The organism is Pseudomonas sp. Leaf129, assembly GCF_001423465.1.
In the GTDB taxonomy this organism is placed as follows: domain Bacteria; phylum Pseudomonadota; class Gammaproteobacteria; order Pseudomonadales; family Pseudomonadaceae; genus Aquipseudomonas; species Aquipseudomonas coleopterorum.
Map to the genome: position 1 here is coordinate 342,866 of NZ_LMOC01000008.1, position 57,671 is coordinate 400,536.

The 57,671-nt window shown below is 59.9% G+C and carries 46 protein-coding genes, 2 tRNA genes, 3 pseudogenes and 1 riboswitch (1 of these 52 cut by a window edge); of the genes and pseudogenes, 32 read left to right on the forward strand and 19 right to left on the reverse strand.

The window, feature by feature from the left end; genetic code table 11:
• On the forward strand, positions 1 to 235 hold the end of the coding sequence (locus ASF66_RS15610; protein WP_056844479.1) for a DUF2868 domain-containing protein. The gene continues 1,145 nt to the left of window position 1, outside the view; only the last 235 of its 1,380 coding nucleotides appear in the window; its start codon lies off the left edge, out of view; the stop codon is at positions 233 to 235.
• Positions 228 to 1,586, forward strand: coding sequence for a DUF3482 domain-containing protein (locus ASF66_RS15615; protein WP_056844480.1), 1,359 nt, complete (start codon positions 228 to 230; stop codon positions 1,584 to 1,586). Before ASF66_RS15610 ends, ASF66_RS15615 begins: the two co-directional genes overlap by 8 nt.
• A gap of 127 nt (positions 1,587 to 1,713) precedes the next feature.
• Here ASF66_RS15615 and ASF66_RS15620 read toward each other — a convergent pair whose 3' ends face one another.
• Positions 1,714 to 3,984: a heavy metal translocating P-type ATPase gene (locus tag ASF66_RS15620; RefSeq protein WP_056844481.1), complete on the reverse strand. Its 2,271-nt coding sequence runs from the start codon at positions 3,982 to 3,984 to the stop codon at positions 1,714 to 1,716.
• 84 nt (positions 3,985 to 4,068) lie between these two features.
• Here ASF66_RS15620 and cadR point away from each other — a divergent pair, with 84 nt between their 5' ends.
• The 8 genes and pseudogenes from cadR to ASF66_RS15655 all read left to right on the forward strand — a co-directional run bounded on the left by cadR (position 4,069) and on the right by ASF66_RS15655 (position 12,233).
• Entirely contained in the window at positions 4,069 to 4,518 is a 450-nt protein-coding gene (gene cadR / locus ASF66_RS15625) for a Cd(II)/Pb(II)-responsive transcriptional regulator (protein ID WP_056844482.1), read from the forward strand.
• A 115-nt stretch (positions 4,519 to 4,633) separates the two neighbouring features.
• Positions 4,634 to 4,933, forward strand: a complete 300-nt coding sequence (locus ASF66_RS15630; RefSeq protein WP_056844483.1) for a helix-turn-helix domain-containing protein — start codon at positions 4,634 to 4,636, stop codon at positions 4,931 to 4,933.
• On the forward strand, positions 4,930 to 6,195 hold the full coding sequence (locus ASF66_RS15635; RefSeq protein ID WP_056844484.1) for a type II toxin-antitoxin system HipA family toxin: 1,266 nt from the start codon (positions 4,930 to 4,932) through the stop codon (positions 6,193 to 6,195). The genes ASF66_RS15630 and ASF66_RS15635 overlap by 4 nt, the downstream gene beginning before the upstream one ends.
• Positions 6,196 to 6,291: 96 nt before the next feature.
• The gene (locus ASF66_RS15640; protein ID WP_056844485.1) at positions 6,292 to 6,765 is read left to right on the forward strand and encodes a GNAT family N-acetyltransferase; all 474 of its coding nucleotides are present in this window, start codon (positions 6,292 to 6,294) and stop codon (positions 6,763 to 6,765) included.
• A gap of 619 nt (positions 6,766 to 7,384) precedes the next feature.
• Positions 7,385 to 8,232 (forward strand): annotated as a pseudogene (locus tag ASF66_RS22945) (IucA/IucC family protein); the annotation flags it as partial.
• Between the two features lie 156 nt (positions 8,233 to 8,388).
• Entirely contained in the window at positions 8,389 to 8,919 is a 531-nt protein-coding gene (locus tag ASF66_RS22950) for a ferric iron reductase (RefSeq protein WP_330219441.1), read from the forward strand.
• Positions 8,909 to 10,099 (forward strand): MFS transporter, encoded by a 1,191-nt coding sequence (locus ASF66_RS15650; protein WP_056844487.1) that lies wholly within the window; start codon positions 8,909 to 8,911, stop codon positions 10,097 to 10,099. The genes ASF66_RS22950 and ASF66_RS15650 overlap by 11 nt, the downstream gene beginning before the upstream one ends.
• Positions 10,100 to 10,130: 31 nt before the next feature.
• Complete coding sequence (locus ASF66_RS15655) at positions 10,131 to 12,233, forward strand: TonB-dependent receptor (protein ID WP_056844606.1); 2,103 nt, start codon at positions 10,131 to 10,133, stop codon at positions 12,231 to 12,233.
• Positions 12,234 to 12,276: 43 nt separating this feature from the next.
• Here ASF66_RS15655 and ASF66_RS15660 read toward each other — a convergent pair whose 3' ends face one another.
• Together ASF66_RS15660 and lgt are read right to left on the reverse strand one after the other, a co-directional pair.
• Positions 12,277 to 13,248 (reverse strand): thymidylate synthase, encoded by a 972-nt coding sequence (locus tag ASF66_RS15660; RefSeq protein ID WP_056844488.1) that lies wholly within the window; start codon positions 13,246 to 13,248, stop codon positions 12,277 to 12,279.
• 54 nt (positions 13,249 to 13,302) lie between these two features.
• On the reverse strand, positions 13,303 to 14,115 hold the full coding sequence (lgt, locus tag ASF66_RS15665) for a prolipoprotein diacylglyceryl transferase (protein WP_049861663.1): 813 nt from the start codon (positions 14,113 to 14,115) through the stop codon (positions 13,303 to 13,305).
• 350 nt (positions 14,116 to 14,465) lie between these two features.
• Here lgt and ASF66_RS15670 point away from each other — a divergent pair, with 350 nt between their 5' ends.
• Complete coding sequence (locus ASF66_RS15670) at positions 14,466 to 15,209, forward strand: NRDE family protein (RefSeq protein ID WP_056844489.1); 744 nt, start codon at positions 14,466 to 14,468, stop codon at positions 15,207 to 15,209.
• A 6-nt stretch (positions 15,210 to 15,215) separates the two neighbouring features.
• Here the strand turns inward: ASF66_RS15670 and ASF66_RS15675 are convergent, their stop codons facing one another.
• From ASF66_RS15675 to ASF66_RS15685, 3 genes are all read right to left on the reverse strand, one after another.
• A complete protein-coding gene (locus ASF66_RS15675; RefSeq protein ID WP_056844490.1) occupies positions 15,216 to 16,043 on the reverse strand; it encodes a TIGR03915 family putative DNA repair protein in 828 nt (275 codons plus the stop codon).
• On the reverse strand, positions 16,040 to 17,260 hold the full coding sequence (locus ASF66_RS15680; protein ID WP_056844491.1) for a putative DNA modification/repair radical SAM protein: 1,221 nt from the start codon (positions 17,258 to 17,260) through the stop codon (positions 16,040 to 16,042). The genes ASF66_RS15675 and ASF66_RS15680 overlap by 4 nt, the downstream gene beginning before the upstream one ends.
• 123 nt (positions 17,261 to 17,383) lie before the next feature.
• Complete coding sequence (locus tag ASF66_RS15685; RefSeq protein ID WP_043191602.1) at positions 17,384 to 17,779, reverse strand: acyl-CoA thioesterase; 396 nt, start codon at positions 17,777 to 17,779, stop codon at positions 17,384 to 17,386.
• Positions 17,780 to 17,976: 197 nt separating this feature from the next.
• Positions 17,977 to 18,084, forward strand: a riboswitch (S-adenosyl-L-homocysteine riboswitch).
• 20 nt (positions 18,085 to 18,104) lie between these two features.
• On the opposite strand from ASF66_RS15685, the gene ahcY reads away from it, so the two are divergent.
• The 4 genes from ahcY to ASF66_RS15705 all read left to right on the forward strand — a co-directional run bounded on the left by ahcY (position 18,105) and on the right by ASF66_RS15705 (position 23,502).
• Positions 18,105 to 19,514, forward strand: coding sequence for an adenosylhomocysteinase (ahcY, locus tag ASF66_RS15690; protein WP_049861659.1), 1,410 nt, complete (start codon positions 18,105 to 18,107; stop codon positions 19,512 to 19,514).
• 69 nt (positions 19,515 to 19,583) lie between these two features.
• Entirely contained in the window at positions 19,584 to 20,429 is an 846-nt protein-coding gene (gene metF, locus ASF66_RS15695; protein WP_056844492.1) for a methylenetetrahydrofolate reductase [NAD(P)H], read from the forward strand.
• 140 nt (positions 20,430 to 20,569) lie between these two features.
• Positions 20,570 to 21,400, forward strand: coding sequence for a substrate-binding periplasmic protein (locus ASF66_RS15700; RefSeq protein ID WP_056844493.1), 831 nt, complete (start codon positions 20,570 to 20,572; stop codon positions 21,398 to 21,400).
• A 221-nt stretch (positions 21,401 to 21,621) separates the two neighbouring features.
• The gene (locus tag ASF66_RS15705; RefSeq protein WP_049861656.1) at positions 21,622 to 23,502 is read left to right on the forward strand and encodes a DEAD/DEAH box helicase; all 1,881 of its coding nucleotides are present in this window, start codon (positions 21,622 to 21,624) and stop codon (positions 23,500 to 23,502) included.
• A 135-nt stretch (positions 23,503 to 23,637) separates the two neighbouring features.
• Here the strand turns inward: ASF66_RS15705 and ASF66_RS15710 are convergent, their stop codons facing one another.
• The 3 genes from ASF66_RS15710 to ASF66_RS15720 form a co-directional block, all read right to left on the reverse strand.
• Positions 23,638 to 24,237 (reverse strand): YceI family protein, encoded by a 600-nt coding sequence (locus tag ASF66_RS15710; RefSeq protein ID WP_049861655.1) that lies wholly within the window; start codon positions 24,235 to 24,237, stop codon positions 23,638 to 23,640.
• A gap of 37 nt (positions 24,238 to 24,274) precedes the next feature.
• On the reverse strand, positions 24,275 to 24,826 hold the full coding sequence (locus ASF66_RS15715) for a cytochrome b (protein WP_049861654.1): 552 nt from the start codon (positions 24,824 to 24,826) through the stop codon (positions 24,275 to 24,277).
• A 195-nt stretch (positions 24,827 to 25,021) separates the two neighbouring features.
• On the reverse strand, positions 25,022 to 26,794 hold the full coding sequence (locus tag ASF66_RS15720; RefSeq protein WP_056844494.1) for a flavin monoamine oxidase family protein: 1,773 nt from the start codon (positions 26,792 to 26,794) through the stop codon (positions 25,022 to 25,024).
• 189 nt (positions 26,795 to 26,983) lie between these two features.
• Between ASF66_RS15720 and ASF66_RS15725 the strand changes: the two genes are divergently transcribed.
• Both ASF66_RS15725 and ASF66_RS15730 read left to right on the forward strand, forming a co-directional pair.
• Entirely contained in the window at positions 26,984 to 28,390 is a 1,407-nt protein-coding gene (locus ASF66_RS15725) for an adenosylmethionine--8-amino-7-oxononanoate transaminase (RefSeq protein WP_056844495.1), read from the forward strand.
• A 133-nt stretch (positions 28,391 to 28,523) separates the two neighbouring features.
• Positions 28,524 to 29,243, forward strand: coding sequence for a 16S rRNA (uracil(1498)-N(3))-methyltransferase (locus ASF66_RS15730; RefSeq protein ID WP_056844496.1), 720 nt, complete (start codon positions 28,524 to 28,526; stop codon positions 29,241 to 29,243).
• Between the two features lie 3 nt (positions 29,244 to 29,246).
• Here the strand turns inward: ASF66_RS15730 and trhA are convergent, their stop codons facing one another.
• From trhA to ASF66_RS15765, 7 genes are all read right to left on the reverse strand, one after another.
• Positions 29,247 to 29,864: a PAQR family membrane homeostasis protein TrhA gene (gene trhA / locus ASF66_RS15735; protein WP_056844497.1), complete on the reverse strand. Its 618-nt coding sequence runs from the start codon at positions 29,862 to 29,864 to the stop codon at positions 29,247 to 29,249.
• A 371-nt stretch (positions 29,865 to 30,235) separates the two neighbouring features.
• A complete protein-coding gene (gene hisF / locus ASF66_RS15740) occupies positions 30,236 to 31,006 on the reverse strand; it encodes an imidazole glycerol phosphate synthase subunit HisF (protein WP_043191638.1) in 771 nt (256 codons plus the stop codon).
• Between the two features lie 92 nt (positions 31,007 to 31,098).
• The gene (hisA, locus tag ASF66_RS15745) at positions 31,099 to 31,836 is read right to left on the reverse strand and encodes a 1-(5-phosphoribosyl)-5-[(5-phosphoribosylamino)methylideneamino]imidazole-4-carboxamide isomerase (protein WP_049861649.1); all 738 of its coding nucleotides are present in this window, start codon (positions 31,834 to 31,836) and stop codon (positions 31,099 to 31,101) included.
• A gap of 42 nt (positions 31,837 to 31,878) precedes the next feature.
• On the reverse strand, positions 31,879 to 32,136 hold the full coding sequence (locus ASF66_RS15750; protein ID WP_049861648.1) for a DUF2164 domain-containing protein: 258 nt from the start codon (positions 32,134 to 32,136) through the stop codon (positions 31,879 to 31,881).
• Positions 32,136 to 32,774 carry an imidazole glycerol phosphate synthase subunit HisH gene (hisH, locus tag ASF66_RS15755; protein ID WP_049861647.1) on the reverse strand — a complete coding sequence of 213 codons (639 nt, stop codon included), beginning with the start codon at positions 32,772 to 32,774 and terminating at the stop codon, positions 32,136 to 32,138. The genes ASF66_RS15750 and hisH overlap by 1 nt, the downstream gene beginning before the upstream one ends.
• Positions 32,774 to 33,367: an imidazoleglycerol-phosphate dehydratase HisB gene (hisB, locus tag ASF66_RS15760; protein ID WP_043191647.1), complete on the reverse strand. Its 594-nt coding sequence runs from the start codon at positions 33,365 to 33,367 to the stop codon at positions 32,774 to 32,776. The genes hisH and hisB overlap by 1 nt, the downstream gene beginning before the upstream one ends.
• Positions 33,368 to 33,553: 186 nt before the next feature.
• Positions 33,554 to 35,212: an OFA family MFS transporter gene (locus tag ASF66_RS15765; RefSeq protein WP_049861646.1), complete on the reverse strand. Its 1,659-nt coding sequence runs from the start codon at positions 35,210 to 35,212 to the stop codon at positions 33,554 to 33,556.
• A gap of 406 nt (positions 35,213 to 35,618) precedes the next feature.
• On the opposite strand from ASF66_RS15765, the gene ASF66_RS15770 reads away from it, so the two are divergent.
• The 4 genes from ASF66_RS15770 (at position 35,619) to ASF66_RS15785 (ending at position 39,347) form a co-directional block, all read left to right on the forward strand.
• On the forward strand, positions 35,619 to 37,847 hold the full coding sequence (locus ASF66_RS15770; RefSeq protein ID WP_056844498.1) for an AsmA family protein: 2,229 nt from the start codon (positions 35,619 to 35,621) through the stop codon (positions 37,845 to 37,847).
• Positions 37,844 to 38,908 (forward strand): A/G-specific adenine glycosylase, encoded by a 1,065-nt coding sequence (mutY, locus tag ASF66_RS15775; protein ID WP_056844499.1) that lies wholly within the window; start codon positions 37,844 to 37,846, stop codon positions 38,906 to 38,908. Before ASF66_RS15770 ends, mutY begins: the two co-directional genes overlap by 4 nt.
• On the forward strand, positions 38,908 to 39,180 hold the full coding sequence (locus tag ASF66_RS15780; RefSeq protein WP_056844500.1) for an oxidative damage protection protein: 273 nt from the start codon (positions 38,908 to 38,910) through the stop codon (positions 39,178 to 39,180). The genes mutY and ASF66_RS15780 overlap by 1 nt, the downstream gene beginning before the upstream one ends.
• Before the next feature lie 91 nt (positions 39,181 to 39,271).
• Positions 39,272 to 39,347, forward strand: a tRNA-Phe gene (locus ASF66_RS15785).
• Positions 39,348 to 39,528: 181 nt separating this feature from the next.
• Here the strand turns inward: ASF66_RS15785 and ASF66_RS15790 are convergent.
• Entirely contained in the window at positions 39,529 to 41,730 is a 2,202-nt protein-coding gene (locus ASF66_RS15790; protein WP_442962783.1) for a TonB-dependent siderophore receptor, read from the reverse strand.
• A gap of 293 nt (positions 41,731 to 42,023) precedes the next feature.
• Here ASF66_RS15790 and ASF66_RS15795 point away from each other — a divergent pair, with 293 nt between their 5' ends.
• Entirely contained in the window at positions 42,024 to 42,245 is a 222-nt protein-coding gene (locus ASF66_RS15795) for a hypothetical protein (protein ID WP_056844501.1), read from the forward strand.
• A 101-nt stretch (positions 42,246 to 42,346) separates the two neighbouring features.
• Here ASF66_RS15795 and gabP read toward each other — a convergent pair whose 3' ends face one another.
• A complete protein-coding gene (gabP, locus tag ASF66_RS15800; protein ID WP_049861641.1) occupies positions 42,347 to 43,735 on the reverse strand; it encodes a GABA permease in 1,389 nt (462 codons plus the stop codon).
• A gap of 590 nt (positions 43,736 to 44,325) precedes the next feature.
• Here gabP and ASF66_RS15805 point away from each other — a divergent pair.
• From ASF66_RS15805 to ASF66_RS15830, 6 genes are all read left to right on the forward strand, one after another.
• Positions 44,326 to 45,099 (forward strand): ABC transporter ATP-binding protein, encoded by a 774-nt coding sequence (locus ASF66_RS15805; RefSeq protein WP_056844502.1) that lies wholly within the window; start codon positions 44,326 to 44,328, stop codon positions 45,097 to 45,099.
• A 15-nt stretch (positions 45,100 to 45,114) separates the two neighbouring features.
• Complete coding sequence (locus tag ASF66_RS15810) at positions 45,115 to 45,858, forward strand: ABC transporter substrate-binding protein (RefSeq protein ID WP_049861639.1); 744 nt, start codon at positions 45,115 to 45,117, stop codon at positions 45,856 to 45,858.
• Positions 45,859 to 45,914: 56 nt separating this feature from the next.
• Positions 45,915 to 46,610, forward strand: coding sequence for an ABC transporter permease (locus tag ASF66_RS15815; protein WP_049861638.1), 696 nt, complete (start codon positions 45,915 to 45,917; stop codon positions 46,608 to 46,610).
• Positions 46,607 to 47,296, forward strand: a complete 690-nt coding sequence (locus ASF66_RS15820; protein WP_056844503.1) for an ABC transporter permease — start codon at positions 46,607 to 46,609, stop codon at positions 47,294 to 47,296. The genes ASF66_RS15815 and ASF66_RS15820 overlap by 4 nt, the downstream gene beginning before the upstream one ends.
• The gene (locus tag ASF66_RS15825; RefSeq protein ID WP_082484700.1) at positions 47,263 to 48,483 is read left to right on the forward strand and encodes a methyltransferase; all 1,221 of its coding nucleotides are present in this window, start codon (positions 47,263 to 47,265) and stop codon (positions 48,481 to 48,483) included. The genes ASF66_RS15820 and ASF66_RS15825 overlap by 34 nt, the downstream gene beginning before the upstream one ends.
• Positions 48,484 to 48,773: 290 nt before the next feature.
• A tRNA-Thr gene (locus ASF66_RS15830) sits at positions 48,774 to 48,849 on the forward strand.
• 1,680 nt (positions 48,850 to 50,529) lie between these two features.
• Here the strand turns inward: ASF66_RS15830 and ASF66_RS22960 are convergent.
• Positions 50,530 to 50,682: pseudogene (locus ASF66_RS22960) on the reverse strand (phage portal protein); the annotation flags it as partial.
• A 14-nt stretch (positions 50,683 to 50,696) separates the two neighbouring features.
• On the opposite strand from ASF66_RS22960, the pseudogene ASF66_RS15835 reads away from it, so the two are divergent.
• The 4 genes and pseudogenes from ASF66_RS15835 to ASF66_RS15850 all read left to right on the forward strand — a co-directional run.
• Positions 50,697 to 51,332: pseudogene (locus ASF66_RS15835) on the forward strand (integrase domain-containing protein); the annotation flags it as partial.
• On the forward strand, positions 51,329 to 51,634 hold the full coding sequence (locus tag ASF66_RS15840; RefSeq protein ID WP_056844505.1) for a hypothetical protein: 306 nt from the start codon (positions 51,329 to 51,331) through the stop codon (positions 51,632 to 51,634). The pseudogene ASF66_RS15835 and the gene ASF66_RS15840, both read left to right, overlap by 4 nt.
• Positions 51,635 to 52,131: 497 nt before the next feature.
• A complete protein-coding gene (locus ASF66_RS15845; protein ID WP_056844506.1) occupies positions 52,132 to 56,706 on the forward strand; it encodes an ATP-binding protein in 4,575 nt (1,524 codons plus the stop codon).
• 572 nt (positions 56,707 to 57,278) lie between these two features.
• Positions 57,279 to 57,605, forward strand: coding sequence for a hypothetical protein (locus ASF66_RS15850; protein WP_056844507.1), 327 nt, complete (start codon positions 57,279 to 57,281; stop codon positions 57,603 to 57,605).
• Positions 57,606 to 57,671 lie beyond the last annotated feature (66 nt).

Here is a 57,671-nt window from a genome sequence, read left to right on the forward strand (position 1 = left end):
CGCGCGGCTGGTGATCGCTTGCGATCCGCGGCGCTCGCCCGACCGCGGCAGCCTCGGCCTGATCGCCGAGCTAGCCCGCTGCGCCACGGTCACCCGCGTGTGGCTGTTGCCGGCACCGCCCGGCCAGGTGCTCGACCCGCAACGGCTCGGCGATTGGCGGACCGGTCTGGATGCACTGGGCCTGGCCATTGATGAATCGACCCCACTGCACTGGCTGGAGACCGGCCATGAGTAAGCCCCTGACCCTGGCCGTAGTCGGCCATACCAATGTCGGCAAGACCTCCCTGCTGCGCACGCTGACCCGCGACGTAGGCTTCGGCGAGGTGTCGCACCGGCCCAGCACCACGCGTCATGTGGAAGGCGCACGCCTTTCGGTCGATGGCGACGCCCTGCTGGAACTCTACGACACCCCTGGCCTGGAAGATGCCATCGCCTTGCTGGATTTCCTCGATCGCCTGGACCGCCCCGGCGAGCGGCTCGACGGTCCGGCGCGGGTCGAGCGGTTCCTGCAGGGCACCGAGGCGCGCCAACGTTTCGAGCAGGAGGCCAAGGTGCTGCGCCAGCTATTGGCTAGCGATGCCGGCCTGTATGTGATCGACGCACGCGAGCCGGTGCTGGCCAAGTACCGCGACGAACTGGAAGTGCTGGCCAACTGCGGGAAACCGTTGCTGCCGGTGCTCAACTTCGTCAGCAGCAGCCAGCAACGCGAGGGGGATTGGCGCGAGGCACTGGCTCGCCTCGGTCTGCACGCCTTGGTTCGCTTCGACAGTGTGGCACCGCCCGAGGATGGCGAGCGGCGGCTGTATGAAAGCCTGGCATTGCTGCTGGAACATTCGCGCCCGGCTTTGCAGCGGCTGATCGATGATCAACAGGCGCAACGACTGGCGCGTCAGGGGAGTGCACGGCGCTTGATCGCCGAACTGTTGATCGACTGTGCAGCCTGTCGCCGCAGCGTGACCAGCGAAGCGTCCGCAGGCGCCATCGAAGAACTTCGCCAGGCGGTACGCAAGCGCGAGCAGCGCTGCGTGGAAGCCTTGCTCAAGCTGTATGCCTTTCGCAGCCAGGATGCGTCGGCCGGAGACTTGCCACTTTCGGATGGGCGCTGGGGCGACGATCTGTTCAATCCCGATACGCTCAAGCAGTTGGGCGTGAAGGTCGGCGGCGGCATTGCGGCCGGCGCTGCGGCGGGCGCTGGCGTCGATCTGCTGGTGGGCGGCTTGACCCTGGGCATGGCAGCCATCGCTGGCGCCATTGCCGGCGGCGCCCTGCAGACCGCCCGTGGCTATGGCGCGCGCCTGCTGGGCAAATTCAAGGGCGAGCGCGAACTGACCGTGGACGACAACGTGCTGCGGCTGCTGGCCTTGCGTCAGCAGCAACTGGTGAAAGCGCTCGATGCCCGTGGCCATGCTGCCTTGGGCACCATCGAGGTGGCGGCGCCACAGGAGCAGACCTGGCGCGAAGGCAAACTGCCCGAAGCCCTGAACAAGGCCCGAGCCTACCCGCAATGGTCCTCGCTCAACGGCCACAAGCACCTGACCCAGCGCGAGCGTGAAGAACAGATCGAGGTACTTGCCCGACAGCTCTGACAACCCCGTAGGAGCGGTCCGTGGCCGCGAAAGCAACAGCGCGATGTTCAGATGCATCGCGGTGAGCCTTTCGCGGCCGATGACCGCTCCTACGGATTCGATGCCGCAGGAGCAGCATGGTAGGCGGTTACTTGCGCAGCAACCGCAGCCCGTTGAACACCACCAGCAGGCTCACACCCATGTCGGCAAACACCGCCATCCACAGCGTCGCCATGCCGGCCACGGTCATCAGGAGGAATACGGCCTTGATCGCCAGGGCCAGCACGATGTTCTGCAACAGCACCGAACGGGTCTGCCTCGACAGCCGAATGAACGCCGGTATCTTGCGCAGATCATCGTCCATCAAGGCGACATCGGCCGTTTCAATCGCGGTATCGGTACCTGCGGCCGCCATGGCGAAACCGATTTCCGCCCGCGCCAGCGCTGGCGCGTCATTGATCCCGTCGCCAACCATGCCGACCCGGTGACCCTGAGCGTACAACTGCTCCACAGCTTTGAGCTTGTCAGCAGGCAACAGGTCGCCAATCGCCTGATCGATCCCCACTTGAGCTGCGATCGCCTTGGCGGTATGCGGGTTGTCTCCGGTCAGCATCACGGTCTTTATGCCCAACGCATGCAGCTGGGCAATGGCTTCGCGGCTCGTCTGCTTCACCGTATCGGCCACCGCGAACAGCGCCACCGGCCCCTGCGGGCCCAGCAACACCACGACCGATTTACCTTCGCGCTCCAGCTGATCGAGTTGCGCTTCCAACGCCGGGGAGCACTGACCCAGCTCTTCCACCAGGCGATGGTTGCCCAGGTGATAGGTCTGCCCTTCCACCTGACCCTTGATGCCTCGCCCAAGCAAGGCCTCGAAGTTGTCCAAGGTCAGGGCCGCCCCATTGGCGTCAGCAGCAATGGCTCGCGACACAGGATGGTCCGAACGTCCCGCCAACGCCTGGGCAATCGCCTGTGCCCGGCCTTCGAAGGCGGAATCGAGCAGCGTGTAGTCGGTCTGCACCGGCTTGCCATGGGTCAGCGTGCCGGTCTTGTCCAGCGCCAGATAGTCCAGCTTGTGACCACCTTCCAGGTACACGCCCCCCTTGACCAGGATGCCTTTGCGCGCAGCAGCGGCCAAGGCACTGACGATGGTGACGGGCGTGGAGATCACCAGCGCACACGGACAGGCAACCACCAGCAGCACCAGCGCGCGGTAGATCCAGTCGAACCACGCGCCCAACCCCACCAGCGGCGGCACCACCGCGATCAGCAGGGCCAAGGCAAACACCACGGGTGTGTAGACCCGCGAAAAGTTATCCACGAAGCGCTGGGTAGGCGCGCGCGCACCTTGGGCCTGCTCGACCGCGTGGATGATGCGCGCCAGTGTCGATTGGCCGGCGGCGGCCGTGACCCGGTATTCCAGCGAGCCGGCCTGATTGATGGTCCCGGCGAACACCTTGTCGCCCACACTCTTCTCGACCGGCAGGCTTTCACCGGTGATGGGCGCCTGATCGATGCTGGATTGACCGGAAATCACTTCACCATCCAGACCGATACGCTCCCCCGGACGCACGCGCACGATGGCCTCCAAGGCGACGGCCTTGACGTCCTGTTCCAGCCATTGGCCATCAGCCTGGCGCACGGTGGCCGTGTCCGGCGTGAGGCGCATCAGACCGCCAATGGCATTGCGGGCGCGATCCAGGGATTTGGCCTCGATCAATTCGGCTACGGTGAACAAGAACATCACCATCGCCGCTTCCGGCCATTGACCGATCAGCACCGCGCCGGTCACCGCAATGCTCATCAACGCATTGATGTTGAGGTTGCCGTTCTTGAGTGCGATCCAGCCTTTGCTGTAGGTGCCCAGACCACAACTGGCGATCGACACCAGGGCCAGCAATGCCACGACCCAGGTCGGCGCCGCCTGGGTGAAGTGGACCACTTCGGCCGCCACTGCCGTCACACCCGAAAGCGCCAGCGGCCACCAGGGTTTGCGCGGCGCCGGCAGGTCGTTGGTAGCAGGTTCGTCCCCGGTGATGGGTTCGGCGTGCATGCCCAACGATTTGATGGCGCTCTCGATCGCCTGGGTATCGGGCAGCGAATGGCGCACGCCGAGCACCCGATTGATCAGGTTGAAATCCAGCTGCTGCACGCCGGTCAGCTTGGCCAGCTTGTTCTGGATCAAGGTCTGCTCGGTCGGGCAGTCCATCGCCTCGATGCGGAACTGACTCAGCCGGGCATCCTGGCTGTCGCCGGGTGCCAGCTGGACGGTCGACGGTGCAGTCGACTTGCTCGAGCAGCAGTGGCTCGACGGTGCGGAGCTTGGCTGGTGCTCGTGCTCATGCTCGTGCTCGTGCTCGTGCTCGTGCTCGTGCTCGTGCTTATGATCGTGGGCATGGCCGGAAGTGGGGTGGCTCATTGGTCGCAATTCCCTGAAGTGCAGGTTGCCAAGTGAACACCCTGTAGCCACTATAGGGTCAAGCATCTTTCAGGGGTTTTGAGCATGAAAATCGGCGAACTGGCGAAAATCATCGACTGCCAAGTCGAAACCATCCGCTATTACGAACGCGAAAGCCTCTTGCCGCCCCCTGCCCGCAGCGACGGCAACTATCGCCTCTACACCCAGGCTCACGTGGAACGGCTGACGTTCATCCGCAACTGTCGCATCCTGGACATGACCCTCGACGAGATCCGCAACCTGTTGACCCTGCGCGACAGCCCCCAGGACCAGTGCCAGAGCGTCAACGACCTGATCGATGAACACATCCATCACGTCAAGGCGCGGATAGACGGCCTGGTAGCCTTGCAGGAGCAGCTCGTTGCTCTGCGCCAGAAATGCCATGGCGGTACCGCCGAGGAGCACTGCGCGATTCTCCAGCGTTTGGAAGTCAGCGGCGCCGTCACCGTCCCCGATGCTGAGCACTCACATGTGGGCCGCAGTCACGGGCATTGAAAAAAATACGTCGCGGTTCAGCAGATACACCCTGGCATTCGAATCACCCAAGAAATATGAATAATATATGGCTCATTACATTTGACATGAACCATATCAGGCTCATACTCAGCCTATGTTAACCACACTTCTGCAACAGATCCGCAACCGCCGCCAACAACTGGGTCTTCAGATTCAGGACATGCCCCTGCGCACTGGCCTCACCCGCCAGCAATACGGAAAGATCGAAAAGGACGGCAACCCGCGCCTCGACACCCTGGACCTGATTGCCGAAGGTCTGGATGCAAGCATGGTCCTGGTGCCCAAGGACCAACTCAAACTGATCGAAAAGATCCTCGCAGGCGCGCCGGTGTATTTCGAGGATGATCGACCTGTGGATAACTATCCGGAAAATCCTTGGGATGATCTGCCATGAGTGTAGAAACCGTAGCGGCCTTGAAGCTGACGCTGCATTCGCAATTGGTCGGTTACGTTACCGGCCATTCGAATGGCAAGAATGTACTCACCTTGGCGCCGGATTACATCGCTGATCCACATCGACGCACGCTGACTTTGTCTCACCTCAATCCGGACGTATTCAGACGTCAACTGGCAGACAAGCACCCTTACGTCACCCATCACCGGCTTCACCCCGTGTTGAGCAATCTACTTCCGGAAGGCGCGCTGCGTAGCCTGGTTGCACAAGCCATGAAAGTGCATCCAGACAGCGAATTTCCCTTGTTGAGCTGGCTCGGTCTGGACTTGCCGGGTGCATTGGTCGCAACCCCGGTATCCGCCGACCATATCCCAGCCTATGCACTGGGCAACCACGGCAAGATCAATCCAGTATCCATCGACACACCCGACCATCGCTCGCACTTCTCGCTGGCCGGCGTACAGATGAAATTCTCCATGCACAACAGGGATGGCCGTTACATAACCGCCGATCCTGCGACGCCGGGAGACTGGATCATCAAGACGCCCTCCACCGTTCACCCATTCGTGCCGCTCAACGAATACACCTGCATGCAGCTGGCACAGTTGGCAGGCGTCGACATTCCTGAAATACGCCTGATCGGCATGGACATGATCGACAGCTTGCCCGCAATCAACCTGCCCGACGAGCAGTGGGCCTACGGCATTCGTCGTTATGATCGGCTTGCCGGAGGGCAGCGCGTTCATTCAGAAGACTTCGCCCAGGTGCTTTACGCTTACGCCCACGATAAATACCGCAGCGGCCGTTATGAACAGATCGCCAGATTGCTCTACACCCAGACCCACCATGGCCAACGGGATGTCACGCAAATGGCTGTGCGTTTGCTGGTCAATGTGCTCCTGGCCAACGGCGACGCGCATCTGAAGAACTGGAGCCTGATCTATCCGGACACTTTCAGCGCAGAACTGTCCCCGGCTTACGACATCGTCGCGACCAAGGTATTTATTCCCGGCGAGAGCCAGTTTGCGTTGAACATGGCCGATACCAAAGCCTGGTATGACGTCTCGCTCGAACACTTCAAACGATGGGCCGAGACCTCTGGAATACCTTGGCGACCCGTGCTCGTTCATCTACGAGAAACACTGGACGCAGCACGAACGCTGTGGCCTGAGGCCCTAGCGGCCAGCGTCATGAAGCCAAACCAGCAAGCGATCCTGCGCCAACATTGGCAACAGCTGCATGCGGACTTTCGGATCTCTTAACTGAATCAGCGAGCAAGGTTTTGAAACAATCCTGGTTTCGCTATTGCAAAGCCTGCCTATAGGTTCGTTGCACATGTCCAACAAAAAGAACCTGTCATGAATCGCACCGCAACCCCCTTTCAAATATCAGATCTGCGCACTGAACCTGGTTTTCTTGCCATCGTGGGCGAGCGGCTGTGGCAAGCCTGGTGGAAGGAAGACGGCCACACCTTGGAAGATGTGCTGACGCTTCTGGAAGACAGCCTGCGTTCCAAGCCCATTCCCACCACTTTGGTCGCTCATGCAGGTGAGCGGTTCATGGGCACGGTATCGCTGATCGTTTCGGACATGGATGAACGAGTGCAGTATTCGCCCTGGCTGGCGGCGCTGTGGGTGGAGGCCGAGAGCCGCAATGAGGGCGTCGGGGCGGCATTACTCACAGCCGGAATGCAGAAAGCGAAAGCGGAGGGTGTCGAGCGGGTCTATCTATGTGCTGTCGAGGAAAAGTCGGCGTACTACCGTCGGCTTGGCTGGGAGCAGATCGAGACTGACGTTGGGGGGATGAATATCTTCACAAGGGCATCAACGTAGTTGAACGGAAACGCCTGCGCGCGATGCATCGGGTAAGCCGCAGTGCGTTTAGCAGGCACAGGGCTCCCAAAACAGACGACACGACCCGATCCAGTCACATTGCTAAACGAAAGCAGCAAACGTGGCAGCACCCAGACGAATCCTACACGATAATGGGAATCATTCTATTTTATCTGAGGCTGGTAATCTTTACATTAGCGCTCTTCATTTTTTGGTATGCAGAGCGTATCGAGTGCCAGCGAGAAGTTTAAGTGCGCAGCAGCAGATCCTTTCGAAGTGGATAGAAGCTCTCGAAACGGAGACCTTCAAGCAGCGAGAAGTCACGCTTGACGACCTTATAATTGCAAAATCGCAAGCTTTAAAAGGCAGTTGCCAAAGACTGATACAGGCATTGTTCCGTGAGCGTATTCTTCAAATATCTTCCTGTCAGGTATCGCCATCTGGCATGGCCTGCCTAACAGTAAATAATGATAGGAGCATCCACTTCGATTCACTAAAGGCTGGCCCAATGGACAGCTGGTCGCTCTCGGGCGTAGTCACCGTCAGCGAAAAGAATACTGCCACGCGGGTAATCGAGTTACCTTCTGAGCTCTTGGCCGCGCTCTCTCCGCTGCTCAGGATGGATCAAACACATTCAGCAATCTCGGGCCTGCAAGCAGAGCTGGATGATAGTTTTGCAAACGATATCTTGTCTCTGGCGTTCCGACGCCGCTGGGCAATACAGCTTCGCGCGGCGGCGACAGACAATGGGTATAGCAATACATTGGATTCGTTACGTGCAGAAAAATCTACGAATCCAACGGCTCTTTTGGAGCAATGGGGTACATCAGGGCATCCGTGGCATCCAAACTACAAAAGCAAACGCGGCCTTACGGTCAAGGAAGCTATCGCCTTTTCTCCCGAGTTTGAATCACGACTTCCAATAACCTTGGCTGCGCTGAATAGAGATTTTAGTCATGTAGAATCCATGGATGATCCGGAGCATCATACTTGCTGGTGGACACGTCACTTCCCAACCGAGACCCGGGAATGGAAGACGGCATTGACGAAGCTTGGTGTCGAGGCTTGTGACTACATTCCTCTGCCTGTACACCCTTGGCAGGCGAGAACGGAACTCCCAACACTTCTAGCCAACGAAATAGCCACTCGTGTTTTCGTCCTGACCGATGTGGTTGCGTTCACAGCCCATCCCTCAATGTCTTTCCGAACAGTAACTCCAAACGGCAGCAGAACGCTGCCGATGATTAAGTTACCAGTCGCCGTAAGGATGACGAGCGCCGTTCGTACAGTTCCGCTAGATCGGTGAGAATGGGACCGCGCTTGAGCCGCCTGCTACAGCAAATGTGTACACTCGAACCGTTGCTGAATGACTACCTGACTATCGTACCTGAGCGAGTCGGTGTCCAGCTCCGTTCGAAACCGATGTGCGAAGAAGTAGCCAAACACGTAGGGGCGCTCTTTCGGGATAATCCCGCGAGCTTGGTAAAGCCAGGCGAACTGGCTATCCCGGTAGGAAGTCTTTTTGCCAGGGACGATAACGAAAATCCTTTACTCGAACAGTGGATCAGCCTTCTATATGGAAGCGCCACGCCAGACAATGTCCTCGATTTTTATACAGCCTACTTGTCAACGGCGCTAACTGGCCTGCTCGGTTTTTATTTAATCTATGGCGTGGCCTTTGAAGCACATCAGCAAAATACTTTCGTGGTCATGGACGAAGACCAACGTCCGAGTAAGTTGCTGATAAGAGATTTTGGGGATCTGCGGATAGATCACGACACCTTTATTAATCACAACCTTCCATTGGCGCTGCATGATCCTAAATCGACTATATACCAAGACCGGACGTTTGTTCGTGACAAACTTCTCCACGCCACCTTCATGTGTCAGTTAGGAGAGCTGGCACTTCTTTGCGCGTCACATTGGGATATTCCGCACGAAAAACTTTGGAATCTTTTTGCACAACAAGTTGACGCTGCCTTTCAAAAGTTGAAGCCTAAGGTATCGCCTCAACGCTGGAAGACGGAACGACTGGAAATTCTGTTTGGAAAGTGGCCGGCAAAAGCCCTTTTGAAAATGTGGCTGGCGGGCGGCTCTGCGGATCTGGTTGAGCGCATGGACAATCCGCTAAGCGCTTACATCGATGTTCACTGATCGAGGCGCCCTTTCTTCCCTGATCGTGATCCAAGCGCTTTCAATGGCTGCCATGGAAATAACGGGACCGTTCTGGCCTTTGCACATTCAGGCGCTGCTGGGACCGACAGGGCAGCAACATTTAGCACTGCTTGCCATGACGGCGTATGCGGGTCCGATGCTGGCCGCTATGGCATTTGCTCCAGTATGGGGCCGATTAGGTGACAAGCTAGGCCTCAGAGCTATGGTCATCCGCGCACTCGTCGCACTGGGGATGTTCCAGGTACTGATGGTATTCACATCGGACCCAATCGTGGTAGTGACATTTCGGTGTCTGCAAGGTGGTCTTGCAGGCTTCCTTGTCGCGGCGCAGGCTTACTCGCTACTGTGCTGCGGTGCTGAAAAGGCCAGAACCTTAGCAATGTTGCAGTCAGCTACGGCAATTGGTGCTTTGCTCGGCCCTGTGTTGGGCGGCTGGGTTCTTGATATCTACGGATTTCAATTTATATGTGCCATCGCTTCGGCCATTTGCATTGTGTGCGCAGGATGTTGCCTGCTCTTGCCCGACCATCGCCCTCAGATACTTATCAAACAAAAACCTGGCTCATATGAAAAAACCGACAGGCTATGGATAAGCGGGTTACTCATTACGACAGCCCTCCTGCAAATCGCGAAAGTTTTCCCGCAGCCGTTCTATTCACTTTATATCGCTGAAGTGCTAGGTGGGCCGGGCTGGCTGATAGGCATCAGTTATGCAGCAAGTGCGATGACGCTTGCGATCTCTGCGCCACTGTGGGGGCGTCTATTTAATAAGCGGCCTGTATCACAAACCCTTGGTGCTATCGAGTGCGTGGCTTGGGCCAGTGCAATCACAATGGGATTGGCAGCAATAGCATCCAACTGGACAGCTTTTATCTTTGCTCGGCTGGCTTGGGGGGTATGGCAAGGGGCGTTGCTTCCAGTGATGTATATCCTCATCGCACAAACAACCGAACCAGCCCATCACGGCTTCTTGTTTTCTCTGGGTAACAGTGCTGCCAAAGGGGGCGCGTTACTGGGAATTACCGTGGGTAGCGCAGCCTTGGCCTTGATCGAACTCTCTTATTTATTCTGGATTGTCGTAGTCGCTTATGTGGTTGCGGCCTTGGCCATCAGGCTGATACGCAAAAGGATACGCGTGCCCGTTACCCAAGCTGGGTGATTATCCAATAAAAGGAATTTGTATGCCTACAATGATTCGATTTACGTGGATGGTTCCTATCCTCGTACTCCTTAACACACAGTCTCAAGCTGAAAGCACTCAACCCGACAACGCGTTGGACTTGGAAGCCAGTGTCATCTCTGCCACTCGTACACAGACCAGCATTGCCTCGATACCAGGGTCGGTGCAGATCATCGAGCAAAAGCAAATAAGCCAGCAGACCGGCGCTGGTCGCCGTCTTTCGGATGTACTTGGGCAGCTCATACCAGGCATTTCTCCGACAACGGGAGGAATGAGCAACTTGAGCCAGTCTCTGCGCGGACGAAACGTGCTAGTCCTGATCGACGGTGTTTCGCAGAATGCTACACGCAATACTTACCGCCAGCTCAACAGCATTTCCCCCAGCAGCATCGAACGTATCGAAATTATCTCGGGCGCGACCAGTGTCTATGGCGCAGGTGCTTCAGGAGGCATTATCAACGTCATCACCAAACGTCACAAAGGCGATGAGCTCGCACTTCATAGCAAAATTGGTCTTACCTCGCCAGACGATCTGGATTCCAAGGGGTTCACTTACGAAGCTTTTCAAAGCGTAAGCGGTCGCGAGGGGCCGTTCGATTGGTATGGATCGGCTAATCTCACGCAGCGCAATGATCAGTATGACGGCAGGGGGAAACGCATTCCTCAAGACACGTCGCAAGGTAGCAACATGGATACCGACACTTATGATCTGCAGACCCGGCTGGGCCTGGCGCTCAACGAGAACCAGACGCTCTCTTTATCGCTGCAGAACTACAAAGATAGTCAGAACACCGCCTACACCAAAGATCCACTGGACACCGCACAGGCTGTGGCCGTCAAAGGCTTGATCCTTAGGGACCAACCCTATACACGCAACAAAGCTGTGAATTTCAATTACAGCGACGCTGAATTCTACGGACAGCGCCTACAGGTCGAGACGTATTGGAGGCAGGCCGATGCACTATTTTTTCCGGCTCGCAAACGCGGTTATGCCGGAATAGCCAATACCCGCAGCGTGCAGGATGTCCACGGCGTTCGCCTTGCAATCGAAACAGAACTCCCTCCGTACGGAAATGGCTACGGTAATCTGGTTTGGGGGGCCGACTACAGCAGTGAGCTGTCTCGACAAGCTGCCGAGCAATATCGGATAGAAGGAATAAAATACGATAAAACGGGTATTATCTATGAGCTGGGGCCGGACCTGAAAACTCAAACGCATGGACTTTTTGCGCAGACCGCCTGGTATTTGGGCGACTGGACTCTCAGGAGCGGCATCCGTCAGGAGTGGATCAACAGTCAGGTCGCCGACAGCATCGCTTATGGTGAAATTGTCCAGACCGGCAATCGCGCCGTACTGCCGGGTGATACGCTCAGGTACAGCGCAACACTTTATAATCTAAGTGCCGTCTACCAAATAGACGATCAGCAGAATGTTTTCGCCAACTTCAGCCAAGGCTTCTCATTACCTGATGTCCAGCGCTTTCTGCGCGAGGTGACCAGCGACTTTGACATCCAAACCCTCAATGCCCAGGCGATAAAAGTCGACAGTTACGAGTTGGGATGGCGTGGCAGTTGGAACAAATGGCATACAAGTATCAGCGTATACGAAAATCGCTCCAACGTTACTCAATTCTATGACGCTAAAGCACGGGTCCTGCGGCTGATCGATCAACAGGAGCGCGTTCGCGGCATTGAAGCCAGCATCGACTACGCTTGGAGCGCATTTTTGAATACCGGCGGGACTTATGCGTGGACCAAAGGCGAGACTCGGCAGCAGCGTGTATGGCTCGATCTGCCAGCAACCCGAGTGGCGCCTGCCAAGACGACCGCCTATGTCCAATACGAGACACCTACGTACGACCTACGCCTTCAAGCCATGCACCTGGCCGGTTACGGCGCAGCAGCCAGCGACAACAATGGTCGCGGAACCACGAGTTACACGACAGTAGATATCATAGGAGGTATGAGTTTACCCGTGGGCCGCTTGGAAGCTGGGGTTTACAACGTAGCGAATGCCACCTACCAAACACTGTTCACTCAAGCCAATGCCAGTGCGCCTTCTGCGAACGCACAAGGCAGAACACTGAGCATGAGTTATTCGACGGATTGGTAAGGCTCTGGCTACCGGTCTGACGCGCATACAGCGATCTGTACAATCACACCGCCATCGGTGCAGTCAGTGGTGCGTGGTGTTCGTACCCTTCCAAGGTAAAGTCGCTGGGTTCGATCAGCTCCAGCCACTCCGGTTGGTACACACCAGTCTTGGCGAACTCGGGCACGCGATCGGAAATCACCAGCTTGGGAGCAGGTAACGGCTCGCGTTTCATTTGCTCGTTGAGCATGTCCAGATGGTTCTCGTACACATGGGCGTCGCCGATGAAGTAGGTGAACCAGCGCGGCGTGTAGCCCGTCAGGCGCCCGACCAGCGACAGCAGCGCGGCGCCTTCGGTGAGGTTGAACGGCGTACCCAGGCCCAGATCGTTGGAGCGGATGTACAGCGTCAACGAGATCTCGCGGGTTTCCGGGTTGGGGTGAAACTGGTACAACAGATGGCACGGCGGCAGCGCCATTTCATCGAGCTGGGCGCAGTTCCAGCCGTGGAACAGGATTCGACGGCTGCCTGGGTCCTTGATGATGGTGTCGAGGCACTGGCGAATCTGGTCGATGGCCTTGTACAGCACCACGAAGCTCTCGCCGCTTTCCTCGGCCTGGGCAATCTGCTGATAGCCTTGGCTGGTGGCCAGTTCGATCGCCGCCGGGTTGCTCAGGGCGATGCGTTTGTAGGCTGGCCACTGGCGCCACTGCACGCCATAGATCTCGCCCAGGTCGTCTTCACCCTGGCGGAAGGGGTTGGCCAGCCATTGGGCGTTCTCGTTGGCGTTCTGGTCCCAGACCTTGCAGCCCAAGGCGCGGAATTCGGCGGCATTGTTGACGCCGCGCAGGAACCCGACCATTTCGCCAATGGCCGACTTGAAGGCCAGGCGCCGGGTGGTGATCGCCGGAAAGCCTTCCTGCAGGTCGAACCGCAACATGGCACCCGGGAAACTGATGGTGCGCACGCCGGTGCGGTTGCTTTGCAAGGTGCCGTTCTTGATGACGTGGGCGACCAGTTCCAGATATTGCTTCATGACGTACCTGCATCGTTCAGGGCGCAATCGTGGTCGCGCCCAGGCAAAAAAGAATCAAACAGCCGGACGCGGAGCTGCCGGCGCGCGGTGGTAGGCCAGCCAGATCAACCCCAGGCCGCCCAGGATCATCGGCAGACACAGCACCTGCCCCATCGTCAGCCAGCCCCACGCCAGGTAGCCCAACTGCGCATCGGGCACGCGGACGAACTCGACGATGAAGCGGAAGATGCCGTAGAACAGGGCGAACATGCCCGATACGGCCATGGTCGGCCGCGGCTTGCGCGAGAACAGCCAGAGGATGACGAACAGCGCGACGCCTTCCAACGCAAACTGGTAGAGCTGCGAAGGGTGACGGGGCAACTGCGCCGGATCGCTGAAAGGCGGGAAGATCATGGCCCAGGGCACGTCGGTGGGTTTGCCCCACAGCTCGGCGTTGATGAAGTTGCCGATGCGCCCGGCGCCCAGACCGATCGGCACCAGCGGAGCGATGAAGTCCATCAGCTGGAAGAACGACTTGTTGTTCTTCTTGCCGAACCACCACGTGGCCAGCATCACGCCCAGCAGCCCGCCGTGGAACGACATGCCGCCCTTCCACACCTCGAATATCAAGGTGGGGTTGGCGATGTATTGCTCCAAGTCGTAGAACAGCACGTAGCCGAGGCGGCCGCCGAGGATCACCCCCATTGCGCACCAGAACACCAGGTCCGAGAGTTTTTCCTTGGTCCAGGTCGGGTCGAACCCGTTGAGCCGGCGCGAGGCCAGCAACCAGGCGCCACCAATGCCCACCAGGTACATCAAGCCGTACCAGTGGATTTTCAGCGGTCCGATGGCCAGTGCCACCGGGTCGATCTGCGGGTAAGGCAGCATTGCAATTCCTCAGCTAAGCAAAAAACTCATGCCGACGCCGAAGGGCAGCGCGGCGAACAGGTGTTTGAGCACCTTGAACGATAATCTGTGCGCCCGGCGCGCAGCGTATCTGGCGAAACCAGACGGTGATGGCGATGCATGCCAAGGCGGGCGCATGGGCGAATTCGGAACTATACGCTGGGCCAGAGCACCGTGCAGGCACCGGGCGGTAGGTACATCGCAATTTCATGATTGCGCCCGCAAACCGTTCGGCATGGTACCGGAACCGGGGCCTGACGCTCCACCTTGCAGCGATGGATAGACCGACAGCGGATCGGTAGAGTGAAGCCAAACTGCAAGGATTTCCACGAATGTGCCTGATCGTTTTCACCTGGCAGCCCGGCCAAGCCCAACCCCTGGTACTGGCAGGCAACCGTGACGAATTCCACGCCCGACCCACGGCGCCGTTGTCCCAGTGGCGGGAGTCTTGCGGGGTGTACGCCGGTCGGGACCTGGAGGCAGGCGGTAGCTGGCTGGGGATCGGGCCGAACGGGCGTATCGCCGCGCTGACCAATATCCGTCGTCCCGGTCAGCCACCGGCGCGGCGCTCCCGTGGTGATCTGGTGGCGGGTTTTCTAACCGGTGAACTGTCGATCGAGGCTTATCTGCAGGCCGTCACGGATCGCCTGGACCAATACGCCGGATTCAATCTGCTGCTCGGTGATGGTCAGCGCCTGTGCTACCTGCACTCCGCTGCAGGCACGCCGCAGTACCTGCAGGCAGGCACCTACGGGCTGTCCAATGCCAGCCTCGACACCCCATGGCCCAAGCTGGTGAAAGCCCGTCACGGGCTGGAGGTCGCTGGTAGCCAGCCTGACGCATTACTGGCAATGCTGGCCGATGCCGACCAGGCACCGGAACATGCGCTACCCGATACGGGCGTGGGCCTGGCCACCGAGCGGCTGCTGTCGAGCGTGTTCATCACCGGCGCCAGTTACGGAACGCGGGCCAGCACGGTGGTTATCGTTGACGCCGAGGGTCATCGGGAAATGATCGAGCGCAGCTTCGGCCCGCTGGGCAGTGTGCTGGGTGAGGTTCATCTGCAGGGGGTCTAGCGAGCGCTAGACCGAGCGCCCGATGCGCTTGCCCTGGCGTTTGCCGATGTCGCGAGCCTGGCCATCGCGCTGCTTGCCGGTGCGCGCATCGCTGATCAGGCCGGGAATCAACGCGCCTTCAGGCAGATTTTTCCAGAAGCGGGTGGGCAAGTGGCCCTGCATGACCTTGGGGTTCAAGCGCGCCGGGTTGAAGATGTGGCTGTAATAGGTCAGCCACAGCTCGCCCTGGGGGTCATGGGCCTGCTGCGCCAGTTGCTGCCACTCCAATGGGCATCGCCGTTCGTGGATCAGCTGGGTGCCATCGTAATAGACACCGTCCTGAGGCGTCGCTATCAGCCAGCGACTGCGCCCCATGCGCCCGATGAAATGCTCGCTGGCCAAGGCCAGGATGTCGTGCGCTGGTTCGTGCCAAGCCACGTACTCAGGACCGGGTGGACCTTCGGTCGCGACCGGCATCTCGACGAAGCGCAGAAAGGCATGCAGATGATGGCTCTCGCGCCGAACGTGCTTGATACGCCGGTGCAGCTCACTGCCCAGGCGATCGCCGGCCAGCATGGCCGTGCGGTCGCCATGGCTGACGCGCCAGAGCACTTCGTACAACAGGCTCCAGCGTTGCTCGCCACGGTACTGCGCGGCGCCTTGCAGCAGCTCGATGAGGGCCACGGGAATGCGCGCCTGGAAAGGACCGATTTCCTCCGGATAATGCTCGTCCGTGGCAAACAGGTCCGCTACGGTGTTCCAGCCCACATGACTCGGATCGATCTGATGGCTGAGCAGCCAGCGCGCCTGCTGCCGCCAGGTGGCGAACAGGTCGTCGCAGTCCAGACATATCATCCCCAGAGCCCCAATTGCTGGGGCTGGGGGCGATCACGCAGTTGGTCGCGCAGCAGCAAAGTAGAGATTTCTGCCTGCTGTGGGTGGTAGTCGCTGGTGATGAAGAACGGCTTGGCCTTGGCCAGTACGCAACGCAGGCGGGTCAGGTCTTCATAGCGGATTCGCCGCTGCCGACGCAGCTCCACCAGGCGCTTGGTGGTACGCAGGCCAATGCCGGGAATGCGGGCAATGAGCGCAGGTTCCGCACGGTTCAGATCCAATGGGAAGACGCTTCGGTTTTCCAGCGCCCAGGCCAGCTTGGGGTCAATGTCCAGCGCCAGGTCGCCCGGGCCGGAGAGCAACTCGTCCGCCTTGTAGCCATAGCTGCGCAACAGGAAGTCGGCCTGGTAGAGGCGGTGCTCGCGCATCAGCGGCGGTGCTGCCAGCGGCACGCTCTTGGGGCTGTTGGGGATGGGACTGAACGCCGAATAGTAGACCCGTTTCAGGCCGTAGTTGCCGTACAGGGATTCAGCGCTGTGCAGGATGGTGCTGTCGTCGGTCTGGTCGGCACCGACGATCATCTGCGTGCTTTGCCCGGCCGGCGTGAAGCGTGGCGCGCGCGGTTCGTTGAGCACGGTCTGCTGGCCCGTGTAGATGGTGCTCATGGCTTTCTTGATCGATTTCACATCCTTTTCCGGCGCCAGGGTCTGCAGGCTGGCATCGGTGGGCAGCTCGATGTTCACGCTCAGACGATCGGCGTAGCGACCCGCCTCTTCGATGAGTGCCGGGTCGGCTTCGGGAATGGTCTTGAGGTGGATGTAGCCGCGGAACTGATGTTCCTCGCGCAGCAGGCGCGCCACGCGGATCAGCTGTTCCATGGTGTAGTCGGCCGAGCGGATGATGCCGGAGCTCAGGAACAAGCCGCTGATGCAGTTGCGCCGATAGAAGTCCACGGTCAGGCGCACCACTTCCTCAGGCGTGAAACGCGCCCGTGGCACGTCGCTGGAACGGCGGTTGACGCAGTACTGGCAGTCGAACAGGCAGAAATTGGTCAGCAGTATCTTGAGCAGCGATACACAGCGACCATCCGGCGTGTAGCTGTGGCAAATGCCCATGCCGTTGGTCGAACCCAGCCCGCCCTTGCCTTCGGAGCTGCGCTTGGGCGCACCGCTGCTGGCGCACGAGGCATCGTACTTGGCGGCGTCGGCGAGGATGCTGAGCTTATCGATCAATTGCATGAAATTTCCCGATACTGTTTTTATGTACAGTACAGAAACACAGGCACTTCATCAACGCCGCCGGTCGGCCAGAAGCCAGGCCACACGCGGCCTGGAACGGGACAAGCGCTACATGGGCCGGGTTCAGTCGATGGTTTCGAACTGATCCTTGATGTAGCGGATTTCGGTGCGCCCATGGGGTGCCGGCAGGCCGTCTTCGCCCAGGTTGACGAACACCAGCTTGTCCACGGTGAGAATGCTCTTGCGCGTGATCTTGTTGCGCACCTCGCAGGTCAGCGTGATGGAGGTCCGCCCGAATTCAGTGGCGGTGATGCCCAGTTCGATGATGTCGCCCTGGCGCGAGGCGCTGACGAAGTTGATCTCGGAGATGTACTTGGTCACCACCCGCTGGTTGCCCAATTGCACGATGGCATAGATCGCCGCTTCTTCATCGATCCAGCGCAGCAGGCTGCCACCGAACAGGGTGCCGTTGGGGTTGAGGTCTTCAGGTTTTACCCATTTGCGCGTATGAAAATTCATGCTGGCTCCTCTGCTCTTCACCTAAGTGTGTCGAATCATGGCAGACCACAGCGCCCGCCTCCATTGAGCTTTACCTATGAATACCATTATCCATCCGGCGGTAATCGTCAGAAATACTTTGGAAGCTGGCCACACCTCTATATAATCGCCAGCGATTCACTCAACGGCCTTCTTCATTTCCCGGCCGTTCCCGCCACCCGTCCGAGGGGCGCTGCAGCAGGTTCGACCTGTCAGGCTCGGATGGGGCGTTGTCCCTACAGGTCTTGCCTGGGGACGCCAAACGCATACAACGGCGCCCATTCGAACCTACGAATGGAGGCTCTTAATGAGCGCTGTACTTACGCCTGCTGGTTTTTCCGATTTCAAAGTCGCCGACATCTCCCTGGCTGCCTGGGGCCGTCGCGAAACCATCATTGCCGAGTCGGAAATGCCCGCGCTGATGGGCCTGCGCCGCAAATACGCCGGCCAGCTGCCGCTGCAGGGCGCGAAGATCCTGGGCTGCATCCACATGACCATCCAGACTGCCGTGCTGATCGAAACCCTGGTCGCCCTGGGTGCCGAAGTTCGCTGGTCCTCGTGCAACATCTTCTCCACCCAGGATCAGGCCGCCGCCGCCATCGCCGCCGCCGGTATCCCGGTGTTCGCCTGGAAAGGTGAAACCGAAGAAGAATACGAGTGGTGCATCGAGCAGACCATCCTCAAGGATGGCCAGCCATGGGATGCCAACATGATCCTGGACGACGGCGGCGACCTGACCGAAATCCTGCACAAGAAATACCCGGCCATGCTGGACAAGATCCACGGCGTGACCGAAGAAACCACCACCGGCGTGCACCGCCTGCTGGACATGCTGGCCAAGGGCGAGCTGAAGATCCCGGCCATCAACGTCAACGACTCGGTGACCAAGAGCAAGAACGACAACAAGTACGGTTGCCGTCACAGCCTCAACGACGCCATCAAGCGCGGCACCGACCACCTGTTGTCGGGCAAGCAGGCGCTGGTGATCGGCTACGGTGACGTGGGCAAGGGTTCGGCTCAGTCGCTGCGTCAGGAAGGCATGATCGTCAAGATCTCCGAAGTCGACCCGATCTGCGCGATGCAGGCCTGCATGGACGGCTTCGAGCTGGTCTCGCCGTTCATCGACGGCATCAACGACGGCACCGAAGCAAGCATCGACAAGGCGCTGCTGGGCAAGATCGACCTGATCGTCACCACCACCGGTAACGTCAACGTCTGCGATGCCAACATGCTCAAGGCGCTGAAGAAGCGTGCCGTGGTCTGCAACATCGGCCACTTCGACAACGAAATCGACACCGCTTTCATGCGCAAGAACTGGGCATGGGAAGAAGTGAAGCCACAGGTCCACAAGATCCACCGTACCGGTGCCGGTAGCTTCGACGCGCAGAACGACGACTACCTGATCCTGCTGGCCGAAGGCCGTCTGGTGAACCTGGGCAACGCCACCGGCCACCCAAGCCGCATCATGGACGGTTCGTTCGCCAACCAGGTGCTGGCGCAGATCTTCCTGTTCGAGCAGAAGTACGCCGACCTGGACGCCGACGGCAAGGCTGCCCGCCTGACCGTCGAAGTGCTGCCGAAGAAACTGGACGAAGAAGTGGCCCTGGAAATGGTCCGCGGCTTCGGCGGCGTGGTCACTCAACTGACCCAGCAGCAGGCCGACTACATCGGCGTGACCGTCGAAGGTCCGTTCAAGCCAGAAGCCTACCGCTACTAAGCGTTCAGGCTCTTGATACGGCGGGCCAGTCAACGCTGGCCCGCTCGATGGGTTTACCGAGAAACTGCCATGTCTCACGATCGTCCCTTAAGCTTCGAGTTCTTTCCCACCAAGACCGATGCCGGGCATGAAAAGCTGATGGGCGTCGCCCGCCAGTTGGCTGCCTACAAACCCGATTTCTTTTCCTGCACCTACGGCGCCGGCGGTTCGACCCGCGACCGTACCCTGAACACCGTTCTGCAGCTGGAAAGCGAAGTCAACGTTCCCGCCGCTCCGCACCTTTCGTGCGTGGGCGACAGTAAACAAGACCTGCGCGGTCTGCTCGACCAGTACCGGTCGGCCGGCATCAAGCGCATCGTCGCGCTACGCGGCGACCTGCCATCGGGTATGGGCATGTCCAGCGGCGAGCTGCGCCATGCCAATGACCTGGTCGAGTTCATTCGTGCCGAAACCGGCGATCACTTCCACATCGAAGTGGCGGCCTACCCCGAGATGCACCCGCAGGCACGCAACTTCGAAGATGACCTGGTCAACTTCGCGCGCAAGGCCAACGCCGGCGCGAGCAGTGCGATCACCCAGTACTTCTTCAACGCTGACAGCTACTTCTACTTCGTCGAGCGCGTGCAGAAGCTGGGCGTGAACATTCCAATCGTGCCGGGCATCATGCCGATCACCAACTACAGCAAGCTGGCGCGCTTCTCCGATGCCTGCGGCGCGGAAATCCCGCGCTGGGTGCGCAAGCAGCTGGAAGCCTATGGCGATGACGTGAAAAGCATCCAGGCGTTCGGCGAGGAAGTGATCACGCAGATGTGCGAGCGGTTGTTGCAGGGCGGTGCCCCCGGCCTGCATTTCTATACCCTGAACCAGGCAGAACCCAGCCTGGCGGTATGGAACAATCTGAAACTGGGCCGCTGAGTCCTCTCGCATAGCCTCAAGGCCCTGGCATTCTGCCGGGGCCTTTTTGTATCGATCAGTCGCAATAGAATCAGGTCAGTGGTGCCTGAAGCCCGGCATAGACCTTTTCAAGCGCGGCAAGGCGTCGTAATCTCCGGCCCATGGTTGCCATCCTCCGCTCGTTGCCCTCTGCGCTTCTCCTTTGCTGGTGCCTGCAGGCCCATGGCGAAACGCTGCGCATCGTTACCGATTCCTGGGCGCCTTATGCCTTTGAAGAGAACGGCACCGCGCAAGGGATCGACTATGACATCACGGCGCTGATCTTCGAACGCCTGGGCATCCAGGTGCAGTGGCAGTTCCTGCCATGGAAGCGCTGCCTGGCCATGCTCGATCAAGGCCAGGCGGATGGAATCCTCGACATCTTTCAGACCAACGAACGCGATGCCAGCCTGTTCTACGCCAAGGAACCGTTGTCGGAAGTGGAATGGGTGTTCTACCAGGCCAACGATCGACCGCACCTGGTGCACAGCATGGCCGACCTCGACGGGCTGACCGTGGGCATCACCGCCGGCTACGACTACGGCGACGCATTCGAACAGGCGCCCGGTGTCGTTCGCGAGAGCGGGCCCAGCCAGGAAGCCAACTTCGGCAAGCTGGCCAAGGCGCGCATCGACCTGTTGATCACCGACCGCCGCGTTGGTGAGTACACCGTCAAGCGGTTGGGCCTGCAACAGCGGGTCAGTCCCCTGCCCATGGAGATCGGTAACAATCCGCAGTTTCTGGCGGTGCGCCGAGGTGCCGGAATGGATCTGCTGGTGCAGCGCTTCGCCGCCGAACTGCGCCGGTTCAAGCAGGAGCCGGCCTATGCACAATTGCTGGCTCGCTATGCCGTCGAGCCAATGAGTGGTAAAACGATACCTTCCGCTGCGCCGCAGACACTGCAGCCATCGCCCGCAGGCACCGCTGGGCAGCGTGAAAGCAGCGCAATGTGATTGCTCTGTTATACTCGGCCCTTGTGCCAGGCTTACGTCCGGCCGCTCGGCCTTGCCAAGGCCTCTCGAAGCACCTGCCAGCTGGGCCTGAGCCCGCGCACCGCTTCGTGAAGCGCACTTTGCAACCCCAGCAGGACCGGACGCGACAGTGTCACCCCACACCCGTCGCGCCAGGCAAGATTATCCCTCGGGCATAAGCCCCTACTAGAACAGGATTACTCATGTCCTTTGCTTCCCTCGGTCTCTCCGAGGCTCTAGTCCGCGCCATCGAGGCAGCGGGCTACACCCAGCCCACCCCGGTGCAACAGCGGGCCATTCCCGCCGTGTTGCAAGGCCGCGACCTGATGGTCGCCGCTCAGACAGGTACAGGTAAGACCGGCGGCTTCGCCCTTCCGATTCTGGAGCGGCTGTTCCCAGGTGGTCACCCGGACAAATCCCAACGTCACGGCCCGCGCCAACCGCGCGTACTGGTCCTGACCCCCACTCGCGAACTGGCTGCCCAGGTTCACGACAGCTTCAAGCTCTACGCCCGCGACCTCAAGTTCGTCAGCGCCTGCATCTTCGGCGGCGTCGGCATGAACCCGCAGGTACAGGCCATGTCCCGCGGCGTCGACGTGCTGGTGGCCTGCCCCGGCCGTCTGCTCGACCTGTGTGGCCAAGGCAGCGTCGATCTGTCCCACGTTGAAATCCTCGTGCTCGACGAAGCCGACCGCATGCTCGACATGGGCTTCGTGCACGACGTCAAGAAGGTCCTTGCGCGCCTGCCGTCCAAGCGTCAGAACCTGTTGTTCTCGGCGACGTTCTCCAAGGACATCACCGACCTGGCCGGCAAGCTGCTGCACAACCCCGAGCGCATCGAAGTCACGCCGCCCAACACCACGGTCGAGCGTATCGAGCAGCGCGTCTATCGCCTGGCCTCCAGCCACAAGCGTTCGCTGCTGGCGCATCTGATCACTCAGGGCGCGTGGGAGCAGGTGCTGGTGTTCACCCGTACCAAGCACGGTGCCAACCGCCTCGCCGAGTACCTGGAGAAGCACGGTCTGAGCGCCGTGGCGATCCACGGCAACAAGAGCCAGAACGCGCGCACCAAGGCCCTGGCCGACTTCAAGGCCGGCTCCGTACGCATCATGGTCGCCACTGATATCGCCGCGCGTGGCTTGGACATTGACCAGCTGCCGCACGTGGTCAACTTCGAGCTGCCCAACGTCGACGAAGACTACGTGCACCGTATCGGCCGTACCGGCCGTGCCGGTCGTAGTGGCGAGGCGATCTCGCTGGTCGCGCCAGACGAGGAGAAGCTGCTCAAGAGCATCGAGCGCATGACCAAGCAGAAGATCCCGGACGGTGATCTGATGGGGTTCGATGCCAGCACCGTGGAAGCGGAAAAACCCGAGGTGCGCGAGCGTCCTCAGGCCAACAATGCCCGCGGTGCTCGCGCACCTCGCGGCGATGGCACCAGCAACGCCAGCAGCGGTCGCAAGGACAAAGGGAAGGACAAAGGCAAGGAAAAGCCCGCCGGGGCGCGTTCTGAACGCCAACCCCGTGACCAGAAGCCACGTCAGCCACAGGCTGCACGCGCGGCCGTAGAACCGGCGGTTTCCGCCAACCGTGCGCCGGACGAATTCCTCGATGACGAAGTGGACAACTTCGGCAACCGTGCGGATTACGTCAGCCCCTATCAGGGCAAGAACCAAGGGCGCGGTCGTCGTCCTGCCGGTTCTGCACCGGCCGGTGGTACTGCTCCAGCAGCAGCGCCTCGCCAGGGTCGCCCTGCCGGTGGCGCACCGCGCAACGGTGGCGGCGCACGTTCGGCCGGCACTGGCGACAACGCCGGCGCCAAGCGCGGTCCGCGCAGCAACGGTGGTGGCGCTCGTGACGGCCAGCCACGTCGCGACAGCAACCCGCGCAACCGTCGCCCGGCACGCGACGAGCAGCCACGCCAGGAACCGGCGGTGAGCAACTCGCGCAACCCGAGCCAACCGGTGATCGTGCACAAGGAATCGAAGATCGATCGTTTCCCGACTGCCGAGCAACTGGAGCAATTGCCAAGCCGCCCGCGGGGTGAAAAACCTGCACTGCTGACGCGCAATCGCGAAGGCTGAGCATGAGGTAGGCAGGCTCGCTGCCCTGTGGGAGCGGGCTCTGCCCGCGAAGGTTTCACCACGGCTCCCATGCCGGATACAAAAAAACGCCGCAGCCCTCACAGGCTGCGGCGTTTTTTCATGTCAGCGAATCACTTACTTCGCTTTCACACCTTCGAAGGTGAAGTACAGCTCGACGGTGTCCGACTGTGGCCCCAGGTCCATGGACTTGGGTGCGAAGTCCTTGCGGTTGATCGAAGTGGTGCCTTCGAAGCCGGCACGGTAGCCGCCCCATGGATCCTTGCCTTCACCCAGGAAGGTGGCCTTGATCACGACGGGCTTGGTCACGCCGTGCAGGGTCAAGTCACCGGTCACGTCAGCAGTGGTCTTGCCATCGGCGCTCTTGCCGGTCGGCTTGACGCTGGTGGACTTGAAGGTGGCTTCCGGGAAGTTGGCCACGTCCAGGAAGTCCTTGCTGCTGATGTGCTTGTCACGCTCGGCGTGGTTGGTGAACACGCTGGCAGTTTTGAGGGTCACGTCGATCTTGGCGTCTTCGGGCTTGGCGGCATCGAAGCTGAACTTGCCGTCGAAGTCCTTGAAGGTACCGGTGATGAAGCTGTAGCCCAGGTGGCTGATCTTGAAGTCGACGAAAGCGTGCTGGCCTTCCTTGTCGATGGTGTAGTCAGCGGCCATGGCCTGGCCTGCGGTGAACAGGGCAGTGCCAATGGCGAGTGCAGCGAGGGTTTTTTTCAACATGGGGAGTATTCCTCTTGAAGTTTGATAGGTACGGCAGTCAAGCTTTGCGACCCAGCATACGGATGAGGGTTGCATCACGATCGATGAAGTGGTGTTTCAATGCAGCCAAGCCGTGCAGTACGGCGAATATCACCAGTACCCACGCCAGGTAGAAATGCACGGTACCGGCGGTTTCCGCCTGATTGGGCAGGCCGCTGACCAGCGCCGGTATTTCGAACAGCCCGAAAACCGGAATGCCTACCCCGTCTGCGGTCGAGATCAGGTAGCCGGCGCTCATCACCAGGAACAGGTCCGCATAGAGGAACAGGTGCCCCAGATGAGCCGCCGTGCGGGTCAGCTTGCCCTGGTTGGGTGTGGGCGGCGGGGGTGGGCTGATGAAGCGCCAGACCACGCGCACGAGCATGAAGAAGAACAGCACCAGGCCGATGCTCTTGTGCAGGTCAGGGCCGGCCTTGCGCCATGGGTCGTAGTAACCCAGGCCCACCATCCACAACCCGAGAGCGAAAAGCCCGAATACGGTCAGCGCGACGCCCCAGTGCAGGACGATGCTGACCCAGCCATAGCGTGAAGTGGAATTACGTAGTTGCATGTGCCTGGACCTTGTAAGAACTGCGCTCAAGATGACTGACTTATCTATCGGATTAAAGCGGAAAATCTCGCTTTGAAATATCGATAAAGTTGATTAAGACAGTATTAAGCGGACTGCTCTGACGCCAGGAACGCGGTTTTATACGCGTAAAGGCGCCGCCGACCCGTGAAAAGGCCGACGGCTGCGGTGCGAAACCTACGGCTGCACCGTAGGTTTGGTTACTTCTACCTTGTTTTTGGATTCAACCGGTTTTTTCGCTTCAGCCGGCTTCTTGACCACAGGCTTCTTGGTTTCGGCCTTCTTGGGCTCCGGTTTTTTCGTTTCCACCTTCTTCACCGGCGCAGCTTTCTTCGCAGGCTCTGCCTTGACCGGTGCGGGCGCGGGCACGACGGCGGGCACCGGAACAGGTGCAGGCGTGGGCGCTGGAACGGGAGCAGGTGCAGCCGCCGGTACTGGCGCAGGTGCAGGCTCGACGGGCTTGGCCGCTGGCGTGTCGCTGCCGCCGAACCACTTGGAGAAGAACCCAGGCTTGCTCTCGGCAGCCTTGACCGGTGCTGCCGCAGGCGGGGCGACCTTGACCGGTTCGAAAGACTTGCCTGCCGCCAGATCAACCACTTGGCCGGCAGCACGCTGACCGCTGCGCAGTGCGCCTTCCAGCGTGCCGGGGTACAGCGAGTCGGTGTGTTCACCCGCGAAGGCGATGCGCTGCTGCGGCTTCTCCCAGACTTTCCAGAACTTGCTGATCTGCCCCGGTCCGTAGGCCAGGTAGGCACCGCCATACGAAGGATCGGTGCTGTAGCGACGGATCTCGTAGCCGGTGTAGGCACCGCGCGCCTGTGGATAGAACGCGTGCAGGCGAATCAACACCTGGTCGACCATCTGCTTGTCGCCAAAGGCCTGCAGCAGGCGGGCGTTGTCACCGGACAGGTTGATCACCACATTGGCGCCACCCTTCAAGGCGGGCTCGATCCACAACATGCCGAGCCCGGTGTTGCTGTAGATCTCGCCGGACATCCGCGCCTTGCTGTCCCACACCGGCGTCTTGAATTTGAGCAGCAGTTGGTCACGCCAGCCATAGTTGGTGCCCTTGATTGCCGCCAGCTGGCGGTTGTCCAGTGCAGGGGTGAAGGCGATCTTGCCCAATGCGCGCAGAGGGACGGCCAGGACCACGTAGCTGGCCTGGTAGCCCACGGCGCCCACTTTGACGGTCACGCCGTCCTTGTCCTGGCTGATGGCCGACACCGGTGAATCGGTCTTGATGGTCTTGATCTGTTTGACGAACGCCTGAGCCAGCACCGGGCTGCCACCGATCAGGCGCGAGGCGCGCAGATCACGGTCGTCGATATCCTGATAGACCCGGTTCTGCTGGGCGAAATACAGCAGCGACAGACGCGACGGTTCGTCGTAGCGCGTACGAATCTTCTGGTTGATCAGCTGCCGCGCGGTGGCGGGCAGTTGCAGGCGATCCAGCCAGTTGGACACGTTGATCTGGTCCAGGGCGAACAGGGTGCTGGTCGCGCCGGGGTTTTCCGGATCCTTGACCGAGCGGGCGAGGTCATCCAGGGTTTTCTCGTAGCGCTTGAGCGCTTCTGCGGTGGCTGGCTGCTTGGTGGCCAGGTCGGCGGCGGTGAAGTATTCGCCGTCGATGAGGTAGCCAGGGTTGCGGACGAATTCCGGTGCCGGCTGAGTGGCCAGCTTGAAGGTGTTCACGTAACCATTGAGCACCGGCTGGATCTTGCTGCCGCCGATCCATTCGCTGGTGGCCAGGCCCGAGCGGCCGCCCAGGCTGGGTCGTGCTTCCAGCAAGGTCACTTGCCAGCCTTTGGCCTGCAGCTCGTAGGCGGCTGTCAGCCCCGCCAGACCGCCGCCGACGACGATCGCCGTCTGTGCCTTGTCATTGCCCAACGCCTGCGCGCTGAACAGCCCTACTACTATCAGCGCCCAGGCGCGCAACCAACCAGCAGACATGCAGAGAACTCCGGCAGAGCAAGCGAAATGGCCGGATCGAGCCCCGGCAGTGGCAAATTGCCGCGCAGCATACGCCAGCGGCATAGTGCCCGCCAGTGTCGCCATCGAGCATGTTTGGGTTGTTAGCCGAGGCCTCATTGCATAGGCTTGCGCGACTGTTTGCCAAGCGTGTTGCCGCGGGAGAGAAAGATGGGACTCAACGATCAGTGGATGAAACGAGACCTCGAGGTTTTGTGGCACCCCTGCACCCAGATGAAAGACCACGAGCGGCTGCCGCTGATCCCGATCAAACGCGGCGAAGGCGTGTGGCTGGAGGACTTCGAGGGCAAGCGTTACCTGGACGCGGTCAGCTCCTGGTGGGTCAATGTCTTCGGGCATGCCAATCCGCGCATCAATCAGCGCATCAAGGATCAGGTCGATCAGCTGGAGCACGTGATCCTGGCCGGTTTCAGCCATCAGCCGGTGATCGAGCTGTCGGAGCGTCTGGTCAAGATGACGCCCGAAGGGCTGACCCGTTGCTTCTATGCCGATAACGGTTCTTCATGCATCGAAGTCGCGCTGAAGATGAGCTTTCACTACTGGGTCAACCGTGGTCAACCGAACAAGAAGCGCTTCGTGACCCTGACCAACAGCTACCACGGCGAAACCATCGCCGCGATGTCGGTCGGTGACGTGCCGTTGTTCACCGAGACCTACAAAGCGCTGCTGCTCGATACCCTGAAAGTCCCCAGCCCTGACTGCTACCTGCGGCCCGAAGGGATGAGCTGGGAAGAGCACTCGCGCACCCTCTTCCAGGCCATGGAGCAGACTCTGGCCGAACACCATGAAAGCGTGGCCGCGGTGATCATCGAGCCGTTGATTCAGGGCGCGGGGGGCATGCGCATGTATCACCCGGTGTACCTCAAGCTGTTGCGCGAAGCGTGCGACCGCTACGGCGTACACCTGATCCACGACGAGATCGCCGTGGGCTTCGGTCGCACCGGGACGATGTTCGCCTGCGAGCAGGCCGGCATCCGTCCTGATTTCCTGTGCCTGTCCAAGGCGCTGACCGGTGGCTACCTGCCGCTGGCGGCCTGCGTGACCACCGACGACGTCTACAGCGCCTTCTACGACGATTACCCGACACTGCGCGCCTTCCTGCATTCGCACAGCTACACCGGCAACCCGTTGGCCTGTGCTGCGGCTCTGGCCACGCTGGACATCTTCGAGCAGGACAATGTCATCGAGAACAACCGCGCCCTGGCCCAGCGCATGGCCACTGCGACCGCGCACCTGGCCGACCATGCCCACGTGGCCGAGGTGCGTCAGACCGGCATGGTCCTGGCCATCGAAATGGTCCAGGACAAGGCCAGCAAGACAGCCTACCCCTGGCAGGAGCGACGCGGACTCAAGGTGTTCAACCACGCCCTGGAACGTGGAGCGTTACTGCGGCCGCTGGGCAGCGTGGTGTATTTCCTGCCGCCCTATGTGATCACGCCGGAGCAGATCGACTTCCTGGCCGAGGTGGCCAGCGAGGGGATCGATATCGCCACGCGCAGCAGCGTGAGCGTGCAGGTGGCTGAAGATTTCCATCCTGGGTTTCGCGATCCGGGTTGAGTAGGACGTCGCCTGTACCAGCGTTTTCGCGGCCACCGGCCGCTCCTACAGGGGCACACGATGCAACCGTAGGAGCGGCCAGTGGCCGCGAAGAGGCCAGAATAAACACCACAAAATCACCAGAGACACCCCCATGCGACTGTCCCGCTTTTTCATCGACGCCCCCCTGAGTCTGGGCGAACACGAACTCCCCGAAGCCCAGGCCCACTACATCGGCCGCGTGCTGCGCATGGCCACCGGCGACAAGGTCCAGCTGTTCGACGGCAGCGGTCAGGAATTCCTGGGCACCTTGCTGGAAGTGGGCAAGAAACGCGTCAGCGTCACCCTCGACGAACAGTTCACCGGCCAACCCGACTCGCCGCTGGCCATCCATCTGGGCCAGGGCTTGTCCCGTGGCGAGCGAATGGATTGGGCCATCCAGAAGGCTACTGAATTGGGCGTGAGCGAAATCACACCGCTGGTGAGCGAACGCTGCGAGGTCCGCCTAAAGGACGAACGCGCCGACAAGCGCCTGGCCCATTGGCGACAGGTGGCCATCAGCGCCTGCGAGCAATGTGGTCGCTCCAGCGTGCCGGTCATTCATTCGCCGCAGGTGTTGGCCGACTGGGTTGCCGCGAGCAACGCCGAGCTCAAGCTGGTGCTGCACCCTGTCGCAGAGCCGCTGCTCAGCCACGCCAAGCCTGCCAGCCTGGCGTTCCTGATCGGGCCCGAAGGGGGCCTCAGCGATGCCGAAGTCGAGCAGGCCAAGGCCGGCGGCTTTCACGCTGCCCGCCTCGGCCCCCGCGTGCTGCGCACCGAAACCGCGCCGGTGGTCGCCCTGGCGGTGGCCCAGCAGCTGTGGGGGGATTTCTAGGCTTCAGAGAACGTAGAAAAAGATCGCGATGAAGTGCAGCACGCTGCCCGCGATCACGAACAGGTGCCAGATACCGTGGGCGTGGCGCAGACGCTTGTCCAGCGCGAAGAAGATGATGCCCACGGTGTACAGCACACCGCCTGCAGCCAGCAAGGCGAACCCAGCTGGCCCGAGCAGGTGCAGCAGCGGCTGGACCGCGACCAGCACGATCCAGCCCATCACCGCGTAGATGACGATGGACAGCACGCGGGCCTCGGAGCGAGGCTTGATCTCCTGCAGCATGCCCAGCACCGCCAGCCCCCAGACCACGCCGAACAGGCTCCAGCCCCAGGGCCCGCGCAGGGTCACCAGACAGAACGGCGTATAGCTGCCGGCGATCAGCAGGTAGATCGACAAGTGATCGAGCTTCTGCATGATCGCTTTGCGGCGCCCGCGCACGCTGTGGTAGATCGTGGACACGCTGTAGAGCACAATCAGCGTGGCGCCGTAGATGCACACGCTGATGATCTTCCAGGGGTCACCTTCAAACGCCGCCAGAAGCAGCAGCCAGACAGCACCGACCGCCGCCAGCACGGCGCCCACCAGATGGGTCCAGGCGTTCATTCGTTCGCCATGGTACATACACAACTCCTTGCTCCCCGTAGCAGCGGCGTAAGCCGCGTCAGGCCTACCGCGGCGCCCGCCGACGCGGCTTGCGCCGCTGCTACGGGGGTTGCGGTGACTCAGAATGCGGTTACAGACACTGCGATTTCCTGTAGCAGCGGCGCGAGCCGCGTCGGCGGGCACCGCGGTGGAATTGGCGCAACGCGGTGACGTCTGACGCAGCTTGCGCCGCTGCTACGGGGGTTGCGGCGACTCAGAATGCGGTTACAGGCACTGCGATTTCCTGTAGCAGCGGCGCGAGCCGCGTCGGCGGGCACTGCGGTGAGGCCTGGAAGAACGCGGTGAGGCCTGACGCGGCTCGCGCCGCTGCTACAGCCGCTGCTACAGGGTCAGCGTACGACGATGCCTTGCTTGGCCATGAAGGCCTTGGCTTCGGGTACGGTGTATTCGCCGAAGTGGAAGATACTGGCGGCCAGCACCGCGCTAGCGCCGCCCTGGATCACGCCATCGGCCAGGTGCTGCAGGTTGCCCACCCCACCGGAGGCGATCACCGGGATGCCCAGCGCATCGCTGATGGCGCGGGTCACGCCCAGGTCGAAGCCATTCTTCATGCCGTCCTGATCCATGCTGGTCAGCAGGATCTCACCCGCACCCAGGCCTTCCATCTTCTGCGCCCATTGCACGGCGTCCAGCCCGGTCGGTTTGCGACCACCGTGGGTGAAGATTTCCCAACGCGGCTCTTCGCCCGGCCCGGAAACCTTCTTCGCGTCGATGGCCACCACGATGCACTGCGAGCCAAAGCGCGAGGCCGCTTCGCCGACGAACTCGGGGTTGAACACCGCCGCCGTGTTGATCGAGACCTTGTCGGCACCGGCATTGAGCAGGTTGCGGATGTCCGCCACCGTGCGCACGCCGCCGCCTACGGTCAGCGGGATGAACACCTGGCTGGCCATGCGCTCCACGGTGTGCAACGTGGTGTCACGGCCGTCGACACTGGCGGTGATGTCGAGAAAGGTGATCTCGTCGGCGCCCTGCTCGTCGTAGCGCCGGGCGATCTCGACCGGGTCACCGGCGTCGCGGATGTTCTCGAACTTGACGCCCTTGACCACGCGGCCGTTGTCCACGTCCAGGCAAGGGATGATGCGTTTGGCCAGGGCCATGGGGGTTCTCCGATCGGATTGGGAGCGAGGTGTCTGCGGACGCGGCTTGCGCCGCTGCTACAGGGAGCCGGGGCGCGGGCCGCGTTTAGCCATTACGCGTTGTACGAATCGCAAAAAGCCTGGGCCTCGGCGACGTCCAGGGTGCCTTCGTAGATGGCCCGGCCGGTGATGGCGCCGATGATGCCCGGGGCCTTGGCGTCCAGCAGGGCACGGATGTCGCCCAGATTGTGGATACCGCCGGAGGCGATCACCGGGATCCTGGTCGCGGCCGCCAGGGCAGCGGTGAAGGGCACGTTGCAGCCCTGCATCATGCCGTCCTTGGCGATGTCGGTGTAGACGATCGCCGACACGCCATCGGCCTCGAAGCGCTTGGCCAGGTCGATGACCTGCACCGTACTCACTTCCGCCCAGCCGTCGGTGGCGACGAAGCCGTCCTTGGCGTCCAGGCCGACGATGACCTTGCCGGGGAACGCACGGCAGGCCTCGGCGACGAACTCGGGCTGCTTGACCGCCTTGGTACCGATGATCACGTAGCTGACGCCGGCCTTGACGTAGTGCTCGATGGTTTCCAGCGAGCGGATGCCGCCGCCGATCTGGATCGGCAGGTGCGGGTAGCGCTTGGCGATCGCGGTGACCACCTCGCCATTCACTGGCTGGCCTTCGAAGGCACCGTTGAGGTCGACCAGGTGCAGGCGACGGCAGCCGCCTTCGACCCACTTGGCCGCCATGCTCACCGGATCGTCCGAGAACACCGTGGAATCTTCCATGCGGCCCTGGCGCAGGCGCACGCAGGCACCGTCTTTAAGATCGATAGCGGGGATAATCAGCATCTGCAAAAACCTTCGGGGTCGGTGAACGGCGATGCTCGGAAGTCAGTTCTTCTCGAGCGCCCACAGGTCGCTCTCGATGCTTTCGAACCTCTCGCTGAGGTGCGCCTGCACATCGAAAATCGCCCTGTTGTAATAGTGTGGAGCCATTTCGCGGGTGAACAGCTCGAGCACCTCAAGGGCCTCGAACGAACCCAGGTCCAGATCGAAGCGGTCGCGCATGAACCGCTTGATCTTGTCGGCCGCTTCGCTTTCCTGCTCCGGCGTCAGGGTCAGAATGGGCGGCTTGCTGGCCTTGGCCATTACCAGCGTCCATCCCAGGCTGCGAAGTTCTGCAGCAGCTGCAGGCCATGGGTATGGCTTTTCTCGGGGTGGAACTGCACGGCGAAACGCGAACCTTCGGCCAGTGCCGCAGCGAAGTCGCGACCGTAATGGCCGCGCCCTACCACCTGGCCCGGCTTGCCGGCCTCGATGTAGTAGCTGTGCACGAAGTAGAAGCGCGCCAGGTCGGGGATGTCGTGCCACAGCGGGTGATCCACCGCCTGCTGCACTTCGTTCCAGCCCATGTGCGGGACTTTCAGGTGTTCGCCGTCTTCGTGCAGGTCCTTGCCGAAGAAGCGCACCTTGCCGGGAAACACGCCGATGCAGTCGACGCCGGCGTTTTCCTCGCTGTGCTCCATCAGCGCCTGCATGCCGACGCAGATCCCCAGAAACGGCCGGTCCCGACTGACTTCGCGCACCAGCGCATCGAAGCCCAGGCGGCGGATCTCGGCCATGCAATCGCGGATAGCGCCGACGCCGGGGAAAACCACGCGGTCGGCTTCGCGAATGACGTTGGCGTCACTGGTGATCAGCACCTTGCCGGCACCCACGTGCTCCAGGGCCTTGGCCACGGAGTGCAGGTTGCCCATGCCATAGTCGATTACCGCGACGGTCTGCATCAGAGCACGCCCTTGGTCGACGGCATCTGGCCGGCCATGCGTTCGTCGACGGCGACGGCCATGCGCAGGGCGCGGCCGAAGGCCTTGAACACGGTTTCGATCTGGTGATGGGTGTTGTGCCCACGCAGGTTGTCGATGTGCAGGGAGACGTTGGCGTGGTTGACGAAGCCTTGGAAGAATTCCTGAAACAGGTCGACGTCGAAGCCGCCAACGGTGGCGCGGGTATAGGGCACGTGCATCTGCAGGCCGGGGCGGCCGGAGAAGTCGATGACCACGCGCGACAGCGCTTCGTCCAGCGGGACGTAGGCATGGCCGTAGCGAAAGATGCCCTTTTTGTCGCCGATGGCCTTGGCGAACGCCTGGCCCAGGGTGATGCCGACGTCCTCCACGGTGTGGTGGTCGTCGATGTGCAGGTCGCCCTTGCACTCGATGTCCAGGTCGATCAGCCCGTGCCGGGCGATCTGGTCAAGCATGTGCTCAAGAAAAGGAACGCCGATATCGAATCGGGCCTTTCCGGTGCCATCCAGGTTGATCGAGGCTTTGATCTGGGTTTCCAGAGTGTTGCGCTCGACGAACGCGATACGTTCGGCCATCACCAGCTCCGCAAAATCGTTGGGCGAAAAAGGTGATCATTATAGGCACGCGGGCGGGAAACAGGAACACAAGAGGGGGGAATGGGTGATCTGCGGTGGCCTTTTCGCGGCCCATGACCGCTCCTACGGGATGTCGTAGGAGCGGTCATGGGCCGCGAAGGGCAATCACCGATTCAAACGTCTATATCAATGAAACAGCACCGCCGTCTTCTGCAGGGTCACCCATACACCCCACGCCAACGGAATGCCCACGGCCAGCCAGGCCGCGACAGCCAGAGGCTTGGACGCAGGATTGGCCTTCCACTCCAGCACGGTGGTGCCATCGGTGCCCTTGTCATGGCCCAGCGCCTGCTCGGCCTTGAGCTCGGCATCGGTCATGAAGTACTTGTCGGCCACCGGACGTACCAGCGCGTTGCAGATGAAGCCCAGCACCAGCAGGCCGGAGAGGATGTACAACGTGGTGTCGTACACCGCCGCACGGGCCACGCCGTGGGCCAGCTGGTAGTCACGCAGGTTGGTCACCAGCACCGGGCCCAACACGCCGGCCACGGCCCAGGCGGTCAACAGGCGACCGTGAATGGCGCCGACCATCTGCGTACCGAACAGGTCGGCCAGGTAGGCCGGCACGGTGGCGAAACCGCCGCCGTACATCGACAGCACGATGCAGAAAGCCGCCACGAACAGTGCGATGTTGCCCGAATGACCCAGGGTCGGTACCGAGGCATACAGCGCCACGCCCAGGGCGAAGAACACGAAGTAGGTCACCTTGCGGCCGATGTAGTCGGAGAACGAAGCCCAGAAGAACCGGCCACCGATGTTGAACAGGCTGAGCAGGCCGGTGAAGCCCGCTGCAATGGCAGCGATCTGCGCCAGTTGCGCCGAGTCCAGCTGGTTGAACGCCAGGTCAACGCCCAGCAGCTTGCCGCCGAACACTTCCTGCAGCAGTGGCGAAGCCATGCCCAGAATACCGATACCGGCGGAAACGTTGAGGCACAGCACCAGCCAGACCAGTGCGAACTGAGGGGTCTTCCAGGCCACGTTCACGTGCACATGGCGGTTGGTGATCATGCCCTTGGCCTTCTTCGCCGAAGGAACATAGCCTTCAGGCTTCCAACCGGTCGGTGGGACGCGGTACGACAGCGCGCCGCCGATCATGAAGACGAAGTAGATCGCCGCCATCACCAGGAAGCTCTGCCACACGCCGACGCTGGTAGGGGATGCGAAATGGCCCATCAAGGCAGCGGCCAGAGGGGCGCCGACCATGGCACCGCCGCCGAAGCCCATGATCGCCATGCCGGTGGCCATGCCGCGCTTGTCCGGGAACCACTTGATCAGGGTCGATACGGGGGAAATGTAGCCCAGCCCCAGGCCGATACCGCCGATCACGCCCGAGCCCAGCCACATCAGCCAGATCTGGTGGGTATAGATACCCAACGCGGAAATGACCAGACCACCGCACCAGCACAGTGCCGACACGACACCGGCCTTGCGCGGCCCGGCGTGTTCCAGCCAGCCACCCCAGATGGCCGCCGAGCAGCCCAGGAAAATGAAGAACAGGGTGTAGATCCAGCTCAGCATCGACACCGACCAGTCACAGGACGATGAGAACACCTGGCTGAAAAAACTCAGGTCGGGCGCGCACGCCACTGGTGCGGTGATGCCGATTGCCTTGGACAGCGGCAACCAGAACACCGAGAAACCGTACGCCATGCCGATGCACAAGTGAATGGCCAACGCGGCTGGTGGAACCAGCCAGCGGTTGAAGCCAGGCTTGGCGATGATCCGCTCCTTGGACAGAAATCCTGGCTGGGCACCCACGCCGCCGCCCGAAAGACTACTGCTCATTTCGTAACCCCCGTTGATTTTTGTAGTTCAGCTGTCTGCACACAAATGCGCCCACATCCTTCATGCACGTTGGCGATCGATTGTTTTATCGGCAGCATTTGGCAAATCGCGACATAAAGTCGCAGCGGACAGTCGAAGGCGAGAAGATTACCACCAGATGTAACCAATGAAAGCAAACTGCTATCCCTTTATTTCAATGATCTGCCGGATGGTTGGCAAAACCTCCCGAACGGTCCCGAGGATTTCCTCCGGATCGCCGAAACCTGCGCGCCAAAGCGCTCGCGACGCCCTCGCAAGGCAGCGTCGAACGCCTGATGCAACGGCACCGACAGACCGCCCACATCACCAGACGCACAACGTTATACTCTCCCGCTAACTTCCAAATTTCGGACTAAAGGACTCGCCCATGAAAGCGTTCGGCAAAATCCTCGGCCTGTGCATTCTCGGTCTGTTGTTGATTCTGGTGGCCCTGGGTTTCGCCCTCACCCACCTCTTCGACCCCAACGACTACAAGGACGAGATTCGCCAACTGGCACGGGACAGGGCTCACGTCGAGCTGACCCTCAACGGGGACATCGGCTGGAGCCTGTTCCCATGGCTGGGTCTGGAACTGCACGACGCCAGCGTGGCTACGCTCGCCAACCCCAAGACGCCTTTCGCCGACCTGCAGATGCTCGGCCTTTCGGTGCGCGTGCTGCCGCTGCTGCGCAAGGAAGTGCAGATGAGCGACGTGCGGGTCGAGGGCTTGAACCTGTCCCTGGAGCGTGACGCCAACGGCCACGGCAACTGGGAAGACATCGGCAAGCCCCTGCCCACCACCACGGAAGACCCCAACGACCCGAACGCCCCGGCAGTCACCGAACCCGGCAAGCCCCAGGCACCGTCGCGCCCGGTCAAGCTGGACATCGACAGCCTCACCGTGAACAACGCCCGCGTGCAGTACCACGACGCACGCACCGGCCGCATGTACACCGCCGAGAGCATCCAGCTCAGCACCGGCGCCGTGCACGAAGGCGCCGACATCCCGTTGAAACTGACCGCGTTCCTGGGCACCAACCAGCCCGTGGTGCGGGCCCGTACCGAACTGGCCGGCGAGCTTCGCTTCGACCGCGTGCTCAAGCGCTACCAGCTCGAGGACATGCGCCTGAGCGGTGAAGCCTCGGGCGATCCGCTGCAAGGCAAGACGGTCACCTTCAGCGCCCAAGGGCAGTTGCTGCTCGACCAGTCCGCCAACATCGCCGAATGGACCGGCCTGAAGCTGGCCGCCAACCAGATGCGGGCGCTGGGCGAACTGCGCGTGCGCAATCTGGACAGCGAGCCTCAGCTCACCGGCGGTCTGTCGATTGCCGAGCTGGATCTGCGTGCCTTCTTCGACAGCATCGGCCAACCGCTGCCAGCGATGGCCCCGGGCAGCCTCGGCAAGTTCGAACTGGTCAGCCGGCTGCAGGGCACCCGCGACAGCCTGGGCCTGGAAGACCTGACGCTGAAACTGGACGAGAGCACCTTCACCGGCCGCATCGCCGTGGAAGATTTCGCCCGCCAGGCAGTGCGCCTGCAGCTCAAGGGCGACACCTTCAACGCCGACCGCTACCTGCCGGCCAAGACCGAAAAGGCCGCCAACGCCAGCGCGGCGCGCCAGGCCGAGGTGCAGAACAGCGAAGCGGCCGCCGTGGCATCCGGTGAATCACCGCTGCCCGACGCGCCAACCCGCGGCGCCTGGAGCGACGATCGCCTGCTGCCCGTCGAGCGCCTGCGAGCTCTGGACGTACAAGCCGACCTCGCCATCGGCCAACTGACCCTCAAGGGCCTGCCAGTACGCAACGCTACCCTCAAGGCCCAGGGCCAGGGCGGCATGCTGACCTTGCAAACCCTGGCCGGTGGCCTCTACAACGGCACCTTCAACACCCAGGGCACCCTCGACGTGCGTCCGGAAACACCGCTGCTGGCGTTGCAGACGCGCATCGACAAGGTGCCTGTGGAAAACTTCATCAAGTCGCAGAACGCCAACCCACCGGTCAGGGGCCTGTTGAACCTCAACAGCAACCTGAGCGGCTCCGGCAACAGCCAGAAAGCGCTGGTTGAATCGCTCAACGGCACCGCCAGCTTCGTCCTCAACGACGGCGTACTGGTCAACGCCAACCTGGAGCAGCAGATCTGCCGTGGCATCTCGGTGCTCAACCGCAAGACCCTCAACGGCGAACCGCGTGGCAAGGACACACCGTTCAAGGAGCTCAAGGGCAGCCTGGTGTTCCGCAATGGCGTGGCCAGCAACCAGGACCTGCTGGTGCGTATTCCCGGCCTGACCGTCAAGGGCAACGGCGACGTCGACCTGCGCGTACTGGGCATGGACTACCGCGTGGGCGTAGTGGTGGAAGGCGAACAGGGCACCAGCGCCGATCCGGCCTGCCAGGTGGGCGAGCGTTTCGTCGGCGTGGAACTGCCGCTGCGCTGCCGCGGCCCGCTGGAGATGGGCGCCAAGGCCTGCCGCATCGATCGTGACGGCCTGGGCCAGGTGGCTGCCAAGCTGGCCGGCGACCGTATTCGCGACAAGATCGACGAGAAGCTCGAAGAAAAACTGGGCGACAAGGTCGACCCCAAACTCAAAGACGCGTTGCGAGGTCTGTTCAACCGATGAGTCCCGAGCAGTTTTCCAGCGCCGTGCTGGAATGGTACGACCGCAATGGCCGACATGATTTGCCGTGGCAGCAGGACATCAATCCGTATCGGGTGTGGGTCTCGGAAATCATGCTGCAGCAAACCCAGGTCAGCACGGTGCTGAACTACTTCGACCGCTTCATGGCGGCGCTGCCCACCGTGCAGGCGCTGGCCGAGGCGCCGGAAGACGAAGTGCTGCACCTGTGGACCGGGCTGGGCTACTACACCCGCGCCCGCAACCTGCAGAAAACCGCCAAGATCGTGATGGCCGAGCACGGCGGCGAGTTTCCCCACGACGTGGAGAAACTGGTCGAACTGCCCGGCATCGGCCTGTCCACGGCCGGGGCGATCGCCAGCATCAGCATGGGCCTGCGCGCGCCGATCCTCGACGGCAACGTCAAGCGCGTGCTCGCCCGCTACACCGCGCAGGAAGGCTATCCGGGCGAGCCCAAGGTGGCCAAGGCGCTGTGGGCCACCGCCGAGCGCCTGACCCCGCAGACCCGAGTGAACCACTACACCCAGGCGATGATGGACCTGGGCGCCACCCTGTGCACCCGCAGCAAGCCCAGCTGCCTGCTCTGCCCACTGGAAAAAAGCTGTGAAGCGCACATGCTCGGCCTGGAAATCCGCTACCCGGTGCCCAAGCCGCGCAAGGCCGTCCCGCAACGCGCAACGTTGATGCCTCTGCTCGCCAACCGCGAAGGCGCCATCCTGCTTTACCGCAGGCCCTCCAGCGGCCTGTGGGGCGGCTTGTGGAGCCTTCCCCAGCTCGACGACCTGAACGACCTCGGCCACCTCGCCGACCAGCACGCGCTGCATCTGCTCGGCCGGCGCCAGCTACCTGCCCTGACTCACACCTTCAGCCATTTCCAGCTGGCCATCGACCCGTGGCTGGTGCAGGTCGAGCAGACCGCCCACCACGTGGCCGAGGCCGACTGGCTCTGGTATAACCTCGCCACACCGCCGCGCCTGGGCCTGGCAGCCCCGGTGAAGAAGCTGCTGCAACACGCAGCCGACGCCTTGAACGCAGGAGATCTGTAATGACCCGCACCGTAATGTGCCGCAAGTACAAAGAAGAACTGCCCGGCCTCGAGCGCCCGCCCTACCCCGGCGCCAAGGGCGAAGACGTCTACAACCACGTCTCCCAGCAAGCCTGGGGCGACTGGCAGAAACACCAGACGCTGCTGATCAACGAGCGCCGCCTGAACATGATGAACGCCGAAGACCGCAAATTCCTGCAGGGTGAGATGGACAAGTACCTGTCCGGCGAGGAATACGCCAAGGCCGACGGCTACGTGCCACCCGCCGAATAACCAGCAAAATCGTAAGCGACGGTATTAATTAAAATTTTTTTCGACATCACGCTTGACGACCCGTCGAAAAACCAGTTTAATGCGCCCCGTTGCCCAGATAGCTCAGTCGGTAGAGCAGGGGATTGAAAATCCCCGTGTCGGCGGTTCGATTCCGTCTCTGGGCACCACCTTCCGTTTTCAGGTGGTGCGTGCAGTACCTGAAAACACACAGAGAGCCCGCCTAGTGCGGGCTTTTTGTTGTCTGGCGTTTCACGCCTTGTGAAAGCCCGTGGGCATGCGAATGGATCGAGTTCGGTCCTCGGATCCACTCACAGCCCCAGCGCGCCCTCCCTGGCCAAGTTGGCTGGCTTACCAGCGAAACGCCACGGTCCCCAGCACCGCTCGCTCCTCGCCCCAATAGCAGCGACCCGCGTTGTTGCAGCCCGACACGTATTCCTTGTCGAACAGGTTCTTTGCGTTCACGTCCACCGACCAATGCTCGTTGATGTCATACCCCACCAACGCATCCACCAGCGTCACATCGCCGGTTTTCAGCTTGCCGTACAGCGTCGGTGCTGTGTAGGCAAAGGTGTTGTCGAAGTAGCGTACGCCGCCGCCCAGGCGCAAGCCGCTCAGCGCGCCATCCAGGAAGCGATACGTCGCCCAGGTCGACGCCTGGTTGCGTGGAATGCCCGTCAGTTGATGGTCTTCGAACAATGAGCCTGGCGCGTCCTTGGTCACCCGTGCATCGGTGTAGGTGTAAGACGCCACCAGACTGAGATTGGGCGTCACGTCACTGTTGACCTCAAGCTCGAGCCCCTGAGACTTGCTCTCGCCCACTTGCCGGCTGAAGCCGCTGCTGCCTGCGACCACGTCGCGGGACTTGGTCAAGTCGAAAACAGCCGCACTGAAGGTCGTGTTCCAACCTGTGGGCTCGAACTTCACACCCACTTCATACTGCTTGCTGAGAATCGGATCGAGCAGATCGCCATTGGGCTGGGACGATTGTTGTACGGGGGTGAATGCCGTGGAGTAGCTGACGTAGGGCGAGATGCCGTTTTCGAACTGGTACATCAAACCCGTCTGCCAACTGAACCGATGATCCCAGCCATCCAGGTCCGTCGCCGCTATTGCTGCGCTGCCTGGACGGGCCGCGCTGGCGCGGTTGCGGTATTCGCTCTGCACCCAGTCCTGACGCCCGCCCAACAGGAAGATCCAGTTGTCGTACTTGCTTTGCAACTGGCCATACGCACCGTACATGTGCTGATCGAGCTGGGAGTTCTGCACGTATTGCGAGGCGTTCGGTTGCACCGCCGAGAACACCGGGTTGAACACGTTGTAAGTACCGCCCAAGCCTGCGTTCCAATCCTGGTTGAACGAAGTGCGGTCGTAACTTGCACCGAGCAGCACTGTGTTGTCCAACGCCCCCGAAGTGAAGTGGCCTTCGAACTGGTTATCCACTGAATAGGTGATCGATTTGTTGTCACGATCATAAGCCGTGCTGCTCAACGTACTGCCAAAGCCCGCCCGGTTCAGATTGTTTGGCCAGGTTTCATGACGGTTCAAGCGCGATTCCATGTAGCGCGAGTTCTGACGGAACTGCCAGACGTCATTGATCTGATGGCTGAACTCATAACCCAAGGTCCAGGTTTCGCGCTCGAAATCGTCCCAGTTCGGATTGCCGTTGAACTGGTCCTTGCCGATCTTGCCATTGACGTTATTGAGCAGCGTTCCTGCTGCCGGATAGCCCAACAGCAATTTGGTGCGGTCGCGCTGGTAAGTCGACAATAAGGTCAGTGCGGTGTCTTCGCTGAAGTTGAACGTCATCGACGGCGCGATGTAGAGGCGGTCATCCGGCACCGAGTCAACTTGCGTATCGGCATTTCGGCCCAGCATCACCAGCCGGCCCAGAATACGGTTGTCGTCCGTCAACGGACCCGAAACATCGAGTCCGAGTTGGCGGCGATTGTTGCTGCCATAGGTAAACTTGGCCTCGCCCTGCGCGGTTTCGGTCGGCTTTTTACTGACCAGATTGACCAGTCCGCCCGGCGCATTTTCCCCGTAGAGAATCGAGCTTGGGCCTCGAAAGACTTCGGTACGCTCCAGCCCATAGGGCTCGGTGGTGGTGTCGTAACGATTGCCTTGCAGGCGCAAACCATCTTTCAGCAAGCCATAGCCGTAGTCCGTGGCGTTGTAACCGCGGATGGAAAACAGATCACCGGCCAAACCATCGCCCACGGCGAAAGGCGGCGCGAAGATGCCCGGCACGTAGCCGAGAATATCGGTAAGGGTCTGAGAACCTTGGTCCTGGATGCGTTGGCGCGTGACCACCGAGACAGAACGCGGAGTCTCGGACAAAGGCGTACTGGTTTTGGTGCCAGCAGTGCTGTTCTGCACCTGATAACCCACGGTCTGCTGGCTTTCCGGTGCTTGTTCGGTAATGACCGATTCCTGCAACTGTAGAGCTGCGCCTTGGGCCACTGGCCTGGCGGGCGCTTCGTCGGCAGCGGCGATGCCCTGCCAACTGAGTGCGGCAACTAGCAAAGCCACAGAATTCGCGCTGGAATTCATCTTGTTATTGCAAGCCATCTACCATCCCCTCCCCTGAAGATCCTGCGAAGACCAGCCATTTTTTGTAATGAAATGCCACAAAAAGCGCGAAAATCTAACATAGAGTGATTCTCGCTACCATTACCATTAATAAAAGATCGGCTATCCAAACTTCAGAAGGCGGAACGAAAGTTCTTATACAGGTGCGTGGCAGGCTCATGGGCTACCCTTTGCCTTCACCTCATACCTCTCGAAACACACCGGGAGTTCCCATTGATCCACGGACGGATCAGCACTCAGCACACGGAGTCAGCATGCACAGTGATGAAAAACTCGAACGCCTTTCGCTAGCCACGCATTCGACGGCAGGGCAGCCAAGCGCGGCTGCAAAGAAACAAGCATTCCTCGACCACCTTGCCTTGTGCCGGCGAAAGGTCGAACAGTGGCCGGAATGGAAACAAGCGTTTCTCAAACCACCTGTCAGGGCGCGGGTAAATGATTCCCAAGCGAAGGAGCTGGATAACCTGAGCGGCTGACACGCCGAGCCAGGCATGCTTGCCCGCATGCAGGGCTACAGAAACAACAAAGGCCGCTGTCATCACTGACAGCGGCCTTTGCATTCCAACGGTCCAATCGATCAGCGGCTCAGCGCTACTCGCGCATTACCGGCCTTGCGACGGCTGGAGACGATCAGGCCCGCAACCACGACCGCGATGGCCAGGCCGCCCGTGGCGAGGATTTCCACGCGGTGGTCTTCGCGCAGCGCCATGGTGGTCAGTACCGCAACGATGAACAGGATGACCAGGTAGGTGAGGCCGGGGAACAGCCACATCTTGAAGTCGATCTTCTCACCGGCGATCTCGCGCTTGCGGCGCATGCGAAGTTGCGACACAGCGATCACCAGGTACACCAGCAACGCGATGGCGCCGGAGGTGGCGAGCAGGAAATCGAACACGGCGGCTGGCGCGACGTAGTTGGCGATCACGGCCACGAAGGCGGCGGCGGTGGACATCAGCACGGCTACCGACGGGGTGCCCGACTTCGAGGTTTTCTGTGCGGCAGCCGGCGCGTCGCCACGCTTGCTCAGGGAGAACAGCATGCGCGAAGCGGTGTACAGCGCCGAGTTCAGGCAGCTGGTTACGGCGACCAGTACCACGATGTCGACGATCAGCTTGGCGTTGGGAATACCGATCAACTCCAGCACGGTCTGGTAGGAACCCAGCTCGGCCAGGCGCGGGTCGTTCCATGGCACCAGGGCCACCACCAGAAAGATCGATACGAGGTAGAACAGGAAGATCCGCCAGATCACCGAGTTGGTGGCCTTGGAGATCTGCTGACCGGGGTTCTTCGATTCGGCGGCGGCGATGGTGACGATTTCGGTGCCCATGAACGAGAACATGGTGGTCAGCATGGCAGCGACGACGGCGCCCAGCCCGTTGGGCATGAAGCCCATGGTGTCGGTGAGGTGGCTGACACCGCTGACCTGGCTGTTGGGCATGAAGCCGAACACCGCGCCCAGGCCCACGACGATGAAGGCGATGATGGCCAGCACCTTGATCAGCGCGAACCAGAACTCGAATTCACCATAGTTCTTCACGCTGAACAGGTTGGTTACCGTCAGCACCAGGGTGATCACCAAAGCGAACACCCAATGCGCAACATCGGGAATCCAGGCGTGCAGGATCGAGGCGGCGGCGTTGGCTTCCAGCGGGATTACCAGCACCCAGAACCACCAGTACAGCCAGCCGATGGAGAAACCGGCCCAATGGCCAATGGCGCGGTCGGCGTAGGTGGAAAACGAACCGGTGTCAGGCGAGGCAACGGCCATTTCACCCAGCATGCGCATGACCAGTACCACCAGGCTACCGGCAGCGGCATAGGCCAGCAGCACGGCAGGGCCGGCAGCAGCGATGGCGTGGCCGGAACCTACGAACAGGCCGGCACCGATCACACCGGCGATCGACAGCATAGTTACATGACGCGGCTTGAGTCCCTGAGCGAGACCTGTGGAATTCTGCGTACTCATAAAACTACCTTTGCGAAAAATAGCGTTCTGTCCGGCGGTGGTCGCGAGCCTTGTGCAAAGTCCGCTACACCCCGTTCCATATCTTTTACGCAATAATTGCGCCAAATTGTACCAAGGTATATCCTGCCGCCCTGAATCGGACCTCTCGACCGATCGTGGCAAGGGATTGAATCCGTTGAGGATTGCCCTTGTGGCTCCTGCGCATTACCGAACTACTCAGCCTGGATCGTTATGCCGCACCAAAAAACGACGCCGGTAACACCCTCGCACAAAAACAGTGCAACCTGAAGGCGCAACTTTTACACGGACAATGCACGACTCAGGTGCTACTTCGTGCCACCCGCCTCTCATCGCGCCATTGAACATCCCCTGCATTCGCGCTTTCCTCGTCCCGGCAAAACTGGCAACATCGCGCCTTTTTTACCGCGCCCTGCCCGTCCGAACTCCTGGCCACAGTGCCCTTGCACCGTGCATCAGGCACTCGAGAACCCAGCTGCACGTTCAGTCCCGCCATCCGCGCTATGCTAGCTGTGCGCCTGGCTGTTCATGTCGACGATGGCAGGCCGCACTCGCCTATATGAGGACCGCACATGGCTCAGGCCACGCCCGCTCTGGAAATCCGTAACCTGCACAAGCGCTACGGTGCACTGGACGTGCTCAAAGGCATATCGCTGGCCGCCAACGACGGTGCAGTGATCTCCATCCTCGGTTCATCCGGTTCCGGCAAGTCGACCCTGCTGCGCTGCATCAACCTGCTGGAAAACCCTCACCAGGGCGAAATCCTGGTGGCCGGTGAAGCGCTCAAGCTCAAGGCCGCACGCAACGGCGAACTGATTGCCGCCGACAATCGCCAGATCAACCGGCTGCGCAGCCAGATCGGTTTTGTGTTTCAAAATTTCAACCTGTGGCCGCACATGAGCGTGCTCGACAACATCATCGAAGCGCCGCGCCGCGTGCTCGGCCAGAGCCGCGCCGAAGCGGTCGAGGTAGCCGAGGCGCTGCTGGAAAAGGTCGGTATCGCCGACAAGCGCCACGCCTATCCGAACGAGCTTTCCGGCGGTCAGCAACAACGTGCGGCGATTGCCCGCACCCTGGCCATGCAGCCCAAGGTTATCCTGTTCGACGAGCCGACCTCGGCGCTGGATCCGGAAATGGTCCAGGAGGTGCTCTCGGTTATTCGCAACCTGGCCGAAGAAGGCCGTACCATGCTGCTGGTGACACACGAGATGGGCTTCGCCCGGCAAGTCTCCAGCGAGGTGGTGTTTCTGCATCAAGGTCTGGTGGAAGAGCAGGGTACGCCCGAGCAAGTATTCGACAACCCCTTGTCGGCGCGCTGCAGGCAGTTCATGTCCAGCAACCGCTAACGGAGCAATAACAATATGAACATCAAGAAACTCTTTCTGGCGGTTGCCGCCACACTGCTGGTCAACGGCGCGGCGATGGCGGCCGAAAAACTGCGCATGGGCGTGGAAGCGGCCTACCCACCGTTCAACAGCAAGGACACCAGCGGCCAGGTCGTGGGCTTCGACGTCGACATCGGCAAGGCCCTGTGCGCGAAGATGGAAGTGGAATGTGAAGTGGTCACCTCCGACTGGGACGGCATCATCCCCGCGCTGCAGTCGCAGAAGTTCGACTTCCTGGTGTCGTCCATGTCGATCACCCCCGAGCGCTCGGCAGTGGTGGACTTCACCAACCCCTACTACAGCAACAAGCTGCAGTTCATCGCCAAGAAGGGTGTGGATTTCCCCATCGACCGCGAAAGCCTGGAGAACAAATCCATCGGTGCCCAGCGCGCGACCTTGTCCGGCACCTGGCTGGAAGACAAATACGGTATCGAGGCTCAGCTCTATGACACCTCTGAAAACGCCTTCCTGGACCTGAGCAGCGGCCGCCTCGATGCCATCCTGGCCGACAAGTACGCCAGCTACGACTGGCTGAAAAGCAAGGCCGGCCAAGACTTCGAGTTCAAGGGCGATGCGGTCGAGGAAAGCGACAAGATCGGCATTGCCGTCCGCAAGGGCGACGCTCTGCGCGAGAAGCTGAACGCGGCACTGCAGGAAATCATCGCTGACGGCACCTACAAGAAGATCAACGACAAGTACTTCCCTTTCAGCATTCTCTGACAGCCCGGCAGGCGTCGACCTACAAGGCCGACGTCTGCCCCTGAACAAGCCTGCCCATGAACATCGATCTCTATGGCTTCGGCCCTGCGCTTGCCGCAGGCGCGCTGATGACCGTCAAACTGGCCCTCAGCGCCCTGTGCCTGGGGCTGTTGCTGGGCCTCGCCGGGGCTCTGGCGAAAACCTCGCGCAACCGCCCCCTGCAGTGGCTCGGCGGTTTCTACTCGACGCTGGTACGCGGCATCCCCGAACTGCTGTGGGTGTTGCTGATCTACTTCGGCACCGTCAACGGCCTGCGCAGCTTCGGCCTGGCCCTGGGCGTCGGCAGCCTGGAGCTCAGCCCTTTCGCCGCTGGCGTGATTGCGCTGGGCCTGTGCTTCGGCGCCTACGCCACCGAAGTGTTCCGCGGCGCCATCCTGGCCATTCCCAAAGGCCATCGCGAAGCCGGCCTGGCCCTGGGGCTGAGCACGTCGCGCATTTTCATCCGCCTGGTGCTGCCGCAGATGTGGCGCATCGCCCTGCCGGGGCTGGGTAATCTATTTCTGATTCTGATGAAGGACACCGCGCTGGTGTCCGTCATCAGCCTGGAAGAAATCATGCGCAACGCGCAGAACGCCGTCACCGTCAGCAAACAGCCGTTCACCTTCTATATGGTCGCCGCCCTGATGTACCTGAGCCTCACCGTGGTCGCCATGGTTGCCCTGCACTTCATGGAGAAACGCGCCGCGCGCGGCTTCGCGAGGGCTTCGCAATGAACTGGGAAGTGATCATCAAGTGGCTGCCGCGCCTGATGCAAGGCGCCACCCTGACCCTGGAACTGGTCGCCATCGCGGTACTGGCCGGACTTATCCTGGCCATCCCGCTGGGCATCGCCCGCACCTCGAAGAAGTGGTACATCAGCGGGCTGCCCTACGCCTATATCTTCTTCTTTCGCGGTACGCCGCTGCTGGTGCAGCTGTTCCTGGTGTACTACGGGCTGGCACAGTTCGACGCGGTGCGCGAGAGCAGCCTGTGGCCCTACCTGCGCAGCCCGTTCTGGTGCGCCGCCGGGACCATGACCCTGCACACCGCCGCCTACATCGCAGAAATCCTGCGCGGCGCCCTGCAAGCCATTCCCAAGGGCGAGATCGAAGCCGCCTGCGCTCTCGGCATGTCTCGCAGCAAGGCGCTGGTGCACATCATGCTGCCACGCGCCGCCCGCATCGGCCTGCCGGCCTACAGCAACGAAGTGATCCTGATGCTCAAGGCCAGCTCGCTGGCCAGCACCGTCACCCTGCTGGAACTCACCGGCATGGCCCGCACGATCATCGCCCGCACCTACCTGCCGGTGGAAATCTTCTTCGCCGCCGGCATGTTCTACCTGGCGATGTCGTTCGTGCTGGTGCAGGCCTTCAAACTGCTCGAGCGCTGGCTGCGCGTGGACGCGTGCCAGGGCCGCTGACCCTGCAAGGCGACCAGCTGCGTGAGCGCTTTCACGCACTGGACGCCTTTTTGACCGCGCATGTCGACCTGTGGCGGCCCAAGCCCTTCACCCAACTGACCTTACCTTGGGAAGCCAAGTATCCCGAGCTTGCCAGTTGGCTGCGCGCCCGCACCCTGGCCGACGCCGAGGCTGTGCATAACTCGCTGCTCGACCTGGACGGCCCGGCGCCCTTTCCTGCGTTGGCCCGGCAGGCACATGCGCTCAGCGCAGTGGGCCCGCTGCCGACCACTGACGTGCCCGCCGCTCGCCACCGGCTCAACGTCGACGTGCCCGGCCGCAAATGGCAACAGATCGAAGCCTTCGCCGCTGCCCTGCCCTTCGCCGATTCCACCAGCCACTGGCTGGACTGGTGCGCCGGCAAAGGCCACCTCGGCCGCCGCCTGCTGCGCGATGGCCAACACCTCACCTGCCTGGAATACGACCCCGCACTGGTCGCCAGCGGCGCCCAACTCAGCACCCACCACGCCTTGCCCGCCCACCACCGGCTGCAAGACGTCATGGCCGACGACCTGTGCCTGCAAGCCTGCATCACCCCCGTCGCCCTGCACGCCTGCGGCGACCTGCACGTCCAGCTCATGCACCGCGCCACCCAGGCAGGCTGCCAGCACCTGGCCTTCGCACCCTGCTGCTACAACCGCACCCACGGCGCCTACCGCCAACTGTGCAGCGAGCCCTCCGCCCTCTCCCTCACCCTCGAAGACCTCGGCCTGCCCCTGGAAGCCACCGTCACCGCCGGCGCCCGCGTGCGCCGCCAGCGCGACCAGTCCATGGCCCGCCGCCTGGCCTTCGACCTGCTGCAGCGCGAGCAACTCGGCATCGACCACTACCTGCCCTGCCCCTCCCTGCCCGCCGCCTGGCTGGCCAAACCCTTCGCCGACTACTGCCGCGACTTGGCCGCATTGCAGAGCGTACCGATAGGGCATGGTGTGGACTTCAACAACCTCGAAGCGCGCGGCTGGCAACGACTGGCCCACGTCCGCAACCTCGAGCTGCTGCGCGGCCTGTTCCGCAAGCCCCTGGAGCTGTGGCTGGTGCTCGACCGCGCCCTGTACCTGCAAGAGCGCCAGTACACCGCACAGGTCGGCACCTTCTGCCCGGAAACCCTGACGCCCCGCAATCTGATGATCATCGCCGAACTCACCTGAAGCCTGCGCAACCTGTGGATAACTCTGTGGGTAGAAGTGTGACGCGACGCATCGGTGCTGCGCCAGAACGCTGGAATGCAGACTGGTCATTTTTCGGTCATGTCCGATTCGCCAGCGAAAACAGTAGCTTGCGAACGATGTCATCAAAACGACCTAATCGGCGAACGGTCGACCGGGTTGGCACGCCGAATGTGCATAAGCACTGACGGGTTAAGAGCTAAAGACGAAGAAATAATGCCGCAGGGGGGTTTACTCGGGCGATCGAATGGCTATAATCAGCGCCCTCACTTGCCGGTATAGCTCAGATGGTAGAGCAACTGACTTGTAATCAGTAGGTCCCGGGTTCGATTCCTGGTGCCGGCACCATACAAAACAAGGGCTTGCAGCGATGCAGGCCCTTTGTTTTTGTCCCGCACGTAACAACCCACGTAACAAGCACGCGACCGAGCATGGGCAGACGCCCGCGCATTGCGGTCTTGCGGTCTTGCGGTCTTGCGGTCTTGCGGCCAAGCGTGCAGCCATCTACGAGCCCTCTCCCAGCGTGGCTAATCCTGTTTTCATGGTGACCCGTGGGAAACAGGTAACCGAGATAATTTTTCGGTCTACTCCTCGGAAAGCCTTGCCACACAAGCGTTGTAGCCCAGTTATGAAAGTAATTTCCGAGTAATTTGAAGTAATGGTCTTACCTTTCAGCAGGGTGAGCGCGCCTATATTAAAAATCCTTATAAAACAGCTAGTTAATAGAAAATTACCTGTACTGTTACCCGAGATTACTCCACTGGGTAAGCGCTACAACCCGCATCGCCGTTGGCCTTCAGCCCGATTCCAGTTTCTAGTTTCCAGTTTCCTCAATTACCTTTTCCCCACGGGTCTCCCATAAATGGGACTCTGGATCGCCTCTACGAGTGCGCCAAGAATCGACGGTTCGGTGCAGGATTTTGCAGGTAATAGTCTGCTTGAGGATGCAAGATACAACCCGAACAGCCCTGCGCGGATACCAGTTGCAGGTGTGCAGAAAACGCGACCTATCTAGCCCGTAGGCGAGGTGGGGGGATGACGGCGCGCGTACTGGATCTAGACATGCTTTAAAGGCCCCATACGTTGCAGACCGATAGGGCACGTGCAATGGCAACCGATCACAAAAAAAGCCGCCCAGCAAGCTGGGCGGCTTTTTGAAGCTAGCAGTACGACTTAAGCTGCTAGTTAACGTTTACTATCGGGCGTCCTGTTCCGAGGTACCCAGGTGGAGCCTGGACTAGTCGTTGGGGGAAGCCGAGTGTTATCAGGGACAGTTGTGAAATTGTCCCTCTTCCCACCACGTGGACCTTCTTCTTGGTAGATACCACCATTACGGCCAGTATTTTCGCCTGGTTTTTTGCCGTTTGACATAATGCATACTCCATTTGGCATGCGTTACTAATGCTTGACGCCAAGGCGGAACAGCCGAAAAAGTCGGGGCAAATCAAAAAAATTGCCATCAACATTACTCAGATGTAGAATCCGAAAACCTTGGTTCCAAGCCAGGAGAGCCGAAAAGGGTTGAGCCTGCAAAACTAGCCCTTCTCAGCGTTGGGGTCCCGCATAATTGCGGGACTTTTCTTTAGGCCACAGGCCAATCTATTGACGTCATGTTTGACTTAAGTCTGCATGTGACGTTCTCTTGTCGCAGATACTAAAGTCCTCAGGAAATCAAAGCAAGCCCATATATGGGTTTTTTTTGTGGTCTTATCCACAAGAATATCGATATATCTGTGGATAAAGCTGTGCACAACTTTTCTGAAAAATCTTGCATGACGCTATTTTTCAATGGGTTGAAGGACCCTGATATTAACCTACTGGCCACCTGATCAAAAATTAGCCAACGTAGTTAGCCATAGCGCGACGCCATGGTTAGTGATGGCGCCAGATTATTGGCTTTCTGAAAATCATTATTTTTCTGAGGGTTGCGGCAATCTGCTAAGAACAAATGTGAAGTTAGGGATTGCTTCATATGGCCGACAGTTCCTGTCCAATCCACAGGCTTATCCCCCGTCCAATATTTTTACGTTATGTCTGCTCGATGCCGGTGAACCGCACCACCTCCTCCCCCACCCAATCATTCACCTGCCATAATCCCACCTGAATCGGCTCCAGCTCATTCATCTCCCAGATCTCAGCCGCCTCCTTGATCGAGCCAAACCCGCCCGCGTTCTGCGGAATCCGTGAGTACCGAGCCCAAGCAAACGTTGGGAATGCAGCGGGCGAGTGTTCGTCGCTCAGTACCGCAAGGCCAAGACCGCGAATACGTTAAGCGGATCGTTGACGAGCTTTACGAACATCAGCAGCCGCACGCTGCCGCCATCGTTCAGTTAGCGAGGACCACTGGCATGCGTTTGCGTGAGGCGATTTTGGCCGATTTTCCTCGACTGCAACGCGAAGCCGAGCAACTCGGGAGGATCAACATCCAGGACGGCACAAAAGGTGGGCGCAGCGGAGCAACAGCAGCTCGCTGGATCGTGGTGGATGACCATGTACGCGAAGCACTCAGATATACCGAGCAGATCCTACCGCATGGCAGCCACAACCTACTGGCACCGAACGAGAGCTACCTCGATTTCCAGCAACGCGTCGTACGCCCCGCCCGAGACGTCCTCCATACGCACAACCTCAAAGGCTTCCACGAACTGCGCGCAGCCTATGCGTGCGAACGCTATGAGCAAATCACCCTCTATCCCGCGCCCATCAATAATGATGGGCGGTGCGACCAGTTTGACCGGCCCCTTGATCGGCGGGCCCGAGAACAACTCAGCTATGAACTTGGGCACGGCCGTATCGACCTGGTATCGGCTTACATCGGTGGTCGAGCATGAGTAAGCCATTCGATATGGAGCTGTTCTTGGTGGGCGCTCTGACCGGATCGCACTCCACCCGCATGCGTCACCTTCGTCAGGCGAAGGCCATTCAAGCGGCGATACATTATCGCTGGCACCTAGACAATCCATGGACCTGGCAGCGAAAACATATCGATTGGTTTCTAAATCAGCACCTGAACCAGCGCACTGAATCCACGCGCTATTACTATCTGCTGACCGTGCATTTGCTCACTATTCGCTTAGGTAAGCCATGGCATTTCAAGGTCAGCATCTATAGGGGACCTCGGGAGAGACGCTGACCAACGTTTTCACCCGATTTGATCATTGCACGCAAAAAGGGCGACAGGCCTAGATCGGCCAGGGGTGGAAAGCCGGCATGGTCCACTTTGCTCCCCGGTGAGGATGGTCGGTAACGGCATCCGCTGTTGCTAGCCAGCCATCTGCCCTAGAAAGGCGGGGAGTTCTCATGCTTGGCCTTCCGTGGATACAGCTCGGCAGCCCTGCGGAATGCCCGGTGACAATATCCATGTTAACGGTCAATCTATGCTCCAGATAACGGCTCATTTCCCCAGACCGCTTTTGGCAACCAATGAACTACACCGATATGTGGCATCGGACGCGATAATTCGTCAGCCGGTGCTACGCACGACAAAAGGTCCCCCCCAACTCTAGAGCGTTGTGGACGTATTCGGATATCGCGTGGCGCGTTGGCTAATCGTGCCGGGAAAAATAAGGTGCGGCACAGCCTGGCTGCTGAATAGGTCAGGGGGCAGTCGTAGTCAAACAGGACAAGCAAATGAGCAAAGCAGGTATTCAGTCCAATCGAGGCGATGGTTACCAAACGCTGGTTGCCTTTGACTGGGCTTTGAGCATTCTTTCGCAGCCTGGTTACCAGTGGCTTGAAGTAGACTCAGTAAGCGGGTCAGTGGACGATGTGGTGATCGGCAAAGTAGATGGCACCAAAATTTACTGCCAATGCAAAAAAAACCAGACGCTGCATAAGGCCTGGTCTATTGCCGACCTCGCCGACGAATTGCGCAAGGCAATCAGCTTGTTGACCAGCGATCCGACAGCGGAAATTCGCTTCTATTCGCGCAGCGCGTTTGGTGATCTCTCAAGACTGCGGGAATACAGCACCAACTATGCCGATGAAGCAACCTACCAAACCAATCTGGGCAAGGCGCTCCAAGAGTCAGATACCGAACTAGGAAGTCTGCTTGTCGAACAGGCGTCAAATCTTTCAACCTACCAGTTCCTACAACGCACGACGTTTGAAATCAGTCCAGAACTGGATCGCATGGAGGCATTTCTGCGCGAGCGTTTGTGGCGGTTGGTAAGCAACGGTTCAGCGGCTTACAACACCCTATGGACACGCCTTGATTACCTCGGAATGCGCGTTAGCGGCCACGGCGAAAGTAGTGCTACGCAACATCGACTGACAAAGGACAACCTGAAAGTCTTGCTGGACAACGCAGGCTCGCTGCTGACCCCTCCCATGGACATGGTAAAGGTTCGTACTTCATTCAAAAGCACTTCTGCCATTGGCCGGTCATGGCGCAGAGATATTGGCAGTGAAAGCGTTTCGAATCCGTCCGTCAACGAACTCATCAAAGCCATTGAAGCCAAACATGGCTCTATCTTGCTCACCGGTTTGCCGGGATCTGGCAAGACTTGCGTAATGCTGGCAGTGCAAGAAGCACTGGAACAACTCGCCCAAACCCGCACTGACCTACTGCCGCTGTTCATTCAATCGCGCGAGTTCGCCGACATCGTCACTGCGCAAGACCGTCAAGCCCTAGGCCTGCCTGAACATTGGGTAGAAGGAGCGGCACGCATGGCGGAGGATGCGCACGTAGTCGTAATGATCGACTCGTTAGATGTACTTTCCATTGCCCGTGAACACAGCGTACTTACGTACTTCCTTGCCCAAATTGATCGTCTGCTGCTGGTTCCCAACATTACCGTTGTCACTGCCTGTCGCGACTTTGACTGTCATTACGATCGGCGTATTGCCCAGCGCAGTTGGGGTAAAAAAATCACCTGCCAGCCATTGGAATGGGATACCGAGATAGCGCCGCTGCTCGTAAAACTCAGCATTGACGCATCGGCCACCGATACGACCACGCGCGAATTGATTTGTAATCCACGTGAATTGGCCTTGTTTGTTGAATTAGCGCAGCAAGGAGGTAGCTTCAATGTAGTGACCAGCCAAGCGCTGGCACAGCGCTACCTTGCCACGATCGTGCAGGCCAATAGCGCACTGGGCGATGCCGCCATGCAAGCCATTGAAGCCATCGCGGCTGAAATGCTAAAGTTGCGCAGCCTTGCGGTGCCACGTCAGCGATTCACCGCCTCACAAGATATTCAACGTGCACTTCTCAGTAATAAGGTGCTGCATGAGACGCAGGATGGGCAACTGACATTCGGGCACCAGACGCTGCTCGACGTATTGGTGATCAGCGGCGCGGTACGCCAAGCTGTTACTTTGAACGCATTCATACAACGTTTACCGCCCGTGCCTTTTGTGCGCCCCAGCATTCGCAGCTTTGTCACGCAGCTGACAACCGGAGATCGACGCGAATTCCGAAAACAGCTGCGTACTGTTTTGACAGGCAACAATGCCTTCCATATTCGCCGTCTTGTGGCGGAAACCTTTACAGAACAACCCCCACACGATGACGACTGGCTTCTAATACGCGACCTGCGCAACCAGCATCGTGATGTCTTTCAGGTGATCTATACCCAGGCGGCTCGGGTGGAATGGCATCACTTCTGGATGAAGCATCTAGTCCCGTTTTTGAAAGATACCCGCGATGTTGACGGGTTAACGATGCATGTGCACCGAGTATCTCAATGGAAAAATGACGATGCCGTAGGGGTGTTCGCATTTTGGACCGAGGTACTGGCACTGGATGGGGTGGATAATACCCAGCTGACAAATTCTATTGCACATGCGATCACGCAAGTCCATGCAGACCATTCGGCGATGCTTGTGCCTTTGCTTGTCGAATTGCTTAAGTTACCGAGGCAAGAACACAGCTTTCTCGGGCATGCACTCGCGCGCTGCGTAAAAGATGGCGGTATGGATGATACGGTTCTGTGGCGTTATGTCGCTGGCGAAGTCACCGACGAAGATGTGCTTGCCTATAGCTTTGACAAAAAGCTGCACTGTCAACCGCATGAGTTTGGGACAAGCAATAAAACTTTTCTCGCAGATCGAATGCGAAAGTCCACGGCATTGCTTGACCTGGCTATAGCATCGATTGAGCGATGGAGCCAAATCAAGAACTCACGCTATGGCGAGGCTCCGAAAAATTTTGGGAGCGGCTTCCTACACCAAACGTCATACAACGACGCACACACCCAGACCGACCACCGGCACCTTGATAGTGAACGCATACTGCTGGATGCCGTTGAAACCGCCATCGTGCATCACGCAAACACGCAATCGAATTGGTGGAAAAGCAACAGCGAACGTCTGTGCTTCAGCACAGAAGGCGCATTGCGCTATTTCGCCATCCTCGCGTGCATGGCAGCACCAACCGCTAACCTGGATGTGATTGGCCGCATGCTTTGCAACAAAAAACTGCTCGAATCCGCTTTGTCGTATGAACTCGGCACGCTTATACAGACCACTTTTCTGCACCTTGATGCGGCTACGCAAGACGCAATACATTCGACTGTTTTAACCCTTCGCCTGGAAACTACAACTGACCCGAAGCACCATGCATGGGCGCTACGAGATCAAGCGAAACTAATTCTTACCATCCCCTGCCATCTGCGTTCAGCCGACGCACAGGCTGTATTGGATGAGTGCGAAAAAGAAATATGGCCTCTGATTCGCCAGCCGGACATTCACATAGGTGGAGGAATGGTTAGCGCACCGTTTTCTTTCGAGGTGTTTCTTGATGCAAGCGATGACTCTGTGCTGGGCCTGCTGAATCACTACAAAGCGCATGCCAGTAGCCCTTTTGATGACTTTCTGATGGGGGGGGGGAGAGAGGTTGGCTCACAATTACGTGAGGCGGCTTCGCGCCACCCCACCCGCTTTATGAGTCTTTTATCAGCCAACTGGGAGCGGATCTCGGACCGCTTTCGAGACGACCTCATGGAGGGCATTGCGACCTACCTAGCTCACCGCTACGGCAACTTGCAGGTAAATGGCACTTGGTCACCCAAAGATGAGCCCAATGCGGCAGCGTTGGTGCAGCAAATCCTAAATGAGCTGGAAGCGCATCCGAGTCATTGGTACCACAACCGCGTCGCATCTAAAGCAATAGAGAGCTGTGCGCACGTAGTTGAACTGTCACAGGACGCTACGCGGCTAGTGTCTTTGGCTGCGGATTTTTCGACACTACAGGAGGAGAGCTCCATCTCAGGGGATTCCGTTGATTTGGTCACAGCTGGCATCAATATGGCCAAAGGGAACGCAGCGGAAGCCTTGATGATCGTGGCCAATCAACTTGAAAAGAACGGCGTACCGTGGCCCCAATTGCTACCGAATGCGCTACGCCTATTTGCCGCAGACCCGCACCCCGCTATTCGCGCCCTATTGCTGCGGCGTATGCCCTATTTACAAAGCCGTCACCCTGAACTTGGCTGGGAGCTGTTTGGCCTTACCATGCAGGAGAAATCCCCCGGACTTTGGCCAATAGCCGAATCTAGCCTGTATTACGCTTACTACCAAAAATTCGAAATTGTCGCTTTGTGGCTAGCACGTCTTTATCGCGAAGGCAGCAACAAGGATTTTGAGACTTGGGGGCGTATATCCGCACTGGCAGCTCTTTCGAAACGATTGGAGTTTTCTTCCCTTCTCGTAGAAATCAACGCAGGGGAAACCGTCGAAGCGTGGTGTGGTGCGGCGAGCGTTTGGACTCACAGCGACAACATTCAGCAGCACCGGGAACAGTGTCTTGCCGGTCTTGAGGCCGGCTTGGATGCCGAGAATCATTATGCTCTTGCCGTTGCCCGCAAATTCCGCAACCTCTTCCAGGAGACAACGCCGCTGGTTGCTGTACCCATTGAGCTAATTCGGCGCTGCTTGTTCTTGCTAGGAACAGAAGCTGATTCTGCACGAAACGACATCTATGGCTTCGACGCATGGCTGAACGCTATATCACTTCGCGATCCAATGTATGCATTAGAAGCGACCGAGATTTACCTTGATTTTGTTCGACAGACAAAACCCTATCTATACGACCATGAGAACAACCTCACACAACTGCTAACCCGCCTTTTCGCGCAGGCTGAAGAACAGGAGGAGTCAGACGGTGGTGCCATGCTGCAGCGAGTGGTAGCGACGCAGGATTCGCTGCTGACTCTGGGTGTCGACGGCATGAATGACTGGCTTAAAGCCGCGGAGCGTCCATGACCATAAATAGCGAAACAGGTGCTTTACGAAGGCATCGCCATAAAACTTATGGGATTCATGCGCAGCACTAACCACAGCAATTCAACGACTCCAAAGGGTGATAAAAGCAGCGATCACAGAGATACGGCTGTAACCCTCCGGAGAACGGCCTGCGGCACGCCAACGATTTGGGTGCCAAGTAGCCATCTGCATCCTGATATGCCTATTTTTATAGCTATCAACAAGCGAGCGCACGTCTTGAGGTAGTCTTAGAGGTAGAAAAACGCAGTCTTGAAGATAATAATGACCCTCACCAATAAGTTATTGATTGGTTCGACTCCTGGTGCCGCACTATCGTTCGACGAGAAAGGCTCACGGAAAGGTGGGCCTTTTTTGTTTGTGTTTTTTGTGAAAATGCATTTCCACGTGATTCACCTGCAATCTTTGTGGGAGCGACCCGTGGCCGCCAAACCGTCGGCCCTCTCACCACCGCCCTAAGCCCTTCCCCAACATCTCACCAACCCCGGCACGCGAATACCGCACACTTACAACTGCGACTACAGTTCCATGAAATCAAGGAGGCCAAACCCACCATGGACACCTCCCTTTTTCAAACCATCAAACTGATCATCGTCTCGGCGACCGGCCTGTCCAAGGACGCCCTCCACATCTATGTCGGCATGGCGATCTATCTAGGCTTGGTCGTTTTCATACGCCGCTACCCGTTCTACATCGGCTGGGCGGTTGTATTGGGGCTGGCTTGCGCTGGAGAGTGGCTCGATGCAGGGGATGACATCGCGACATTCGGATACTGGCGATGGGAGGCCAGCGTGCACGACGTTTCGAACACATTGTTTTGGCCAACGGTGTTGACGCTGGGTTGGATGGTGAAAGCACGGTACACGAATGGCCAAAAGTGAATATCGTTAGGTGTAGATCATGTTCGGGTGTCGTCTATACTCAGGCTTGGGGGCAATCTGTTTGCT

Excerpts from the sequence above, each read along its gene's own strand:
- ASF66_RS15615 (WP_056844480.1), top strand. The coding sequence starts at position 228 with ATGAGTAAGCCCCTGACCCTGGCCGTAGTCGGCCATACCAATGTCGGC.
- ASF66_RS15620 (WP_056844481.1), bottom strand. The coding sequence starts at position 3,984 with ATGAGCCACCCCACTTCCGGCCATGCCCACGATCATAAGCACGAGCAC.
- cadR (WP_056844482.1), top strand. The coding sequence starts at position 4,069 with ATGAAAATCGGCGAACTGGCGAAAATCATCGACTGCCAAGTCGAAACC.
- ASF66_RS15630 (WP_056844483.1), top strand. The coding sequence starts at position 4,634 with ATGTTAACCACACTTCTGCAACAGATCCGCAACCGCCGCCAACAACTG.
- ASF66_RS15635 (WP_056844484.1), top strand. The coding sequence starts at position 4,930 with ATGAGTGTAGAAACCGTAGCGGCCTTGAAGCTGACGCTGCATTCGCAA.
- ASF66_RS15640 (WP_056844485.1), top strand. The coding sequence starts at position 6,292 with ATGAATCGCACCGCAACCCCCTTTCAAATATCAGATCTGCGCACTGAA.
- ASF66_RS15650 (WP_056844487.1), top strand. The coding sequence starts at position 8,909 with ATGTTCACTGATCGAGGCGCCCTTTCTTCCCTGATCGTGATCCAAGCG.
- ASF66_RS15655 (WP_056844606.1), top strand. The coding sequence starts at position 10,131 with ATGATTCGATTTACGTGGATGGTTCCTATCCTCGTACTCCTTAACACA.
- ASF66_RS15660 (WP_056844488.1), bottom strand. The coding sequence starts at position 13,248 with ATGAAGCAATATCTGGAACTGGTCGCCCACGTCATCAAGAACGGCACC.
- lgt (WP_049861663.1), bottom strand. The coding sequence starts at position 14,115 with ATGCTGCCTTACCCGCAGATCGACCCGGTGGCACTGGCCATCGGACCG.
- ASF66_RS15670 (WP_056844489.1), top strand. The coding sequence starts at position 14,466 with ATGTGCCTGATCGTTTTCACCTGGCAGCCCGGCCAAGCCCAACCCCTG.
- ASF66_RS15675 (WP_056844490.1), bottom strand. The coding sequence starts at position 16,043 with ATGATATGTCTGGACTGCGACGACCTGTTCGCCACCTGGCGGCAGCAG.
- ASF66_RS15680 (WP_056844491.1), bottom strand. The coding sequence starts at position 17,260 with ATGCAATTGATCGATAAGCTCAGCATCCTCGCCGACGCCGCCAAGTAC.
- ASF66_RS15685 (WP_043191602.1), bottom strand. The coding sequence starts at position 17,779 with ATGAATTTTCATACGCGCAAATGGGTAAAACCTGAAGACCTCAACCCC.
- ahcY (WP_049861659.1), top strand. The coding sequence starts at position 18,105 with ATGAGCGCTGTACTTACGCCTGCTGGTTTTTCCGATTTCAAAGTCGCC.
- metF (WP_056844492.1), top strand. The coding sequence starts at position 19,584 with ATGTCTCACGATCGTCCCTTAAGCTTCGAGTTCTTTCCCACCAAGACC.
- ASF66_RS15700 (WP_056844493.1), top strand. The coding sequence starts at position 20,570 with ATGGTTGCCATCCTCCGCTCGTTGCCCTCTGCGCTTCTCCTTTGCTGG.
- ASF66_RS15705 (WP_049861656.1), top strand. The coding sequence starts at position 21,622 with ATGTCCTTTGCTTCCCTCGGTCTCTCCGAGGCTCTAGTCCGCGCCATC.
- ASF66_RS15710 (WP_049861655.1), bottom strand. The coding sequence starts at position 24,237 with ATGTTGAAAAAAACCCTCGCTGCACTCGCCATTGGCACTGCCCTGTTC.
- ASF66_RS15715 (WP_049861654.1), bottom strand. The coding sequence starts at position 24,826 with ATGCAACTACGTAATTCCACTTCACGCTATGGCTGGGTCAGCATCGTC.
- ASF66_RS15720 (WP_056844494.1), bottom strand. The coding sequence starts at position 26,794 with ATGTCTGCTGGTTGGTTGCGCGCCTGGGCGCTGATAGTAGTAGGGCTG.
- ASF66_RS15725 (WP_056844495.1), top strand. The coding sequence starts at position 26,984 with ATGGGACTCAACGATCAGTGGATGAAACGAGACCTCGAGGTTTTGTGG.
- ASF66_RS15730 (WP_056844496.1), top strand. The coding sequence starts at position 28,524 with ATGCGACTGTCCCGCTTTTTCATCGACGCCCCCCTGAGTCTGGGCGAA.
- trhA (WP_056844497.1), bottom strand. The coding sequence starts at position 29,864 with ATGTACCATGGCGAACGAATGAACGCCTGGACCCATCTGGTGGGCGCC.
- hisF (WP_043191638.1), bottom strand. The coding sequence starts at position 31,006 with ATGGCCCTGGCCAAACGCATCATCCCTTGCCTGGACGTGGACAACGGC.
- hisA (WP_049861649.1), bottom strand. The coding sequence starts at position 31,836 with ATGCTGATTATCCCCGCTATCGATCTTAAAGACGGTGCCTGCGTGCGC.
- ASF66_RS15750 (WP_049861648.1), bottom strand. The coding sequence starts at position 32,136 with ATGGCCAAGGCCAGCAAGCCGCCCATTCTGACCCTGACGCCGGAGCAG.
- hisH (WP_049861647.1), bottom strand. The coding sequence starts at position 32,774 with ATGCAGACCGTCGCGGTAATCGACTATGGCATGGGCAACCTGCACTCC.
- hisB (WP_043191647.1), bottom strand. The coding sequence starts at position 33,367 with ATGGCCGAACGTATCGCGTTCGTCGAGCGCAACACTCTGGAAACCCAG.
- ASF66_RS15765 (WP_049861646.1), bottom strand. The coding sequence starts at position 35,212 with ATGAGCAGTAGTCTTTCGGGCGGCGGCGTGGGTGCCCAGCCAGGATTT.
- ASF66_RS15770 (WP_056844498.1), top strand. The coding sequence starts at position 35,619 with ATGAAAGCGTTCGGCAAAATCCTCGGCCTGTGCATTCTCGGTCTGTTG.
- mutY (WP_056844499.1), top strand. The coding sequence starts at position 37,844 with ATGAGTCCCGAGCAGTTTTCCAGCGCCGTGCTGGAATGGTACGACCGC.
- ASF66_RS15780 (WP_056844500.1), top strand. The coding sequence starts at position 38,908 with ATGACCCGCACCGTAATGTGCCGCAAGTACAAAGAAGAACTGCCCGGC.
- ASF66_RS15790 (WP_442962783.1), bottom strand. The coding sequence starts at position 41,730 with ATGAATTCCAGCGCGAATTCTGTGGCTTTGCTAGTTGCCGCACTCAGT.
- ASF66_RS15795 (WP_056844501.1), top strand. The coding sequence starts at position 42,024 with ATGCACAGTGATGAAAAACTCGAACGCCTTTCGCTAGCCACGCATTCG.
- gabP (WP_049861641.1), bottom strand. The coding sequence starts at position 43,735 with ATGAGTACGCAGAATTCCACAGGTCTCGCTCAGGGACTCAAGCCGCGT.
- ASF66_RS15805 (WP_056844502.1), top strand. The coding sequence starts at position 44,326 with ATGGCTCAGGCCACGCCCGCTCTGGAAATCCGTAACCTGCACAAGCGC.
- ASF66_RS15810 (WP_049861639.1), top strand. The coding sequence starts at position 45,115 with ATGAACATCAAGAAACTCTTTCTGGCGGTTGCCGCCACACTGCTGGTC.
- ASF66_RS15815 (WP_049861638.1), top strand. The coding sequence starts at position 45,915 with ATGAACATCGATCTCTATGGCTTCGGCCCTGCGCTTGCCGCAGGCGCG.
- ASF66_RS15820 (WP_056844503.1), top strand. The coding sequence starts at position 46,607 with ATGAACTGGGAAGTGATCATCAAGTGGCTGCCGCGCCTGATGCAAGGC.
- ASF66_RS15840 (WP_056844505.1), top strand. The coding sequence starts at position 51,329 with ATGAGTAAGCCATTCGATATGGAGCTGTTCTTGGTGGGCGCTCTGACC.
- ASF66_RS15845 (WP_056844506.1), top strand. The coding sequence starts at position 52,132 with ATGAGCAAAGCAGGTATTCAGTCCAATCGAGGCGATGGTTACCAAACG.
- ASF66_RS15850 (WP_056844507.1), top strand. The coding sequence starts at position 57,279 with ATGGACACCTCCCTTTTTCAAACCATCAAACTGATCATCGTCTCGGCG.